Source organism: Seonamhaeicola sp. ABD4_175 (genome assembly GCF_056160885.1).
In genome coordinates, this window is record NZ_JBSWYC010000002.1 from 576,716 (window position 1) to 634,386 (window position 57,671).

Genomic DNA, 57,671 nt, shown 5'->3' on the forward strand with positions numbered 1-57,671 from the left:
TACATTACATTTGTTTCATAATATAAAATTAAACTAGTAAAGGTGCGTGTTTAGCTAAGCTACAAAACGTATCTTTATAACATAAATCAGGTATAATGAGCAAAGGAATTTATGTAGCAACCATAGAGCCTAATAGCGGTAAATCTGTTGTGGTTTTAGGGCTTATGCGTATGCTTTTAGGTAAAACAGCTAAAGTTGGATATTTTAGACCAATTATTGAAGATGTTGCTGCTGGCGAAATGGATAACCACATTAACACAGTTATTTCGCATTTTGAAATTGATATAAACTACAAAAAAACATACGCCTTTACGCGCAGTGAAGTTTTAGATTTGTACAACCAAGGCAAATCGGGTTATGTTATTGATGAAGTAATAAAAAAATACAAACGCCTTGAAGAACACTTTGATTTAGTGTTAGTTGAAGGCACAGATTTTTCTCATGAAAACTCAAGCTTAGAGCTTGATATTAACATGCTAATCTCTAAAAACCTTGGCTTACCTGTTATTATTGTAATTCATGGAGATGGCAAAAAAAACAGAGATATTTTAGACAGCGTTCAGTTAGCACATGACACCTTTAAAGAAGAGGTTGATGTACTTTCAATAATGGTTAATAAAGTAAATAATGAAGCTATTACTACTTTAAAAACCGAAATTAGCGCACGTATTAACAATACAGACTTTGCTATAATTCCTAAAATTGAAAGTTTAGCAAACCCAACAATTAAAGAAATTGTTAAAGCCCTTGATGCTAAAGTACTTTTTGGCAAAGATATGCTTAACAACCAAGTACAAAACTCTGGCGTTGGTGTTATGCAATTAAGAAATTATATTACAAAATTAAAAGAAGGCTCGTTGGTAATAACCTCGGGTGATAGAGCCGATATTATACTTGGTGCGTTACAAGCACATACATCAAAAAATTACCCACAAATTTCAGGCATTGTTTTAACTGGTGGTTTACTACCCGAAGAACCTATTTTAAAACTCATTGAAGGTCTCTCAAGCGTTGTACCAATTATTAGTGTGAACAAAGGCACCTTTAACGCTACTAACGCCATTGGAAAAGTAAAATCTAGAATTTACGCTGAAAATACCGATAAAATAAACACCTCTATAGCTACTTTTGAAAAACATGTAGATACTGATAAATTAGCAGATAAACTTGTAACATTTCAATCTGAAATATTCACTCCAAGAATGTTTCAATATAATTTATTACAAACAGCACTTAAAAACAAAAAACACATTGTTTTACCCGAAGGTTATGATGAACGTGTACTAAGAGCCACCGCTAAATTAGTTGGCTCTCAAGTTGTTGATATTACATTAATTGGCGAAAAAGATAAAATACAAGAACGTATTGTACGTTATGATATTCCTTTAGATATCAATAAAGTAAATGTTGTTTTCCCAACACAATCACCTCATTTTGATGATTATGTAAATACGTTTTATGAATTAAGAAAACATAAAGGCGTAAACCTTGATATGGCAAAAGATGCTATGTCTGATGTGTCATACTACGGCACAATGATGATTCATAAAGGACATGCAGATGGTATGGTATCTGGTGCTGTACACACTACGCAACATACGCTTAGGCCAGCACTTCAATTTATAAAAACTAAACCTGGCGCAAACATTGTTTCATCAGTATTTTTCATGTGTTTAGAAGATAGAGTTTCTATTTTTGGTGACTGTGCTATTAACCCAAACCCAAATGCAGAACAACTAGCTGAAATTGCAATTTCATCGGCAGAAACGGCTAAAAAATTTGGTGTTGAGCCTAAAGTTGCCATGTTATCATACTCATCGGGTTCTTCTGGTAAAGGAGAAGAGGTTGATAAAGTTAGAAAAGCTACCGAAATTGCTAAAAACTTAGCGCCTCATTTAAAAATTGAAGGCCCAATTCAATATGATGCAGCTGTAGATATGCGCATTGGAAAAAGCAAATTACCAGAATCTGAAGTTGCAGGACAAGCCAGTGTTTTAATTTTCCCAGATTTAAATACGGGAAACAACACCTACAAAGCTGTACAACGCGAAACCGGCGCTTTAGCCATTGGCCCTATGTTACAAGGCCTTAACAAACCTGTAAACGATTTAAGTAGAGGCTGCACATCTGATGATATTTACAGCACCGTTATAATTACTGCCATTCAAGCCCAAGACCAATAAAATTATGCAAGTATTAGTATTAAACTCCGGAAGCTCATCATTAAAATACCAATTATTTTCAATGCCTAATGAACGTATTATTTGTTCTGGCCAAATTGAGCGTGTTGGCTTTAAAGATGCTATTTTCAAATTTAAATCTGAAAAAGAAACTTTTGAAAAAACAACACCTATAGCCAACCATAAAGAAGGACTAAACTTAGTAGCGCAACAACTTTTAAATAAAGAAACTGGTGTTATTTCATGTGCTAATGATATTGCTATTGTTGGGCATAGAGTTGTACATGGCGGCAAACATTTTAGCAAAACCACGCTTATTGATGCTGAAGTAAAACGAAAAATTAAAACCTTGTTTTCTTTAGCTCCTTTGCACAACCCGCATAATTTAGAAGGTATTGAAGTTGCCGAAAGCATTTTTCCTAACGCAAAACAAGTGGCTGTTTTTGATACGGCTTTTCATCAAACCATTCCTGAAATTGCTCATAAATATGCTATCCCTCAAAAATATTTAGATGAATATAATATTCGTGTATACGGATTTCACGGTACTAGCCACAAATACGTTTCAGAAAAAGCTATTGCACATTTAGGTAAAGAAAACTCAAAAATCATTACTATTCACTTAGGAAATGGTTGTAGTATGACCGCTGTTGAAAACGGCAAAAGTATAGACCATAGTTTAGGGTTTTCGCCTGTTGGTGGTTTAATTATGGGTACACGCTCTGGCGATGTTGACTATTCGGTAATTTTCCATTTAGCACAACGCCATGGTTTCGATTTAAATAACATAAATACTTTGCTACAAAAACAAAGCGGCATGCTAGGTTTAACAGGTTTTAGTGATTTACGCGACATACAAGAACACGCTGAAAAAGGGAATAGAGATTGCCAATTAGCTTTAGATATGAATGCGTACCGCATTAAAAAATACATTGGAAGCTATGCAGCTATAATGAACGGGCTAGATGCTATTGTTTTTACAGCAGGCATAGGAGAAAACTCTGCAATAATAAGACGTTTAGCTTGTGAAAATTTAGACTATTTAGGCATTAATTTAGATACCGAAAAGAACAACGTACGTTCTGGTGATATTAGGGCCATAAACACTGAAGAATCTAAAGTAAAAATACTTATTGTACCAACTAACGAAGAATTAGAAATTGCAAAACAAGCGGTTAACTTACTTGAAAATTAAGCGGCCTTTGTAAAGCTCTTCAACACTAACTTCTGCTGGTTTATTTAAAGCAATCACATCTCCAGTTCCTGAAATTTTACCAGTTAAACGTTGTTGTGGGTTTACAATAATATCATTTGAACTTCGGTTACTAACAAATACGCTTTGTGCAATTAAATTTTGCCCTTCAAAGCGTGAAGTTCCTGCTGCAAAGGTAATATTAAGGTTGTTTGTTTTTCCTAAAATAAAGCAGTTTGACAGATTATTAAATACAGCTCTAAACGTATCGGTATCAATTTCTAAATAGAAATTGGCACTGGTAAACGTATCTGGGCTTCCAAAATCTTCAGATAAAATAGTTAAATTAGGGTAACTTAACACACCTTTTGATTTTATATCAAATTGTGTTGAACTTCTAATTTCAGTAATATTTGGTGCTGTTACGTACACTTTTGTTATACCATAATCTCGCACATAATTACAGCTGTTATTATCGGTTAATATTAATCTGTTTTCAACTACTTTAGCTTCAACATCATTTATTAAATTTTCGCCTGTTTCAATAATAACTTTTTGCGTGGAGCCTTCTTCAATAATTAATTCTATATCTCTATTTACAAGTATTTTTGTAAATACATCAACTAAAATTTCTTCTTGAATAATATTACCTGTTTTCTGAAAACAATCGCCTGCATTTTCACTATCACAAGCAAAAATTAAAGCAACAATAATTATGTAAACTAGTTTTTTCATTTTAATAGTATCAATCTAAAACCTAGCGCCTACACCAAACTCTACAGCTTCAGCTTTAGCTCCGTGCGATTTTAATGTTAAGGCACCAAAAAACGTACTACCAAAATAGCGTTTTAACCCAATGCGTAAATAGGTGCGTCCTTCAAAATCAAAAGGATAATAAACATAATACCCAAATTGGGTTACTAATGATGTTTTATTTACAAAAAGTTCATGACCAGCAAATACACCAACGCGTTTATAATCATCATCTTTTGAAACATTTTCTTCGGGAAACGACACGCTTTTGTAATAAATCAATTCTTTTAAAAATTTTGAAAAAAACACATCGGTTCCAAATTGTAAGGCGCTTTTTCTATTAATACGCTTATCTGCATACAATGACGCTATATAAAACGGAAATTGCCCACTGCCAACCACATCACTCTCATTTATACCAAATCTAAAAGCGATATTGTACTTAATTGGTTCGGTAAATTTTCTATCTGTGGCATCTAGATTATTTTGATATTCTGGTTCTACCTTATTCAAATTATAGTTAAAACCAACATTAAAAGCAAGGGTATTTGTGCTGGTATTTGGCGCCTTTACATTAGCATTAGAGTAATGTATTAAAGTAACACCTGCCTGCAAACCAAACCTGTTAAAAATACGCTCTTTCTTAAACCCTAACATAGCAAAGGTACTACTCATTATATGGGTACCGTAGGCTACATTTCTAAAATTATTTTCTTTGTGATAAATATTATCAGCGTATGCTAATCCTTGTCCTACTTTAAACATTAATTGTCTATTAAAAAAGTAGAAATTATAGTGTGCATAAAGTGATGCTACTGTACCCAAAACATCAGGGTTTTTCATGTTTTGGTATGCATAAGTTACCCCATAATCTGGGTAATTATAGCGTTGTTCCCAATTTTTAAATCCGTAAGTTTTTTTATTCCAACTTATAATATAACCTTCGGGGTGCCCTTTAATTAAGTGTAAAATATCACCGTTATGTTCAGCTATATTTCCTCTAAAATAATTAACATCTATGTATGATGTATACTGTTTATTCTGAGCAAAACAAAAACTACAAAACGCAGTTAAAATACAAGTTAAATAAAACCTCATAAATTTGGGAAAACTACCGCAAAAGTAGCTATTTAAAATAAAGCTTCGGCTATAGACTGCACATTATCACTTTTACCCATAGAATAATAATGTAAAACAGGAACACCAGCAGCTTTTAACTCTTTAGATTGTTGTATAGCCCACTCAATACCAACTTGTCTCACAGCCTTATTATCCTTACAAGCATCAACAGCATTAATTAAATCTTCAGGTAAATCAATACTAAACACATGTGGCAACAATTGTAAATGTCTATTCACAGCAAGTGGTTTAATACCAGGAATAATAGGAATATCAATGCCGTTTTCTTTAGCTAATTTTACAAAATCGAAGTATTTCTGGTTATCAAAAAACATTTGCGTAACCACATAATCGGCACCAGCATCAACCTTAGCTTTAAGGCGTTTTAAATCGGTTTGTAATGATGGTGCTTCCATGTGTTTCTCTGGATAACCCGCCACACCAATACAAAAATCGGTTTTAAACTCGGTTAAATTTTCTTCGTGTAAAAACTTTCCTTTATTTAAATCAGAAATTTGATGCACCAATTCGCATGCATACGTATGCCCGCCTTTAGTAGGTTCAAAATATTTTTGATGTTTCATGGCATCACCACGAAGCGCCACAACATTATCTATTTCCAAATAATGGCAATCTACCAGCATATACTCGGTTTCCTCTTTGGTAAAACCACCACATAAAATATGTGGTACAGGGTCAATATTATATTTATGCTTAAGCGATACCGAAATACCTAAAGTTCCCGGGCGTTTTCTTACCGTTTTCCTATCTAAAAGTCCGTTTTTTTCAACATAAACATACTCTTCTCTCGAAGTTGTTACATCAATAAACGGCGGATTAAACTCCATTAACGGATCTATATTATTATACAAATCCTGAATATTTTTACCCTTTACCGGCGTTACAATTTCAAACGAAAACAACGTTTTTCCGTTCGCATTTTTAATATGTTCTGTTACCTTCATAACTCGCTTTTGTCATTTCCGCACAGGCGAAAATCTCTTCAATAATTATTATTTATTTTTTGGGCGTTACCCTATCGGGTCGCGCTTTCCGTTATATCTTTTTCTCGTTCCTCAAAAAAGGATGCCACTACAATCGCTAACGCGGGTTAACCAGCCAAATTAGGGTGCAACCACTTTCTTGCGTGTTCTTTTGCAATCCCTTTTCTTTTGGCATAATCAGTTACTTGGTCTTCAGTAATTTTACCTAAACCAAAATACTTCGCTTCCGGGTTTGCAAAATAATATCCCGAAACCGCGGCAGCTGGCCACATGGCTAAACTTTCTGTAAGCGTTACGCCAATAATTTTTTCAACATCAAGCAACTCCCAAATGGTTTCCTTTTCTAAATGATCTGGACATGCAGGATATCCTGGTGCCGGACGAATACCTTTGTAGCTTTCTTTAATTAAATCGTCGTTGGTTAAATCTTCATTTTCGGCATAACCCCAATGTTTTGTTCTTACTTGTTTATGCAAATATTCGGCAAAAGCTTCAGCAAAACGGTCGGCAATAGCTTGAGCCATAATAGCGCTATAATCATCATCTTTTGCTTTATAACTTTCGGCCAATTCTTGAGCACCAAAAATAGCGACACAAAATGCACCAACATAATCGGTTTTCCCTGTACTTTCTGGGGCAATAAAATCGGCTAAAGCATGATTTGGAATACCCTCACGCTTTTTTAATTGTTGCCTTAATGTTCTAAAAACAGCTATTTCTTCACCTTTCTTTTTAACCGAAATATCATCATCGTTTATCGTGTTGGCTTCAAATAAACCAAAAACAGCTTTAGGCTTTAATAGTTGTTTAGCTATAATTTCATCAATCATTTCTTGTGCTTCATTAAAAAGCACTGTAGCTTGCTCGCCAACAACGTCGTCTTTTAAAATACTTGGATATTTACCGTGTAAATCCCAGCTTCTAAAAAACGGACTCCAATCTATGTAAGGCAACAATTCCTTTAAGCTTAATTGCTTAAGCATTTGCACACCCATTTCTTTTGGTTTTACAATTTCGGAAGTTTCCCAATCAATGCTGTATTTACGGGCTCTAGCTTCGTTTATAGTGATATACGATTTCTCTTTACCTCGTTTTAAAAACTTGGTTCTAAATTCGTCGTAATCTTTTTTAAGTTTAGACACATATTCGTGTGCTGTTTGCTTATTTAACAAGTCTCCTACAACGGTAACCGCTCTAGAGGCATCGTTTACATGAACTACTGCATTTTTATACTGCGTATCAATTTTCACCGCCGTATGCGCTTTAGATGTTGTTGCACCACCAATTAACAACGGAATATCGAAATTTTCGCGTTGCATTTCTTTAGCTAAATACACCATTTCGTCTAGCGATGGTGTAATTAAACCCGAAAGTCCAATAGCATCAACACGCTCTTTAATGGCGGTTTCAATAATTTTTTCTGGCGGCACCATAACGCCTAAATCTACAATTTCGTAGTTGTTACACGCCAATACCACGCTTACAATATTTTTACCAATATCGTGTACATCGCCTTTTACTGTTGCCATTAAAATTTTACCAACAGGCTCTGAGTCTTCAGTTTTTTCGGCTTCTATAAACGGATTTAGGTAAGCCACTGCTTTTTTCATTACACGTGCCGATTTTACTACTTGTGGCAAGAACATTTTTCCTTCGCCAAACAAATCGCCAACTACATTCATACCAATCATTAAATGGCCTTCAATAACATCAATTGGCTTTTCGGCTTCTTGTCGTGCCTGCTCAATATCTTCAATAATAAAAGCATCTAAACCTTTTACTAAAGCATGCGTAATTCTGTCTTGTAACGGGTTTTCTCTCCAGGACAAATCCACTGTTTTTTCGGCTTTTGAGCCTTTTACAGTTTCGGCAAATTCCAATAAACGCTCGGTAGCATCGTCCCTTCTATCTAAAATAACATCTTCAACATGCTCTAATAAATCTTTAGGAATATCGTCGTAAACCTCCAACATGGTTGGATTTACAATCCCCATATTCATACCTGCTTGAATAGCGTAATATAGAAATACCGAGTGCATTGCTTCGCGAACCGCATTGTTTCCTCTAAACGAAAACGACACATTACTTACACCACCACTTACACTTACATTTTCAAGGTTTTGACGTACCCAACGCGTTGCTTCAATAAAATCGATAGCGTTTTTTCGATGCTCTTCCATTCCGGTTGCGACTGGAAAAATATTTAAATCGAAAATAATATCTTCTGATGGAAAACCTACTTTGTTAACCAAAACATCGTAAGATCGTTTGGCTATTTCAATGCGTCTTTCATAATTATCGGCTTGCCCAACTTCATCAAAAGCCATTACAATTACTGCAGCACCGTAACGTTTTATTTGTTTGGCTTCCCAAATAAATTTTTCTTCGCCTTCTTTTAACGAAATGGAATTTACCACACATTTACCTTGCACCACTTGAAGACCAGCTTCGATAATGTCCCACTTAGAGCTATCAATCATTATTGGCACACGACAAATATCTGGTTCTGCGGCAATAAGATTTAAAAAACGCACCATAGACTCTTTACCGTCTATAAGTCCGTCGTCCATATTAATATCGATAATTTGCGCACCACCATCTACTTGATGACGCGCAATATCTAAAGCTTCATCAAATTTTTCTTCTTTAATTAAGCGTAAAAATTTACGCGAACCCGCTACGTTTGTTCGTTCACCTACATTTATAAAGTTGCTGTTTTCGTTTAAAACCAAAGGCTCTAAACCAGATAACTTCATGTATTTTGTTTGTTTCACTTTCATTAATCTATTCGGTTTAATGAGACTCTTCGACTGCGCTGAGAGAGACAGCTTCACGCGGTTTATATTTAGCAGCAATATTCGCAATAACGCGAATATGTTCTGGACTTGTACCACAACAGCCACCAATAATATTTATTAAATTCTTTTTTAAATAGGCTTCAATTTGCTCGCCCATTTCTTCTGGAGATTCATCGTACTCACCAAAAGCATTAGGTAAACCGGCATTTGGATGTGCCGAAATTGCAAATTCGGTTTTATTAGCAATAGCCTCTAAATGTGGCTGCAATAAATTAGCCCCAAGAGCGCAATTAAATCCAACAGATAATAGCGGTATGTGCGACACCGAAATTAAAAAAGCTTCGGCAGTTTGCCCCGATAAAGTTCGTCCAGACGCATCGGTAATGGTACCGCTAAGCATAACAGGAATATCTAAATTTCTTTCGTCTTTTACTTCTTCAATAGCAAAAAGAGCCGCTTTAGCATTTAATGTGTCAAAAACGGTTTCAACTAATAAAATATCGGCACCACCATCCATTAAAGCTTCTACTTGTTGTTTGTAGGCTATACGTAATTCATCGAAAGTCACAGCCCTATAACCTGGGTCGTTTACATCGGGCGACATACTTGCCGTACGGTTTGTTGGCCCGATTGAACCCGCCACAAAACGCGGTTTATGTGGTTCTTTTTTAGTAAATTCTACAGCAACTTCTTTAGCTATTTTTGCCGATTCGTAGTTAAGTTCGTAAACCAGATCTTCCATTTGGTAATCGGCCATAGCAATGGTTGTTCCCGAAAAGGTATTGGTTTCAATAATATCGGCTCCAGCCTCAAAATATTTTGCGTGAATGGTTTTTATGGCTTCTGGTTGTGTAATAGATAGCAAATCGTTGTTTCCTTGCAACGGTGTTGGGTAATCTTTAAAACGCTCGCCACGAAAATCTTCTTCGGTAAATTTATAGGCTTGTAACATGGTTCCCATGGCACCATCTAACACCAAAATGCGTTCTTTTAAAGCCTTTCTTATATCTGACATTTTATATATATTTTTTATACAGAACATGTTATGAACTGTACAAATGTTTATTGTGAAACTGAAACATGTTCAGCTTAACAAAATTTTATTATATGTTTAGTTTGTTATCTAGAAAAGCTTTTTTTTAAAACCTTCGTTATCTTCCTAATTTTTATTAGTAGAATTTAGCACCTTCTTTACAAGTTAAAGGGTTGCCAAGGTTTCATTGGGTCTATTCCCTCTACCTTTCTTGATAACATTGTTAAGTTTAAGAACTCACACCTAATTTGGAGGACAAAAGTACTAACTATATTTTTGTTTTCCTATTTAATTAAATTGCTATTATTCAAACAAATTTGATGATAGATACCTATCTCCTCTATCGCAAATAATTGCTACAATAACACCTTTTTCAATAGATTCAGCTACTTTTAATGCACAATATACAGAGCCACCACTGCTCATACCTGCAAATATACCTGCTTCTTTAGCTATACGTTGGGTTGTTGCCTTGGCATTTGCTTGGGTTACCTCAATAACTTGATCTACTTTACTTCTATTAAAAAATTTAGGCACATATTCTTCTGGCCATTTACGTATACCTGGTATTCTTGAATGATCATCGGGTTGTGCTCCAACAATGGTTATATTTTTATTATGCTCTTTTAAATATGTTGAAACACCCATAATGGTTCCTGTGGTTCCCATGGCAGACACAAAATGCGTGACTTCTCCGTTGGTATCTCTCCAAATTTCAGGTCCTGTGGTTTTGTAATGCCCTTTCCAATTGTCGTGATTTTCAAACTGATTTAAAAGCGTATAACCTTTTTCATCTCTTAGTTTGAAAGCTAAATCTCGTGAACCTTCAATACCAACATCTGATGAAGTTAAAATAACCTCGGCGCCATAAGCTTTCATTGTTTTAACGCGTTCTTCGGTAGAATTCTCGGGCATGATAAGTACCATATTTAAACCTAAAACTTGCGCAAATAATGCTAGAGCTATACCTGTATTTCCGCTTGTGGCTTCCACTAAGGTATCGCCTTTTTTAATATCACCACGCTTTAACGCTTCATTAATCATATTAAAAGCCGGACGATCTTTAACACTACCTCCAGGATTGTTTCCTTCTAACTTAAGTAATAATTTCACACCTTTTTTAGATACTAAATGACTAGCATCAACAAGTGGTGTATTACCTATATAATCTATAATTGTTTTATTTGATGCCATTTTTTTTAGGTCTTATTTTTATTTCGGTTTGATAGGTTACTAATGAGTTTTCTGGAACAGATTGAGTAATCCAAACATTGGCACCAATAATACTATTGGCTCCTATAACAATATCGCCACCCAAAACGGTTGCATTTGCGTATATGCAAACATTGTCTTCAATAGTAGGGTGACGTTTTGTTTTAGCTAAACTTTTAGCTACAGAAATACCTCCTAATGTTACACCTTGATAGATTTTTACATTTTTACCAATTATTGAAGTTTCTCCTATTACAATACCTGTTCCATGATCTATGTAAAAAGAGTCATTAATGGTTGCCCCAGGGTGAATATCTATACCTGTAATACCATGAATGTATTCACTCATCATACGCGGTAAAATTGGCACTTTCAATTTGTAAAGTGCATGACTTAAACGGTAAATTGAAATGGCATGAAAGCCTGGATATGCTAAATAAATCTCTTCTAAACTGTGTGAAGCGGGGTCGTTATTTTCAAAAGCAACAGCATCTAAATCTAACCGCCTTCTAATATCGGGCAAGTTGGTTTTAAAGGTTTTCCAGATTTGTTCGGCGTTTTCAACGTTCAATTTTTTTAGAACTTTTAAAAACGTTTTTTCTAAATATTTACCGTGTTCTTCTTCTTGTTCACAATCAAACAGTGAATAAAACAGTTTTTTAGTAAATGTTTTAACGGTGTCTTTTAAACAAACGTTGTAACTTTTCATTAGCTTATTATTTATAAGGAAACGTATGTTTCAAAAATATTAAATCCTACAAGGTAAATGAAGCCTTGCAGGATTTAATTTTATAGTATGTTTTTGAACGTTTAATCTATAGCTTGCACAACTGCTTTTGGGGCTTCTTTACGTGTACCATCAAAACCATCAACACCTGAAACTGTTGTATATTTTAATACGAATTTTTTACCAGGATTGATAATTTTATAGGCTGCTTGACACATAATTGTTGCCTCATGAAAACCACAAAGTATTAACTTTAATTTTCCTGGGTAATAATTACCATCGCCTATAGCGAAAATACCAGGAATGTTGGTTTGATAATCTAAAGCATTGTTTACTTTTATAGCATTTTTTTCAATTTCTAAGCCCCAGTTTGCTATTGGACCTAATTTTGGCGACAACCCAAATAGAGGGATAAAATGGTCTGTTTCTAAAGTAAACGGCGCTTCATCTTTCTTAGTAATTTCAATAGCTTCAACTTTACCATTACCTAAAATATTTGTTACTTCGGCAGGTGTGATTAGGTTTATTTTTCCTTCTCTTTTTAATTCTCCAACTTTCTCAACAGAATCTAAATGACCTCTAAACTCGTTACGGCGGTGTACTAATGTTACACTTTTTGCTACATCGGCTAAAAAGATAGACCAATCTAAAGCAGAGTCACCTCCACCAGCAATTACCACATTTTTATCGCGGTACATTTCTGGTTCTTTTATCATGTATTCTACACCTTTATCTTCAAAATCGGCAAGGTTTTCAAGCTGTGGTTTACGTGGCTCAAAACTACCTAAACCACTAGCAATAGCCACTACTGGTGCTTGGTGTTGCGTACCTTTATTTGTTGTAACAATAAACGAACCGTCTTCTTGTTTTTCAATAGTATCAGCGCGTTCACCTAATGTAAAACCAGGTTCAAATTGCTTACCTTGTTCAAGTAGGTTTTTTGTTAAATCGCCTGCTAAAATTTCAGGAAACCCTGGAATATCATAAATAGGCTTTTTTGGATATAACTCAGAGCATTGTCCGCCTGGTTGTGGCAATGCATCAATTAAATGGCATTTTAATTTTAATAATCCAGCTTCGAATACTGTGAATAACCCTGTTGGGCCTGCTCCAATTATTATTATATCTGTTTTAATCATTTCTATGAATCTTTGTTTTCAATTATTCCTTTGGTGAATTCATTTAGTTTTTCAACTTTTTCTTCAAAATCACCTTTTATTGTTTTTCTATATTCATTTAAATTTTTAACGAGGTCATCAATATTTTCTGGAATGACTTCCTCAAAAAACTGTCGTAAACGTTTTGCCATTGTTGGCGATTTTCCGTTAGTACTTATAGCCACTTTCACATTACCCTTGGTAACAATACCGCCCATGTAAAAATCGCAATACGGCGGATTATCTGCTACATTTACTAGTTTAGCTTCTGCCCTACAATCTTTATAAACCTGTACATTTACTTCGGGCACATCAGTAGTTGCTACTACCATGTGTTGCCCTTGCAAATAGTCTTTTTTATAAACATCATTAATTAGTGTAACATCACCTTTTTTTGCTAAAGATACTGTAGCATCTCTAAACATTGGTGACACCATTGTTACACAAGCATCTGGACTAGATTTTAATAAGAACGTTAATTTTTCTTCGGCAACGTTTCCACCACCAATTATGAGTACTTTAAGCTGCTTTACCTTTAAAAAAATAGGATATAAATTATTGCGTTCCATAATTTAATTTCCTGTTACTTCTTGGTAAACTTTACTTAAAATAGCTCTTTCTTTTACAACATCACCAATAACAATAATTGCTGGGTTTGCTAATTGTTTTTCTTCAACAATTTTTTCTATAGTTTGAATAGTGCCAATCCCTACATTTTCATTATTGCGAGTGCCATTTTGAATAATAGCAATGGGTGTATCTTGTTTATTTTCTTTTGAAAATATATTTACAATTTCACCAAGTTTGCCCATGCCCATCAAAATAACAATGGTAGCTGTAGATTTTGCTGCCAGAGCAACATCATTTGACAATTTATGTTGTTTGGTTGTGCCTGTAATCACCCAAAAACTTTCGGCTGCACCACGTTTTGTTAAAGGAATACCTTGGTATGCTGGCACTGCAATTGATGACGAAATACCTGGAACCACAAAGATTTCTAATCCAAACTGACGCACATAATCAATTTCTTCGGCACCGCGACCAAAAATAAAAGGATCGCCACCTTTTAAACGCACAACATGGCCTTTTTCTTTAGCTTTTGCTACTATGAGTTCATTTATTTGCTCTTGCTGAAATGCATAACAACCCCTACGTTTACCTACAAAAATAAGTTCTGCATTAGCTGAAGCATATTTTAGCAAACTTTCATTTATAAGCGCATCATACAGGATAACGTTTGCAGATTCAATAGCCTTAATAGCTTTAAGCGTTATTAAATCTTCGTCTCCTGGTCCTGCACCTACAACGGTTAATGTTGGGATTTTTAAACTCATTTTTATTTATTTACTAAGCAGTTTTAGTTTGTTCAGCTTCTCTAAAAGCTCTTACTGCAGCTAAGAATTTTTCGGCACTTGCAATGTAATTTACCGCAAAATCTTTAGACGGTGCATTTTTATTAATTTGATAAATTATATCTGAAAAAGAAGCACCTAAATTAATTTTTCCGCTTTCAACAAAAACCTCATCAAATTGCGAAATAATACCTGCATGTGTGTTTGTTTTTTTGTTTTCGGCTAATAGTAATGCTTTAGCTGAATTTACAAACGACTGATATGCTAAATAGATTGCCCCCGAATATACTTCATTTTCAAAAGATTCTTTAGCATTTTCTATTTTCTCTTCGCTTTCAAAAAACAAAGTAGCAATTAAATCTATAACAACACCAGCACATTCACCTACACCAATAGCTTTAACATATTTTTCTTCTTCACCCCAATCTATAAAATCAAGCTCTGTTAAATTGGTAGCATCTTGTAAATCTTGTAAAAAGTCGTAAAAATATTTCTGACCTTTCTCTAAATAATACTCAACAAACTGCTTACCGTTTGCGTTAGCTTCATAATCATTTAAAATTCTACGTAATGCTTCAGGCCCTCTTCTACTTGGTACTTTTACTACTTTATCGGCAAAAGTTGCATTTCCATCACCTTGGTTTCCGCCACCTAAAAGCACTTGTAAAGCAGGCGCTACTAATTTATCTGGCGTGCGTACTGTCATGCCTTGAAAACCAATATTTGCCATATTGTGCTGTCCACAGGCATTCATACAGCCACTAATTTTTATAACTAAATCTTCGTTTTTTAAATATTGAGGATATTCGGTTTTAATAACACGCTCTAATTCTTCGGCAATTCCTGTACTACTTGCAATACCTAAATTACATGTATCTGTACCTGGGCATGCTGTAATATCTACTGCTTTGTTGTAACCAGCTTCAACAAAACCTAATTTTTCTAATTCTTGATAGAAAAATGGCACTAACTCTTCTTTAACAAAAGGAATTACAATGTTTTGGCGTAATGTTAAACGTACTTCGCCAGCTGCATAATTATCAACTAAATTTGCTAATAAACGTGCTTTATCTGTGTAGAAATCACCTAATAACACTTTAATTCCAATAGCAACATATCCTGCTTGCTTTTGTGGAATTAAGTTTGTTAATTTCCATAAATTGAAAGCTTCTTCGTTTTTAATTTCAACCAGAGGCGCTTCAACTTGAACTGGTTTTGAAGCTACATAAGCATCGGCATCAATTGCTACAGATTTAAACTCGATCGCTTTTTGTTCGTTATCGATTAACTCTCTAAATGCTTCTAGACCGATATCTTTAACTAAGAATTTCATTCTTGCTTTGGCACGACTTTTACGCTCACCGTAACGATCAAAAACTCTTAATATACCTTCCATTATTGGAATGATTTTATCGGTTTCAACAAAATCATATAACACATCGGCATGACGTGGTTGAGACCCAAGTCCGCCAGCTACCATTACTTTAAACCCACGAACACCATCTTTTTCTTTAGCAATGTATCCAATATCATGTAAGTATGATAAGCCCGTATCTTCATCTGAAGATGAGAAAGATACTTTAAATTTACGCCCCATTTCTTGGCAAATTGGGTTTCGTAAAAAGAATTTATACAAAGCATCTGCATATGGTGATACATCAAAAGGCTCATTAACATCAATACCTGCAGTTTCTGAAGCGGTTACGTTTCTTACCACGTTACCACAAGCTTCACGCACTGTAACTTCATCTTTTTCTAGTTCTGCCCAAAGTTCAGGTGTTCTATTTAAATCTACATAGTGAATTTGAATATCTTGACGTGTTGTTATGTGCAAACGCCCGTGAGAATATTCATCAGAAACCGCAGAAATTCTTCGTAATTGATTGCTTTTTAACTTTCCGTAAGGCACTTTAATACGAATCATTTGAACGCCTTCTTGTCTTTGCCCGTAAACACCACGAGCTAAACGAAGACTTCTAAATTTTTCTTCATCAATTTTTCCGTTGTGAAATAATTCAATTTTTTTAGCTAATTCAATTATATCTTTTTGAACAACCGGATTTTCTATTTCTGTTTCAAAACTTTGCATTTGTATAAGTTTTCAAGTTTAAAGTTTAAAGTTTAAAGTTGAGCGCAGTAAAATTGTTGCACTTCATCTAAATAACTTTATTCTTTTAACTCATTATTCTTGTTTTTAATATCTTTTTTAAAAATTAAAAAAAGCTGACTAACTATTAACTTGCTACTTTTAACTTTTAACTATAATTATTGTATGAAACCAGCACCAACAGTACTGTTAGACTGCGGATCGATTATAATGAAAGACCCGTTTGTTCTGTGATCTTTAAATTTATCGTAAAAAATAGGTTTGTTTAATTTGAAGCTAACCTCGGCAATATCATTCATACCTATTCCAGCCACACCTTCTTCAACACCCGAATAGTCTGGATTTATTTTATGATGAATAGCATTTACTTTAGCCAACACTTTATTTACACCGTGCTGCACTGTGTATTTTGCGCCAGGGGTTAATTGCTTAGAATCCATCCAACATACGTTTGCCGTAAACTGTTTTTCAATAGTTGGTAAATCATCAGCTTTAACAATCATATCACCTCTACTTACATTTACATCATCCTCTAAAGTAATGGTAACCGATGAACGTCTTGAAGCTGTTTCAAACTTTTCATCATAAAAATAAATGTCTTTTATTTTAGACTTTGTTTGCGATGGCAATACCACAACCTCATCACCTACGCTTAAGTTACCACCATACACTTTACCTGCGTAGCCTCTGTAATCATGGTAATCTTCGGTTTTTGGACGAATTACGTATTGTACAGGAAAACGTGGTGTACCTGTGTTAAAAATATCGGCTTTATCTAATTTTTCTAAGTGTTCTAATAACGCTTCACCTTTGTACCAAGGCATGTTTTCAGATTTATTCACAACATTATCACCTTTTAAAGCGCTTACAGGAATAAATGAAATGTTTTGCCCTTGATAATCTCGTTTACTCATTAAGTCTTCAAAATCTGCTTTAATTTTATTGTAAACTTCTTCAGAATAATCAACTAAATCCATTTTATTAATAGCAACTACAACATCTTTAATACGTAGTAAATTATTAATAAAAAAATGACGATTTGTTTGCTCTATTACACCTTTTCTAGCATCAATTAAAATAATTGAAGCCTGTGATGTTGATGCACCAGTTACCATATTACGTGTATACTCAACATGACCAGGTGTATCTGCTATTATGTAACTTTTCTTTTTTGTTGAGAAGTAAATATGAGCCACATCAATGGTAATACCCTGTTCTCTTTCTGCTACTAAACCATCGGTAGCTAAAGAAAAATCTAAATAGTCATAACCACGTTGTTTACTTGTTTTTTCTATAGCTTCTAACTTATCTGTAGTTAGTGATTTTGTATCGTAAAGTATACGACCAATTAATGTACTTTTTCCGTCGTCTACACTTCCTGCTGTTGCAATTTTTAATACGTCCATATTATAGCTGTTAGCCTCTAGCTTTTAGCTCTTGGCTTATTAATTATTTATATATTGTTTTAATTTTCTGCTAATAGCTAATAGCTAATAGCGAACGGCTAAATTTTCTAAAGAAAATTTTAAAAATACCCTTGTTGTTTACGTTTTTCCATAGCGGCTTCAGAGCGTTTATCATCAATTCTGGCCCCACGTTCTGAAATTGAAGAATCTCTAATTTCTTCAACTACTTTTGAAATTGAAACGGCATCAGATAATACTGCTGCTGTACAACTCATGTCTCCAACAGTTCTAAAACGCACCATTTCTTCAATTACCTCTTCGTCTTCATCTCTATAAACAACGCCGTCTTCAGCAGACCAAATCATACCGTCTCTTAAGAATACTTTACGTTTGTGTGCGAAATAAATTGATGGTATTTCAATATTTTCTTTTTCAATGTAAGACCAAACATCTAATTCTGTCCAGTTTGAAATTGGGAACACACGCACGTTTTGTCCTAATTCAATTTCACCGTTTAACATATCAAATAATTCTGGTCTTTGGTTTTTCTCATCCCATTGTCCAAAATCATCACGTACTGAAAAAATACGTTCTTTTGCTCTTGCTTTTTCTTCATCTCTGCGCGCACCACCAATACATGCATCAAATTTAAATTCTTCAATAGCATCTAAAAGCGTGGTAGTTTGCAACATATTTCTACTTGCGTAACGGCCAGATTCTTCTTTTACTTTTCCTTGATCAATAGAATCTTGTACATTTCTAACAATAAGTTCTAAACCTAATTCTTCAACTAATCTATCTCTAAACTCTATAGTTTCAGGGAAGTTATGCCCTGTATCTATATGCATTAAAGGAAAAGGAATTTTTGCCGGGTAAAATGCCTTTTGAGCTAACCTAACAAGTGTAATAGAATCTTTTCCTCCTGAAAATAATAAAACTGGTCTTTCAAACTGAGCTGCTACTTCTCTAATAATGTAAATAGCTTCGTTTTCTAAAGCGTTAATATATGATGTATCTTTCTTCATAATCTTATGTTGTTAAGCGTGCAATCCGCATTCTCTGTTAGCTAATGCTTTTGTTGGATCGAAATATTTAAATTCGTTTGGTAAATTATTTTCTTCTAAATAGGCATCTAATTTTTCATCAGACCAATAGTAAAACGGACTTACTTTAAGAACACCATCTGCACTTAAACTAAAAACATCAATACTGTTTCTAAAAGCTGTTTGCCCTTGGCGCAAGTTTGTAAACCATACTTTTGGCTTATGTTCTTCCATAGCTCTTCTAAACGGTTCTAACTTTACCTGCTCAGTAAACTCTGCATGTTTTGGATCATCTACACTTGGTATGCCCATAACCACATCTCTATGTGAAGCTGTTTGCTTTGGCACATATAAAAATATATTTAAACTTAAGTTTTTAATAACCTGTTCTGCATGTTTGTATGTTTGTGGTGTATTGTAACCAGTATCGCACCAAACCACAGGAACTTTTTTAACCTCTTTGCTTACCGCGTGTAAAATTGCAGCTTCGTAAGGCCTAAAATTTGTTGTTACTACAGCATTACTATTAAGCTCAAAAGCTTTTTTTATAATTTCTGAAGGCGTAGCGTTTTTAAATTCCTTGTTTAAACCTTGTATTTGTTCTTCTGTAAACATGTTTTTATATATTATTTTCCCCATTTAATAGCGTTCCACGCACGTTCATGAAAAAAGTATAAAATTAATTTTGTAATAAAATCTACCGATGCAATAGATGCTGCAACCGCTATTTTTCCTGTTAAAAAATAAGAAACAACCAGTGTATCTAAAGTTCCAACTACTCTCCAACTTAATGCTTTAGCCACACTTCTAATTGGTTTTTCACCAGCAGCATCTTCTTTATAAGTAGATTTCTCTTTACTTTTTAATAACATTTGCGCTATCATTTGTCATTTATTATATTAATCCTATCAATTTAATAGGGATTACAAATGTAAAACTTTTTTTGAGATAAAAAACCTAATTAACAACTTTTTAGAATAATGGAACTATTTTAACCTAAACAGGCTAAAATGCACAATGATTTTTTTAAATTTTAAGAATTTGGCAATACTAAACGCCAGACAAATCGGCTAAAGTTTTGTTTTTAAACACATTAAGCGTGCTGTCTCTAACTTCAATCATTAATTTGTGTACGCTACATTGGTGTTCGTCTGGGCAGTCATCGCACTTTTCATAAAAGTTTAAACTTACACAAGGCACCATGGCTATTGGGCCTTCAAGCACGCGCATAACATCGGTCATTAAAATATCGGCAGGTTCTTTTCGTAAATAGTAACCACCGTGTTTTCCTTTTTTAGAGCCTAAAAGTCCAGCTTTACGCAAGGTTAGAAGAATGCTTTCTAAAAATTTTTGTGGTATGTTTTCGCTTTCAGCAATTTCACCAACTCTAACAGGATTTTCTCCATCACTTCTAGCAATAAAAGTTAATGCCTTTAGTCCGTATTTAGTTTTTTTAGATAGCATGTTGCTAATATAGATAAAATAAAAAAACTAAATACAAATTAGATTAAACATAAAAAAAGCCTCAACAAACGAGGCTTTTCATTATCATTTTTAAACTAAGATATTGTTATTGTACGCGGCGGTTTTTGTTTGGCTTCTTCTTTTTTAGGCAAGTCTACACTCAAAATACCATCATTATAAGTTGCTTTTATTTTGGACTCTTCAATGTATTCTGGTAATGAAAATGTTCTTTTAAAAGAAGCATAACCAAATTCTTGACGGATATAACTCTCTTCAACCTCTGCCTTATTCCTTTCAGAAGCAATAGACAATACTTGATTATCTAAGTCTATAGAGAAATCTTCTTTTTTCATTCCTGGCACTGCCATATCAACATAAAAAGCATCAGCCGTTTCTTTAATATTAACTTTAGGCAGGGTTATACCCGTGTTAAAGTTTGACATCATAATTGAAGGTAAATCAGATGAAAACATTCTATCAATCCAATTTGACCAAGCCGGAAAATCAGCAAACCCATCTGCTTTCGCTAAACTTCCATTTTTTTGAGTTGTTACTAAGTTGCTCATAATTAAAAAATTTAGTTAAACAAATAAAATTAAACATATATTATTTTCAGATTATGCCACGCCTGCTACGTTTGTGCTTGAAACAAAAGGCATGTCATTATTTTTGGCTATTGTTATAGTTAATTGATTATTATGGAATTTTGTATTCAAAAGCTTACAAAACTCTGAATTGGGCAAAACCAAAAAGCTTTCTATAAAAACTGGCTTCTTTTTAATAACACCAAAATTACTTTCAATTTTTGCAATCATTACTTTTAATGTTAAAATTCCATTAGAAATATCAACTTTGTAATTACCAGAATTTAACAAAGGGGCCTTTAATTGAATTTTGAGCAAATTATCATTTTCAAAATCCATTTTTAATTGCGTAAGCTTAAAGTTATTTATTCGCTGCGATTTTAAGCTTTTCACATACTTATTAAAATCATTTATTTCCATAATAAAAAATTATAATAATTAAACAAAAAACTAATAACTCATTGTGGGTGAAATTAACAGTATGAACTAATTTCAACAAAAAAAATACCAAAACTAATTACACCTGTTTTTTTTAACAAAATGTAAAATGAAAAATGAAAAATTGTCAGTTTTTTTTAAACAAAAAAAACAGTAATTATTTAAAATTACTGTTCAATATTACATTTAAATAGCTGAAAAAATTTCAGGCTGACATTTTTTCAATTATTTCAAAGCCTGCTCAAAATCTGCTATAATATCATCAATATGCTCTAAACCTAATGAGCAACGCACCATACCATCAGTAATACCAACAGCTGCTTTAACCTCGGGTTCTACCTTAGCATGTGTAGTGCTTGCCGGATGTGTTACAATGGTACGCGTATCTCCTAAATTTGCAGAGAGTGAACACATTTTAATGTTGTCAAAAAAGTTGCGCCCACCTTCAATACCGCCTTCAACTTCAAAAGCTACAATATTACCACCTAAACGCATTTGTTTTTTGGCAATATCATATTTTGGATGCGATTTTAAAAACGGATACTTTACCCACTTTATTTTAGGGTGTGCCTCTAAAAACGTTGCCAATTTTAAGGCATTTTCACAATGTTTCTCTACACGAACCGCCAAGGTTTCTAAAGATTTTGATAACACCCAAGCATTAAACGGACTCATAGAAGGCCCTGTTAAACGCGAAAACAGGTATATTTCTCTAATAAGTTCTTTTTTTCCAACGGTTACACCTCCTAAAACTCTACCCTGACCATCCATTAATTTAGTGGCCGAATGCACTACCAAATCTGCACCATGTTTTATAGGGTTTTGCAAATAAGGCGTTGCAAAGCAATTATCAATAATTAATAACAAATTGTGCTTTTTACAAAGCCCACTTAAAAACTCTAAATCTAACACATCAACCCCAGGATTTGTTGGTGTTTCGGCATAAATAAACTTTGTATTTGGTTTAATTAAACCCTCAATAGTTTCGGGTTCATTAATATTAAAATACGAAAAATCTATATGCCATTTTGGTAAGTATTTAGTAAACAACCCGTGTGTAGCACCAAAAACCGAACTGCAAGACACCACATGATCTCCTGCGCTTAACAATGCCGCAAACGTTGAAAACACAGCAGCCATACCACTTGCAAAAGCAAAACCAGCCTCAGCACCTTCCATTTTGCATACTTTTTCAATAAACTCATTAGTATTTGGGTTACTGTAACGGCTATACAAATCACGTTGTTTTTCTTCGGCAAATGATGCACGCATTTCTTCAGCATCATCAAACACAAAACCAGAGGTTAAGTATAATGGCACTGAATGTTCTGAAAACCGTGTGGTTTCAGTCTGTGTTCGTATTGCTTCTGTTTCAAAATGTTTTTTTTCTTTGCTCATTTTATCAATCTGCTTTATAAAGTCATTACAACCTTAAAACTTTAATTATTATTTTTTGGCATTCCCTTTCAGGTCGGGCTTTACGCTATATCTTTTTTGAGAAAAACAAAAAAGGATGCCGCTTCAATCCCTAATGCATCAAGTGCTAAGTATAATTTCAAACCCAAACATCAGGTTTACTTACAAGCTTTTTGCTGTTGTTTTTACTAATTTATATACTTACTCAATCTTAAAATATCACCAAAAACACCACGTGCAGTAACCTCTGCACCTGCACCTGCGCCTTGTATTACAATGGGCTGTTCACCATAGCTCTCAGTAAAAATTTCAAAAATAGCATCGCTACCTTTTACGTGGCCCAACGTACTATCTTCAGGTATAGATACTAATTTTACTTCTAAATTTCCTTTATCCTGTGATAAATCACCCGATAAATCGCCCACATAACGCAACACATGCCCAGGTTGTTGGTTATCTTTTATTTGTTGGTATTGCGCATCTAAAACATTTAACTGACTTAAAAATTCTGCAACCGATATGTTTTGATAAGCCTCAGGTATTAAATTCTGCACAGCAACATCTTCAAACTCATTTTGCAAATCTAACTCTCTGGCTAAAATCAATAATTTTCTAGCCACATCATTTCCAGAGAAATCTTCACGCGGATCGGGTTCTGTAAAACCTTTATCAATTGTTTCCTGTATAATTTCACTAAACGGCTTTTTTTCAACCGAAAAATTATTAAACAAATAACTTAAAGTTCCTGAAAACACACCTCGTATTCTGGTTATATTTTCACCAGACTCATGTAATAATTTAATAGTATCAATTAACGGCAAACCTGCACCAACAGTTGTTTCATAAAGGTATTGCTTTTTGTTTTCTTTTAAATGCACACGCAAATCTTTATAAAACGCATGCGAAATGGTATTGGCAATTTTGTTAGACGACACCAAATCAAAACCCGCCTCAACTAAAGGTTTATAATTATCATGAAATGTGCCGCTAGCAGTATTATCTACAGCTATTAAATTTTCTAAATGATTATTTTTAGCAAACGCTATAACATCATTAACACTACTTGCTGCATCACTCTCAACTATAGCTTGTTCCCAATTGGCATTTACGCCTTGTTTATTTAGCAATAGCTTTTTTGAATTGGCAATAGCAAAAACATTTAAATTAATGCCTTTACGTTTTTCAATATCATTTTTAGACTTTAATATTTGATTAATTAATGCACCACCAACGCCACCATGACCAAAAATAGCAATGTTTATTTTTTTAGAAACTCCAAAGACTTCACCATGTATAACATTTAACGCTTTGTGTAATTGCGCTTTTTTAACAACCAAACTTACGTTTTTACCTGTTACTGTATTATTAAATAACAATGGTGTAATTTGGTTTTTTATTAATGCATTAAATGGTTTATGAAACGATGCTAACTCAATACCTACAATAGATATAACAGCCACATCATTATTTACAGCAATATTGTTTACGTCTTGCGACTGAAAATCGGTTGCAAACTCACGCTCTAGAGCGGCTACCGCTTGTGCTGCCTGATTAGCATCTATAATTAAGCCAATACCTCTTTCTGAAGAGCCTTGAGACACAATACTTACACTAATACCCGAACTACCTAATGCTCCAAAAATTCTGGCATCAACACCAATTTTACCCAATAAACCACGACCTTCTAAATTTAAAAGCGCCACATTATCTAACACAGATAATGATGTGACTTCTTTTGCGCTAGGTTTAGCAGTAATTAAGGTGCCTTCATCATTAGCATTAAACGTATTTAATATTCTTAAATTAATATTTTTTTCAACTAACGGAATAATGGTTTTGGCGTGCAACACCGAAGCGCCAAAGTTTGCCAATTCATTTGCTTCGCTAAAAGAAAGTTCTCTAATTTGTTTAGCGTCGGGCACCAAATTGGGGTCGGCTGTATAAATACCGTTTACATGTGTGTAATTTTGAAGTTCTTCGGCATCTAAAAAATTTGCTAATAAAGCTGCTGTATAATTACTGCCGTTTCTACCTAAAGTAGTAGTTTCATTATTTAAATTTGAAGCAATAAAACCCGTAACAATATTAACAACACCTGTATTTTGTTTAAAATAATTTCTAGTATTTTCTTTTGAAAGTTTTGACAGTGGTTGTGCATTACCAAAAACAGCATCGGTTTTTATTAAGTTTCGCGCATCGGTAGCTTTAGCCTTTATACCACGGGCATTTAATAAATTAGCTATAAGTTTAATCGATAATAATTCACCTTGTGCCAAAATATTATCTTTTGTCTTTTTACTGTAATCTCCTAGTAAACTAACGCCTTCAAACAATTTATCTAACAGTAAAAACTCTTCTGAAAAATCTACGCTTTTAGCAGGCAATTGTTGGTATTCTTTAAAAACTTCTAAAGCTTCTTTATATGGTTTACCCTTAATGGCTTTGTTTAAAATAGCCTCTAAATCATCAGTAGCTGAACCTCTTGCCGATACCACCACACTTATTTGTTCACCGGCATTAACTTTAGCTTCAATAATAGACAATACGGTTTCAAGCCCTTTACCGTTGGCTAAAGATTTGCCGCCAAATTTCAACACTTTTATGCGTTTACTTTTAGAGTTTGGCACAAAAATGCTTTCAATAATATGCTCTAACTGCTCATATTCCATTAAAAAAGCATCGTGTCCGTGTACAGAATGAATTTCGTTGTAGGTAACATTGGGGTGTGTTAAAGCTAACTGTTTGTGTGTTTCACGATTTTCTTCAGCAGTAAAAAACAAATCTGAATCTACACCAACAATATGTATGTTTGCCTTAATGTTATCTAACACATTAAAATCTTCTTCTCTACCTTTGGTAACATCAATAGTTTTTAACAATTGATTCATTAATTTATAAGCCGATAATTGAAAACGCTCTTGCAATTTTTTACCATGGTGCAACAACCAACTCTCTACATTAAAAATCTCTAAATCTTCATTTTTGGTACGTTTAAAACGCTCTTTAAAAGATTCTGGCGTGCGGTAACACAACATAGCATGCATACGTGCATCATGCACTGGGTTTTTAGAATTTAGTAAAAACTGTTCTTGTATTTGGCAATTGGCAATTAACCAATCGGTAGATTTCCAATCGGTTGCCACAACTACTAAATTTGCTGTAAAATCAGGTTTCAAAACAGCCATTTCCCAAGCAATTCCGCCACCTAAAGAACCTCCAATGGTTGCAAAAACTTTGCCTGTGTTTAACACCTGTAAACCTTGTAAAAAAAGTTTAGCAACATCACGTGCCACAAAATCTTTATAGTTTTCTATTATAAAACCATCAAACCCGTTACCCGGAATATTAAAAGCTAAAATTGAATATGTATTGGTATCAATTACCTTATTTTCACCAATTAAATCTTTCCACCAACCATCTTCACCCGCCACGTTACTATTGCCCGTTAACGCGTGGTTTACCAACACTATTGGCGCTGTACCTAATGCTTTACCAAACACTTGGTAACTAAGTTTAATTTTGGGGTTAGTAGCACCACTTTCGGTAGTGTAATTAGTAATTGTTATATGCTGTAATTCGTTTTTCAAAGTATTATAAATTTTGGGCGTTACCTTATCAGGTCGGGCTATACACTATATCTTTTTTGTTTTTATAGCTCATCAGGTCATTTCTTATACGGCGAAGTAATCTTTAAATTGCAACAGATTACTTCGTCGTACCTCCTTGTAACCATAGTATATTTGCAAACACAAAAAAGGATGCCGTTTCTATCCCTAACGCTTGTGTTTGCAAAGTATTTAAATTTTAGCAAATGCCTGTTTTAAATCTGCTTTTAAATCTTCAATATCTTCAATACCCACAGATAATCTAATTAAATCTGGAGACACGCCTGCACTTGCTTGTTGTGCTTCATCTAACTGTTGGTGCGTGGTGCTTGATGGATGAATAATTAATGATTTTGTATCACCAATATTGGCTAATAATGAAAAAATTTGAGTTTCGTCTGCAATAGTTTTAGCTGCATCAAAACCACCTTTATGTCCAAAAGTTACAATACCGCTTTGTCCTTTTGGCAAGTACTTTTTAGCCAAAGCGTTGTATTTACTACTTTCTAAACCAGGATAATTTACCCATGCAACCTCGTCTTGCGCTTCTAACCATTTAGCCAATTCTAAAGCATTTTCACTATGTTGCTTAATTCTTACTGGCAGAGTTTCTAAACCTTGTAAAATATTAAACGCATTGGTAGGACTAATAGCTCCACCAAAATCACGTAACCCTTCTAAAATAAGTTTAAAAGTATATGAAGCCGCACCAAGTGTTTCATGATATTTTAAACCGTGGTAACCTGCCGAAGGCTCTGTAAATTCAGGAAATTTACCGTTTGCCCAATCAAAAGTTCCAGCATCAATAATAGCACCACCAAGTGATGTTCCTTGTCCGCCAATATACTTTGTTAATGAGTGAATTACTATGTTAGCCCCATGTTTAATTGGATTTAATAGTGCTGGTGTTGCTACTGTATTATCTACAATAAAAGGCACCCCAGCAGCTTTTGAGTGTACTGAAATAGCTTCTAAATCTAAAACATCTAGTTTTGGATTACCCAAAGACTCTACAAAAAAGGCTCTGGTATTATCTTGCACTGCTTCTTTAAAATTATCTGGGTTAGAGGCATCAACAAATGTGGTTGTAATACCTAAACGTGGTAACGTTACATTTAATAAATTATAGGTACCACCATATAAACTACTTGATGCTACAATATGATCGCCTGCTTTTAAAAGCGTTAATAAACCTGTTGAAATAGCTGCTGTACCCGATGCAAATACTACTGCTCCAATACCACCTTCTACAGCTGCTAAACGTTCTTGTAAAATTTGATTTGTTGGGTTGTTTAAACGGGTGTAAATAAAGCCTAATTCTTGTAATGAAAACAGGTTTGCTGCGTGGTCTGAATTATTAAAAACATATGATGTAGTTTGATAAATAGGCACTGCCCTTGTACCACCGTTTGCTTTTACATCATGACCTGCGTGTAATGCGTTTGTTGCTAATTTTTGATTGCTCATTTTTCTAGTTTTTTCTTTGAGTTAATAACTTAATTCAAAAGTCAAAATAATGCTTACATAGCATGTTTGATATAGAAAAATGTTAAAAAGAAATTTAAAATTACAGGAAGTAATTTTGTTACGTTATCTATCCAAACACCAATAAATGAATTGGTTGTTTAAGTAGAATTTAGCACCTTCTTTAATAAGTTTAAAGGGTTGCTAAGGTTTCAAAGGGTCTAATCCCTCCACCTTTCTTGATAACATTTCAATATGTTTGTTGAACTTTTGTGATGCAAATATTCAAATAGTAAAGTGTATTTTCCAAATTTTTAACAAGAAATTTTAAAAATCAGTTTAAATTCATTTCAAACTTATCTCTAATTATTTGCCCTATAGGTTTATTTTCAATTTTAGATTCTAACCATGAAATAATGTCTAAATAAAGGAAAGCTCTACTTTGGTAAGGGTCTTCTTCAAACTCTTTTAGTTTTTTATGCAGCTTTATAAATTCATTTTTAACCTCATGGGGGTAAATATCACCTAATCTTCGTAAAAACTTAATAAACTCTTTTTGTACTTCGTATAAATCTTCCATTTTAATTAAAAATTTATAAGTACTTTTTATTAAGGCATCTAAATTATAATCTAAACCGGCTTCGTAATGTGCTACCAAATTTAAAATACGAGAAAAACACAACAAATCTTCACGCATTTGTAGTGATTTATTGTCTATTATTTTTTCTAAATATAAAATACAACCTTTGTTGTTTCCGGCACCAAAATACATGCTAGCTATTTTATAATAAAATACCATAATATGGTGTTCATCAATTCTATCTTGGTACTTTTTTAATTGCTCTAAAACCTCATCAATTAACGGTAAGCCTTCGTTAAAGCTCCCCTGTATAAAATGTAAATTAAAACGGTTTGCGTATAAATACAGGAAAGTTAAGCCTTCAATATTATCATCTGAAGGAAACCATTTTTCTTGGGTAATACTTTCTAATTTATTTAAGTATTCTTTAAATTTTTCGTGCTGGCGCAAGTAAAAAAGTGCTTCTAACAAATAATGATTACCGCGTAAAAAGAATACGGGGTTTAGCGTAATCATATCTTTATTATCGTAAAATAAACTAACCCATTTTGATGCATATTTGTAACACGCTAAAAAATCTTGTGTTAAAAAACTATACCATAAATGCGCTTTGTAAAGCCATAACTTTTCTCTAAAACCAAGCTCATTAATATCATATTCAGGCATTCTAGCATTAAAATACTCTGTAATACGTTTAGTTTCGGCATCATTTTTTACATAACCTGTTTTTAAAAATAGCCCGTACAATTGTAGTGATAAGTTTGACAGTTTACTTGCCACAACGTTTTGCTGGCTTAAAGCTTTGGCTTGTATGGTTAGTTCATCGGCTCTGTTACTTAAACTGCGTGTTATATATTGTGATTCTATTATTTTTTCAAGTTCAACAATTTCATAAGCTATATTTTTTTCTTCGTTAGCTATAGCCATGTTTTTGGCTTTTTCTAATATTTTCAAACTCTGTTTGTAAAGTCCTTTGTGATATAAAATAGTAGCAAAATCAAGTTGTTCGCGTATTTGTATGCGCGCATCTTGGTGCGATGGGTTTAACCTTAAACTTATAAGTATTTGTTTGTAAAGGTGCGCTTTTAGGTTTGATAGTTGCTGTTTTTTTACAATACCTTTTTTTAGTATAGCTGCTTCGTCATATTTTGCTAGCTTATCTAAAATATTAAATAACAGCAAGAATTTAGAGTCTTCATTCACCCCTAATCTGCCAACATAAAGTTTAAATTGTCTTTTTTCTGACTTAGACAATGATTTTACCAAAACAAACAAATTATCTTTTTGCTCTCTTGTCATAGGCTTAAAAACATAGTTAAAATATTGTAAAACAGATATTTAACACTAAAGCATATTGGTTAAACATCGTAAAAAAAGCAATTAAAGATCTGTGTTTTACGAAACCAAAATATACATTCGTAAATGAATAAGAAAATATATTTTAATAAATGTCTGATAATAAGGTACAAATTTTTGACACAACGCTAAGAGATGGCGAGCAAGTTCCTGGTTGTAAACTAAATACTGAACAAAAATTAGTTATTGCTGAACAGCTTGATCTTTTAGGTGTAGATATTATTGAAGCTGGTTTCCCTGTTTCTAGTCCTGGCGACTTCAAATCTGTTGAAGCCATTTCAAAAATAGTTAAAAACGCAACTGTTTGCGGACTTACACGCTCAGTTGAAAACGATATAAAAGTTGCTGCAGAGGCATTAAAACATGCTAAAAAACCAAGAATACATACTGGTATTGGTACTTCTGAATCTCATATAAAATTCAAATTTAAATCTACTCAAGAAGCTATTATTGAACGTGCAGTAAAGGCTGTAAGTTACGCAAAATCGTTTGTTGAAGATGTTGAGTTTTATGCTGAAGATGCTGGTAGAACTGATAATGAATATTTAGCTCGTGTTTGTGAAGCCGTTATTAAAGCTGGCGCTACGGTTTTAAACATTCCTGACACTACAGGCTACTGTTTACCACATGAATACGGTGCGAAAATTAAATATTTAAAAGAAAATGTAAAAGGTATTGATAAAGCTATTTTATCTTGTCACTGCCACAACGATTTAGGTTTGGCTACCGCCAACTCAATTGAAGGTGTAATTAACGGCGCCAGACAAATTGAGTGTACAATTAACGGTATTGGTGAACGCGCCGGAAACACCGCTTTAGAGGAAGTTGTTATGATTTTAAGACAACACCCTTACTTAAATTTAGACACCAATATAAAGTCTGAAATGCTTTATGGACTAAGTCAATTAGTTTCAGATAGTATGGGTATTTACACACAGCCAAATAAAGCTATTGTTGGTGCCAATGCTTTTGCTCACAGTTCTGGTATACACCAAGACGGTGTGATTAAAAATCGTGAAACTTATGAAATTATAGACCCTAAAGCTGTTGGTGTAACAGAATCTGCTATTGTACTTACAGCAAGAAGCGGTAGAGCTGCATTAGCTTACAGAGCTAAAAATGTAGGTTATGAGCTTACAAAGCTTCAATTAGACGAAGTTTACACTAAATTTTTAGAGTTTGCTGACAAGAAAAAAGAAATAGATGATAATGATATACATCAAATAGTAGAGTCTAGCTCTGTTTATAAAGATATCATTTCAGCATAAAAACAAAAGGTATGAAACTAAATATAGCTGTTTTACCAGGCGATGGTATAGGACCCGAAGTTACAGCACAAGCCGTTAAGGTTTTAAAAGCTATTGCTATGGAGTTTAACCACGTTTTTACTTTTAAAACAGCTTTAGTTGGGGCCAGTGCCATTGAAAAAACCGGTTTACCACTACCCGAAGAAACTATTAGCATTTGTGATAAAGCAGATGCTATTTTATTTGGCGCTATTGGCAACCCTAAGTATGATGATCCTACTATTGATGTACGCCCAGAACAAGGGCTTTTAGGCTTACGCAAAACCTTTGATTTACATACCAATATTAGACCCGTAATTGCTTATGAAGATTTACTAAACAAATCATCATTAAAAGTAAAACAAATACGAGGTACAAATATTTTAATTTATAGAGAGCTTACTAGCGGCATATATTTTGGCAAAAAAAAATATAATGATACCGAAGCTTCTGATGTATGTAAATATACCCGCAAAGAAATTGAACGTATAGCCCACCAAGCATTTAAAGCTGCACAAGGACGCCAAAAAAAATTAACATTAGTTGATAAAGCTAACGTACTTGCAAGCTCAAGACTTTGGCGTAAAGTAGTTAAAGATATTGCCACTGAATACCCTGATGTAACTTTAGAGTGCCGCTATATTGATAATGTAGCCATGGCGCTCATTATTAACCCCAGACAGTTTGATGTTATTTTAACAGAAAACATGTTTGGTGATATTTTATCTGAAGAAGCAAGTGTAATTGTTGGCTCAATTGGTTTATTAGCTTCGGCATCAATAGGCGATAAGCATGTAATGTTTGAACCCATACACGGTGCTTACTCAAAAGCTACTAATAAAGGTATTGCTAACCCAATTGCATCCATTTTATCGGCAGCAATGTTGTTAGATCATTTCGGATTATATGACGAAGCCACTTTGGTTAGAGAAGGAGTTGATAAAGCTTTAAAACTTCACATTACAACACCTGATTTAAACACCAAATACGATAATATTAGCACCACTAAAGTAGGAGATTTTATTGAAGATTTTATTCATAACCCAGACGAGACCAATCTAAACTTTACTAACATACATTTAGGACAGTCAACTATCATTTAATTATTTGAGTTAGTCGCCAAAACACAATTAAAACTTACAGACGTCCGAAACAAAAAGAGCACTTTACGTGCTCTTTTTTAATGACTTTATTTTATAATATTCAATCTCTATTAATAAATATTTAGGTAAGTTTTGTAAACCACACACTACAAACAAATAGTATTATATTTAACCTATGCAAATACACCTATCTATTTTAAAAATTTTTAAAACACCCATGTTGTTGTGTGTGTTATGTTTATTTCTGTATTTTAATTTTGCTTATAATCTAGAACGAACAGAATACATAAAACTTACAGGATTATACACATGCCTTTTTGCTATTTTTTATTGGCTTGTTAATACATATAAAACCAATACTAAACTATTAACAACGTTTGCTTTTGTATTTAGAGCGGTGTTTATAGTTGCAATACCAAACTTATCACAAGATTTTTACCGTTTTATTTGGGATGGTAATATGATTTTAGAAGGATACAACCCTTACTTGCACACAGTATCAAGTTTTATAGACACCAATAATTATCCTTTTAAAAATGCTTTAGAACTTTTTTACGGCATGGGTAAATTAAATGCTAGTCATTTTACAAATTACCCACCAGTAAATCAATTATGTTTTGTTATAGCAAATCTATTTCCTGGCAGTAGCATTTTAAGTTCTGTAATTGGATTAAGACTCATTATTATTGCTGCAGATATTGGCTCTTTTTACTTCGGAAAAAAATTATTAAAACTTCTAAATATTCCCATTCATAATATATTTTGGTTTATATTAAATCCTTTTATTATTATTGAATTAACTGGAAATTTACACTTTGAAGGTGTTATGGTTTTCTTTTTAATTTGGAGTTTATACTTATTACACAAAGGAAAATGGCTAGGTAGCGCTGTTGTTTTAGCGCTATCTATTTCAACTAAATTAATACCATTACTATTTTTACCTTTGTTTTTTCAATGGTTTGTTTCGGCTAGGTTTCATAAAAATAAAACACAAAACCTAACATTTTCATTTTGGAAATCTTTAAAAAAACTCAGTCTATTTTATGTCGTTGTTGGCATTACAACTATTTTATTATTTGCACCATTTTTTTCAATGCAATTTGTTTCAAACTACACACAAACAGTTGGCTTATGGTTTAAAAATTTTGAATTTAACGCTAGTATTTACTACATAGCCCGTGCTATTGGTTATACCTTTAGAGGATATAATGAAATAGCTATTATTGGCAAAGCCATACCTGTTTTGGTAATTTTATTTGTGCTAATAAATACTTTTTTAAAAAAACGTATTGGTATGCAACAACTTATTATTGCTATGCTTATGGTTTTAAGTTTTTATTACTTTATATCAACAACAGTGCACCCGTGGTATGTAGTTACAATATTAGGTTTATCAGTTTTTACAAACTATAAATTTCCTTTAGTTTGGAGCTATATGATTATTTTAAGCTATTTAGCTTACATGCAAATAGGCAACGCCAACAAACAAGAAAACCTTATTATTATTGGCATTGAATACCTTATTGTTTATAGTGTATTTTTTTGGGAAATGTTTAATAAACCTAAGCAACTAACGTAAGCGAGTCTATCCTGTAAATTACAGAACTATCTAAATCATCAAATATTTCAGAATAAGTTAATTTAAAAGTTTGGTCTATCAGCGCTTTATCTTCTTTTAAATTGTATTTGTATAAAGCTTTGGGATGTACTTCTTCAAAAGCTAATTCATCTCCATTATCAAACCAAAACGTAAAATATCCGTTTTGATAAGATTTAAAAACTGCGGTTTTCATGCGTTGTAAAAAAGAATCGTAATATGTTAATCGTCATCGTTATTAAAGTCGTCTTCAGGAGCAAGGGCTGGTGTGTCTTCACTTGAATCATCATCGTTATCATCATCACCAAAATCTTGCATTGCTTGCACTAAACGCTTACCAACTTTCACTAAATAAATGGTGTCTTCTGTTTTAACTTCAACAGCTTCTATAACTTCATTTTTTGCATTTCTGAAAGATATGATGTCATCATCATCATATCCATCTGGAAATTTTTCAACAAGAAGATTTAATATATCTTGATTCAGTTTTTGGTAATCTACAATTTTACGTATCATTTTATTTTTGGGGTTACTTGGTAAAATGGTTACTTAAATAATAGTGTTAAATTAAAAATTATTTTTTAAACCTTTAAAAAAATAATTTGATTTTTTTGTTTTAATGCCACTACAAATGAAAGATAAAAAATGAAACAACGGCATTATGTAATTGTTAACTTTAAAAAAACCACACTGTAAATTAGTGTGGTTTGAGTTTTATAACATTTTTAACATGGTAAGTTCTTCTTTAGAGAGGTGTTTCCAATGCCCCCGCGGAATGTCTTTTTTTGTTAAATGCGCAATAGCAACACAATCTATACTTAAAATATCATAATTAAAGTGCTCAAAAATTGTACGTATTATTGTGTTTCCTGTATTTTTTATTTTTAAACCAACTTCTTTTTTTGAAGTGCCATCAACATAACTTATTTCTTCAACAGTTATTAGTTTATCTTGAATTTTAAAGCCGTTTTGAATTTTCTTTAAATCTTCTAATTTCAGATTTTTATCTAGTTCTATATGAAATAATCGCGCCACTCCCTTTTTGGAGTTTTTAAACTTATCTTCTATGTCTTTGTCGTTTGTAAAAAGCAGTAATCCTTTTGAGTTTCGGCCTAAACGCCCAATAGGTTTTATACGTGATGATGTGGCGTTAGCAACCAAATCCATAACCGTTCTGCCTTTGCCTTCGCTTGTAGTTGTTGCAAAACCTTTTGGTTTATTTAAAAGTACATAGGCTTTTTGCTCTGGGCTAATTCTAGAGCCATCATACCTTACCTCATCAGTAGGTTTTACTTTATAACCCATTTCGGTTACAACTTTGCCGTTAACCGTAACTAAACCTGTAGCTATATGAACATCGGCTTCTCTACGCGAGCAAATACCGGCATTAGCTATGTATTTATTCAACCTTATATCTGCACTGCTATTGGTATTATTAGTTTGGGGTTTGGGTTTTGACGCTCTATTTTGTGCATTTTTATTAAATGCTTTTCCGCCTTGTGGTTTTCCTCCGCGTTGCCTGTTCATTCGTTAAATTTTTTGACAAAGATATGCTTTAAATTGTGATTTTTAATTTTTTGTTTACTGATTTATATCTAATTACAAAGAAAAAAATAAGTTGTTTTTATGTAAAAACCTTGGCTAAATTCTATTCAAAATAACACTTACATCAATTAGTAAAATGCTAAAAACACCAAGTAATAATATAAATTTTAAAATATTGTGAAGTATTAAATAATGTGTTTTAGTTTGTGATTTCCAAAGAACTATTAAAAACAAAAACAATAAAAAGGCACTTAAATAAAAAAATAAATACATATGCCCAACATGATACTTAAAAAGCAGCAAGTATGTTGGTAATAGCGTTAAAACCGATAATATTGTTAACATGGCCTTTGATGCCTTTTCACCGTAAGCTATTGGTATTGTTTTGTAGTTTTGGGCCAAATCTCCGGTAATGTTTTCTAAATCTTTTGTGAGTTCACGCATTGAAATTATTAAAAACAAATAGGTAGCATGTACAAAAATAACCGTGTCAAAATTTTTGTAATACATAAAAATGGCAAAAAAAGGCAAAATGGTTAATACCGCCGATGTTACATTACCAACCATTGGCAGTCTTTTTAGTTTATGAGAATAAAACCAAATACCAAAAATATATACCGAAAAAAACAAAACGGCATTAAACGCAACATAACTTGCAAATATTACTGCCAAAAAATTGAGTACGAAATAAAAAGATAACTTAGTGTTTTGGCTTATTAACCTATCTAGTTTAGACTTTATTGGCCTGTTAATTAAGTCTTTTTCAGAATCGTAAAAATTATTAATTATGTAACCACCTGCAATTGCTGCAGCTGATGCTAACACAAGCATAAGTAAATTAACATCAAAAACAACTGTTTTTAAAGGTGCATTTGGTGCTAAAATGTAAATTGAAGTTAAGTATTGAGCTACTACAACTACTAAAATGTTGTAACCTCTAACCACAGAAAACATGCTAAAAAATTTTAACAAAATATATTTCTGTTTTCTTGAAAGCATAAAGAAACGTAATGAAATCCTGAAATAATTTTCAGGATAACAAAGGTATTAAAAGTTATAAACTACTTCTAATTTATAGTCTGAAAGTGCTTGTTTTGCTTTGTGAATATCTTCAGTAAATCCTAAAATATAACCGCCACCGCCAGAGCCGCAAAGTTTTAAATAGTAATCATTGGTTTCTAAACCTTTTTTCCAAAGCTCATGAAATTGAGCAGGAATCATAGGTTTAAAATGACTTAAAACTACTTTTGATAGTTGTTTTGTGTTGTTGAATAACGATTTTATATCACCTTTTAAAAAGTCGTCTACACAAGCATCAGTATGTTTTATAAACTGATTTTTAATCATTTTACGAAAACCTTCTTGCTTCATGTTTTCCATAAAAATGCTAATCATTGGTGCAGTTTCACCAATAATACCACTATCTAATAAAAACACAGCACCTTTTCCATCTACTTTTTGCGAAGGAATCCCTGTGGCTTCAATATTATCTTTAGAATTTATTAGAATAGGAATACTCAAATAACTATTTAAAGGGTCTAAACCTGATGATTTTCCGTGGAAAAAAGATTCCATTGCCGAAAAAATGGTTTTCAACTTTAAAAGCTTTTCTCTAGTTAAGTTTTCTAGAACGGTAATTTTTTCATTGGCATATTTATCATAAATAGCAGCTACTAAAGCACCACTACTACCAACGCCATAACCTTGCGGAATTGAAGAATCAAAATACATACCCGCATTTACATGACTTTTTAAAGTATCAATATCAAAAGACACCAAATTAGCGTCAATTGTAGCCAAATAGTCTGTAAACTTTTTTAAACTTTGATTTGATTTTATAGCAGTTTCCGATGGGTTTTCATCAGTTTTTAAAGCACCATTATAAAAGCTATATGGTATTGATAACCCTTTGGAATCTTTAATAATTCCGTACTCACCAAAGAGTAAAATTTTAGAATAAAATAATGGTCCTTTCATAATTTCTAGTAAGATTAAGGGGCGTTACCTTAATTTTTGTTTAATAAAATTACAATGTTTTTAAACAAAAAACAAGTTTTTAATCTATTTTATTGGCGCCAAGTCCAATTTGGTCGCAAATATAATGTCCGTTTTGGCAATATGCAACTAATTCATTCTTAATGAATTCTAATACGTTTTGTTTTTCGTTAACCGGATATAAAAGATGAACATTGGCACCGGCATCTAGCGTAAAACACAACTTAGAACCAGTTTTTTCTCTATATGCCCAAATTTTATTAATAATTTCTAACGTATTTGGTTTCATTAAAATAAAATAAGGCAAGCTAGTCATCATCATGGCATGCAGTGTTAAAGCTTCACTTTCAACAATTTTTATAAAAGCATCTAAATTGCCTGTTTTAAAAACTGTAATTAATGCCGAAAGATTTTTATGCGCTTGGTTGAAACGTTGTTCTGCAAACGGGTGGTTATGCATTAAACCATGGCCAACTGTACTGCTTACTTGTTTTTCACCTTTATCAACCAATAGAATAGTATCTTGGTAATCTTTAAAATTGGCATGTACTTCAAACGGATATTTTACACCAAACACATCAGAACTTCCAGTAATTTCACTGTGTTCTCCCCAAGTCACCAAGTTCCCTTCAATACTTCGGCACGCACTACCAGAGCCTAAACGCGCTAAAAAAGAGGCTTTTTGGTTAAAGTAGTTTTTAAATTCTTCATTTTCGCTTTCAACCACATCCACTAACGCCTTTTCAACACTCATTAAACATAATGCTAAAGCACTCATACCAGAAGCCGATGATGCTATACCCGAACTGTGCGGAAATGTATTTTGAGTTTCTATTTCAAAATGAAATTTTTTTAAAAACGGCATGTAAACTTCAATACGCTTAAAAAAAGTTTCAATTTTTGGTTTAAAACTGTCTTTTTGTTCTCCATTTAAAAATACTTTAAACGAAAAATTATCTGTAGTTTCTTTTTTAGAGTAACGCAAAGTAGTTTTTGTTTTACAGCCACTTAACGTAAAACTTATAGATGGGTTTGCAGGAATTTGGTTTTCCTTTTTACCCCAATATTTAACCAAGGCAATATTACTAGGAGACTCCCAAGTTACACTGCCGTTTTCAACTGTTTTTGGGTAAGGTTTTGGTATAAATTGTTGTGCTGTCATATTTTTTATTGAGCAGACAAAGATAACAACTTTAACATTGTTTTGTAATTTCTTGCCGTTGCTGTTACTTTTAATTTTTGTTCAAAAAAATTATTATTGCATTTTGCTTTTCCGTAACCGGTAGCACTGTAAAAATACACACAATTTTGTGTTATTTTGAATGTTTCATTTGGGTAATTATATTGAGCAGCGCTATTTATTAATGCCTCATTAGGTTTTGTAAAAAGGAGCATAAAATAACTGTTTTCTTTTTCGCTTTGCGGAAACGGACACTTGTTAAATATTGTATTCAAAGTACTTGGTTGCAAAACTAAAACCGGTACATGAAACCCAAAATACGTGTGAATAGCTTTTTGAATGTTAACTTCTAAATTTTTACAATCTTCTTGTAACGTTTGAAAAACCACATTACCTGTTTGAATATATGTTTGAACATTTTGAAACCCTAAATTCTTCAACACAGCCCTTAATTCTGCCATAGGAATCTTGTTTTTTCCGCTAACATTTATACCTCTTAAAAGTGCAATGTATGTTTTCATTTAACTTACTATGTTTTTTGCTACAATATAAGCACTTGTCCAAGCATTTTGAAAGTTGAAACCACCCGTAACCGCATCAATATTTAAAACTTCACCTGCAAAATATAGGTTTTTATGCTGCTTACTTTCAAAAGTTTTAAAGTTTACTTCTTTTAAATCTACACCGCCTGCGGTAACAAACTCTTCTTTAAAAGTACTTTTGCCATCAACATTAAAAACAGCTTTAGTAAGTTGTTCTGCTAAAGCTTCTAATTTATTTTTATTTAAATCGGCCCAAGTAACACCATCATTAATATTTGCTGCCAAAACCAATTGTTGCCATAAACGCTTTGGTACATCAAACTGAGCAAATTTTACCACCGTTTTTTTAGCTAATGCTTGTTTTAAATCTTTTAAATTATCTAAACATGTATAAAAATCTTGCTGAATAAAATTTATTTCAATTTGAAATTTATAAAGCATTTTAGCAAGTTCAACAGCACCAAAAGCCGAAAGTTTTAAAATAGCCGGCGCACTAAAACCAACATGTGTTACCAACAATGGCCCGTGAGATTCTAAATTAGAATTAACCACTTTTACTGTAACGTTTTGCGCCACCACACCTGGTATATTTTTAATACGCGCATCTTTGACATTAAATGTAAACAATGACGGCACAGGGTTTACAACAGTGTGATTTAAGGTTTGTAAAATTTGCCACATTTTTAAACTACTACCGGTTGCAACAACAAGTTTTTGTGCTGCAAACACACCTTTACTGGTTTCAATTTGCCAAACAGCCGCTTCTTTTTTAATAGATTTTACACCACAACTGTAATTAATATTAACGCCTAATTTTTTAGCTTCATTTAAAAAACAATCTATTATAGTTTGTGAAGAATTAGACTCTGGAAACATGCGGCCATCTTCTTCAATTTTAAGGGTAACACCTCGGTTTTCAAACCATTCAATAGTATCGCCCGTCATAAACTGATGAAATGGCCCAAGTAATTCTTCTTTACCACGCGGGTAGTTATTTACTAATTCTTTGGGTACAAATTCGGCATGGGTAACATTACAGCGCCCGCCACCAGAAATTTTCACTTTTTGTAAGCCTTCTTTGGCTTTTTCTAAAATAGTAACTTTGGCTTGCGGGTGTTGTTCTGCAATGTTAATAGCGGCAAAAAAACCTGCTGCACCACCACCAATTACAATAATATCATTCATAATTTATAGTTTATTTTGCCTCTTAAATTTTAGCACTAATTTAAGTGTTATATTTTTTTTAAGCATTGTAAAATACTTATATTTTCTGCGGAAGAAAACACCATATTATGAACATATTTCACAAAACCATTATATTTTCAGCATTACTTTTAAGCGCCTGCAAAACAGGAAATTTAAACCTTGTAGCAAGCATAGATTCTGAACTAAAAGAGGCTTCGGCTATTGAAGTTGTTGAAGGTTCAGATTTACTTTGGACCATTGAAGATGCCGGAAATAAAAACAATATTTACGGTTTAGATTTAAAAGGAAACATTATTAAAGATATTGATGTTGATAATGCTAAAAATGATGATTGGGAAGATTTAACATCGGATGCTTTAGGCAATATTTACATTGGCGATTTTGGTAATAACAATAAAAAACGAAAAACTTTTACCATTTACAAAATAAGCAATATTGCTAACAAAGCAGATGAAACCAAAGCCGATATTATTGAATTTAAAATGCCCAAGGGTGTAAAATCTGAAGATTTTGAAGCCTTCTTTTTACTAAACAACGCCTTTTATATTTTTAGTAAAGACAAAAAGAAAAATGTGTTACTAAAAGTACCTAATAGTGTTGGTAAACACACGGCCAAACTTATTACAGCGTTTAAACTTGATGGTAAAGACACTAAAGTAACATCGGCAGCTATAAGCCCAGATAAAAAAACTGTTGTGTTATTAAACCATGATAAACTTTGGAAATTAACAAACTTTAAAAGTGATAACTTTTTTAATGGCGATATTTCTGCTCACAACTTTAAACATAATTCGCAAAAAGAAGGTATTTGTTTTACTGATAATGACACAGTGGTTATTACAGACGAGCAAAACAAAAGCACCGGTGGCAATATTTACACGTTTAGTTTAAACTAGAAATTTAAACCAAAGCCAAACGAAAACCGTATACCTTCGGTACTGTTAAAAAAGTTAAATGTGCCCGATAAACTTTCGGCTGCGGTTACCCAAAAACCGCCACCATAATCATTATGCCATTTATCTGAAAAATCACCTTTCAACCATACTCTACCTACATCAAACCCACCAAAAACACCAATTTGCATTGGTAAAAAACTTGTTTTAAATGAGTTGAAACTGTAGCGTAAATCTGCACTACCAACAAAGGCGTTTTTTCCTGTAAAGCGTTCAGTTCTAAAACCCCTTAATCCATTATTACCTCCAATATTAGCTGCTTGGTAAAAAATTAAATCATCTCCAACACGTATTTGTGTGCGGGCATCGGTTTTTAAAACTAATTTTTTATTGGTTGTTAGGGCATTGTAAAAACCTAAGTTTGTATTTAAATAGCCATAAGTATTTTTGGTTTCTTTAAATTCTGTTTTTCCACCAACTTGCAACATGAAAGACATGCCTTTTTTAGGGTTTATTTTATCATCAAAACTTTCGTAGTTAAACTGCGCTTCTAAACCTCCAAAAAATCTGGTTTTATAAAAATCTTCATTTGTAGCGGGCATAAAATCTGTAATAAAACGGTTTGGAGAATTTTCAATTTCAATACCTTCTAAAATAGCTCTAAAACCGTAATCGCTTCCAAAGTTTCCTTTTTTCAAAATACCAACCTTAACACCATAAATGCCTGTTTTTACACGGTTATAATCAAGATCTAAATCGTCATCATTATTTACAGTTTCATTACCGTAGCCAAAAAAGTTATTTGTAAAGTTTTCACTGGTAAATTTAGCACCAACGTGTAAATTCCAATCGTTCATAATATTAGCAATTTCCCCATCATAGTTTAAAGAAAAACCGCTGGTTGCAAAGTAGTAACCACCTCTAAATTTATGTTGTTGTGAAAATGGGTTACGCTGAAAACCTTTTTTAGTTTTTACATATTGAAGCCCAAGTAAAAAACCATCATCTGGGTTAAAACCAATAGCTGGTGTTATAACACTTGAATTGACAATATTTTTATTGAAATTGAATAAATTAAGATTATAAACATCGGTTAATCTTACGGTTGCACCTTTATTTTCTTTAATGGTATTTGGTTTGCTTTCGTGGTCATACACCTTTATTCGTCTTCCATTTTTAATAATGTAAGTATCATTTTCTTGTCCGCCAATTAAACGTATAAATATGGGATTATTTGCTTTTCCTGAAGTTTCAAAAACATCTTTATCATCTAAACCGTAAATCCATATTTCTTTTGTAATATCTTTATTAAACGTTCTATCAACAATAACTTCACCTTTTTTACCATCAATAATTCTAGAAATAACTACACGTGTTTCTTTATTAGCTTTTCTAGTAACTTCAATATAATCATCTTTATCTGTACCCGTTAAAATAACCAACTCATTTAAATAATTATAATAGCGGCTTGCAATGTTTTTTAAATTGTTACGCCTACCTTTTAGTTTTGTTTTTATATCTGCTAGCGTTTTATCTTGTGCTTCTTTTGGCACTTTGGCAAATGCAACATTTATTACAGAATCTGTTATATGTTTTTGAAGAAACTCGGCCTGTTTTAACCAAACCTCTTTATTGGCTTGCTGAATGAGAACACGGTCTAGTTTTATGCCAGCGCTATTCATCCATTTTATATCTTTGAGTTCTTCATCATAGACCTGAAGTTGTTTTGTTGAGCCTGAAATAAATTTCATAACATCTAACAATGCGCCATCAAAATTTGAAAACACTTGATCTCTATCTCTGGGTATTGGGTGGTAAAATTTATCGCCGTTTGGCTGATTAAATTGCGCCCAACGCCATTGGTCTTGGTGCCTATCCCAATCGCCAATTAGCATATCAAATAATCGTGCTCTTACAAATTCGTTTTCGGCAATTTTATATTTTTCGTCTTTTCTAACTTTTTCAATAATATCGTGCGTACTTTCAATATCATCGGCATAACCAAAGTTGCGTTCGTCTTCGTAATTATCTTCTGGTCTTTCTTCAATCATATACAACTCACCACCATATTCTTCGTTGTATTTACCTAAATGTTTATGCTTTGGCACAAAATACAACTTAGGGTTTGTATGAAATATTTTAGCTGCATTTGACAAATCTGGCACCACTGTAAAAGCATACGGATGCGCTGCTGTGTAAAAATCGAAAATAAGCTCTTCAATGGCTGTTTTTTCAAATTCTTCCTGTATATAATTATCTTTAAAGAGTACAGTTTGTAAATATTGTGTTGCACTTTTTCTAAGCGCACGCATATTTAATTCTCTACCATCTTTAGTTTTTAAGCGTAACGACCGTGTTTGGTGCCCACCACCTTTTCTAACAACCTCTAAGCCACCATAAAGGGTATCTAAGGTTACAACTTTTGCTTTTATTTTGGTACTATAAACATCTCGATAATGTGCACCCCAAACAGACTCAAAAAATCCTGAAACATCGGTTTCTTCTTTTTTATAAATTGAAACCTCTACCTCTTGCGGAAATGTAACTGGTAGTGTTGAAACATCAAACTCTTGGTTTGCCGGAAATATTTCTTTTTCAAAAAGCAATGAAGGCTCTCCGTTTTCGGCGCCGTAATATTTCACCCAACTACTACCATTTTTAAAAATATTAAGCTCTACAAAACCTTGTTTGCCATATGAAAACAACCCATCTTTACCTAAAGCTACTGGCGATTCTTTTGCCCCTGAACCTGATACTATTTGTTTTATACTGCCTTTTTCAATGTATTGCAGTGTATGTTCGTGCCCCGATACAAATACAACATTTTCAGCACCTAAGGTTAAGGTTTCTAAACGGCTCATTAGTTCGTGGTAGCGCTCATTATATCTATCTTGAATTGATACACCTCCTTGAGTACGCAACTGTGTTATAAATGACCCTAAAACTGGTAATGGTATTTTTTGTTGAAATGGAAATATGTGCTTTAACAGCGGATATTTTCCACCATGCGTTCCATTAGTGTACATAGGATGATGCATGGCAAAAACCGTTGTTTTATTTTGGGCTTTTTTTAGCTCGCCTTCTATTTCTTCAAAAAAACGATCTCTGGTTTTAATTTCACATTTATCATTTATGGTTGGGTGCGAATTCCAATTCTCTAAATACCATTGTGTATCAATTATTATTAATTGAATGGTTTCACTAACATCAATACTTTCTAGTGGGCAACCATTTTCTGGCTGAAATGTATTTTTACCTAAAGCATCTTCAATATATTTTTCTTGACGTTTTAGGCCTTTTAATCCGTTTGCATACCAATCATGATTTCCAGGTATAAAAATAGTTTCACCTTTAAAATTATTTACAGATTTTGCTTGGGCGTTTAGTGCGTTTTCGGCAGTTGCTCTATATTTATCATCTTTTTTAGGTAAACCAGCCGGATAAATATTATCGCCTAAAAACAAGGTATAATCGCCTTTAGTTTTCTTACCTTCAATATGTTTATTAAAAGCTGTTAAGGCTTTAGACATTCCGCTTTGAGGAGATATACCTGCATCTCCAATTAAATAAAACGTTTTATCTATGCTTTGTGATGGTGTTTTAGGTTGGTTTTTATTTGGTGTTGCGTATTGCGGACTGTAAGTTGAACATGCGCTTAAAAATAAGAGTATAACTACAGTTAAAATGTATTGTGACCTGACTACCATTAATGAGGGATTTTATGAAGCAAAAATAGGCAATTTAATCTAAAATGTGCTCTGTTTTAAACACAACTCCGTTACTTAAGGTTTTATGCACTGGGCATTTTGATGCTATTTCTATTAGCCGTTCTTTTTGTTGTTGGGTTAAATTACCCATTAACTTTATGCGCTTTGCAATAAAATCTAAATACTTTGGTGCATCTGTTTCAATATTTAAATCGTTGCTATGTTTTTTAGAATGGTTAGTATACACAAACACCTCTTGTAAACCCCACTGTTTTCTTTCGGCATATATTTTAAGTGTCATGGCTGTACAAGCAATTAAACTAGCGCTTAGTAATTCGTAAGGCGATGGGCCAAAATTATTACCGTCAACATCTTCAGGCTCATCGGCAATTAAACTATGTTTTTTTGTTTGAATATTAGTAGTAAAATTATTTTCTAAAATATTTAAATGCCCAACAACTTGCTCACCGTTTACATCAAGCATTTCATTATCTTCAGATGGAAAATAACGTTTTACCCAACTGCCAATAACATCACCAACATAAATACTATCATTATTATTACTCAATAAATGGTCTGCCCCATCTAAACTTATAAAACTTTTAGGGTGGTGTGCATATTCATAAAGCGCTTGTGCATTTTTTACACCCACAATACCATCAAAAGGGGCATGCATTATTAAAAGGGGTTTTCTTAAGTTTTCAACTATTTCTGGCAAGTTAGTTTTATCAAAATCTTCAATAAATTCGTTATTTATTTTGAAAGGTCTGCCGCCAATATTCACCATAACTTCGCCTTTTTGTTTTACATCATCAATACCATGAGAAAACAAGTGTTTTACATGCGACACAGATGAAGGCGCGCCAATAGTTGCAACTGCTTTTACATTTTCTAGTTTTGAAGCTGCAACCAAAACAGCTGCTCCGCCTAAAGAATGCCCAACAAAAAGCGACGGTGCTTTGTAATGTAATTTTAGGTAATTATTAACTGAAATTAAATCTTTAACATTTCCTGAAAAATGACTATCGGCAAACGCGCCTTCACTTCGGCCAAGACCTGTAAAATCAAACCTTAAAACAGCAAAACCATGTGTTGTTAAGGCTCTACTAATATTTTTTACAGCATTTAAAGAACTTGAACAAGTAAAACAGTGTGCAAATACAGCATAATTATTTGGTTTTTGGTTAGCGGGCAGCTCTAAATACGCCCGTAGTTTTTTACCGTCACTATTATTTATTTCAAGCTTTGTGCTTTTCATTTTGAAAGTTTTTATTTGAGCTTATCAGCGTAAAACTGTCTTAATTTTGTAAGTTTCGGAGTTATTACAAAACTACAATACTCTTGATTTGGATTATTTTTGTAATAGTTTTGATGATAATTTTCAGCTTCATAAAACGTATCTAAAGCAGTAATTTCTGTTACAATAGGTTCTTGGTAATACGGCGCTACTTGCTTTATTACGTTTTGCGCAATTTCTTTTTGCTCATCATTATGATAAAAAATAACAGAGCGGTATTGCGTACCAACATCGGCGCCTTGTTTATTTAAAGTTGTAGGGTTATGGGTTGTCATGAATATTAATAAAATATCTTCAAAAGATATAACATCAGCGTTAAAAGTTATTTGCACAACTTCGGCATGCCCTGTTAAACCTGAACATATTTCTCTGTAAGTTGGATGCCCTGGCACATTACCGCCAGAATAACCAGACACTACTTTTATTACGCCTTTAACCTCTTGAAAAACGGCTTCTGTACACCAAAAGCAGCCACCACCAACAGTAGCAATTTGTATGTTTTCATTCATTTTAAATAGCTTTTTCTAATTGCATAGATTCTGAATTTATGCAGTAACGCAAACCACTTGGCTCTGGTCCATCAGGAAAAACATGTCCTAAATGTGCATTACAAGCATTACACATAACCTCAACACGTACCATACCGTATGATGTGTCTTTTTCATATTTAATAGCGTTTTCGGCTATTGGCTGCGTAAAACTTGGCCATCCTGTACCCGAACTAAATTTTATAGTAGAATCAAACAAAGGTTCGTTACAACAAACGCAGTTATATTTTCCAGCATCATGAGCGGTACAAAGTGCTCCACTGTGCGGGTGTTCAGTGCCTTTTAAGCGGGTAATTCGGTATTGCTCTGGTGTTAATTGCTGTTGCCATTCTGCATCAGTTTTCTCAACATGTTTGTTTGGTTTGGGGTTTCCGTTTACGCTAAAACTTATAATATCTTTCCAGGTAAGCATTTAAAATAATTTTTCTTTAACAATTTGGTTTAACAATAGTCGTTATTTACATGTAATTCTTACAAACAAAATCTTTATTCATAAAGTTGAAAAATTACACATAAATTTTAGTACTTTGTGGTTAAAATTCAACTTATTTTTATGTCGAAATTAATTGAAAACACTGAAAAATTTGTATTTGATTTGTTAAAAAACGAATTAGATCAAAGTTTTTTATATCATAATTATACGCATACAGAACGTGTTTTAAGAAGCACTAGAGAAATTATTGAAAACACCGATGTAAGCAAAAAAGATGCTGAAATACTTGAGCTTGCCGCCTTATTACATGACACAGGCTACACAAAAACAAGAGATGACCACGAAGAAGAAAGCGTTAAAATAGCTACTGATTTTTTAAAAGAACAAGGTGCTGATGAAAAAGTAGTAACAGCAGTTAATGCTTGTATAATGGCTACCAAGTTTAAAGATTCTCCAAAAACGGAATTAGACAAAATTATACGTGATGCTGATGCTTCTCACTTTGGAAAAAAGTATTTTGATGAGGCTAGTGAGTTTTTACGCAAAGAATTAGAATTACAAGGTATTGCCGATTATTCTCCTATTGAATGGGAAAATGAAAACATAAAAGTACTTACAGAAAAACATGAATTTTATACCGATTACGCTTTAAAAAACTGGCAACCTAGAAAAGAAAAAAACTTAGCTAACCTTATAAAATCTAAGAAAAAGCGTAAAACGAAATTAAAAACTGAAGAAATAAAAGCCAAATACAAGGCACAGTACAAAAACGAAAGTCCGGAACGCGGTATTCAAACATTTTATCGTGTTGCGTTACGAAACCATATAAAACTTAGTGATATTGCAGATACTAAAGCCAACATTTTACTATCTGTTAATGCCATTATTATTTCATTAGTATTGGCTAATTTAATTTCAAAATTAGATACCAACCCATATTTGGTTTGGCCTACAGCTATTTTTACGTTATCATGTGTTATTTCTATGGTTTTATCAATTATTGCTACACGCCCCAACATTACTAGTGGCGAGTTTACTAAAGAAGATGTAGCCAACAAAAATGTAAACCTTACGTTTTTTGGAAACTTTCATAAAATGAGTTTAGAAGAATATGATTGGGCCGTAAGAGAACTAATAAAAGACAAAGATTATGTTTACAGCTCATTAACAAAAGACCTATACTTTTTGGGTAAAGTTTTAGAGCGTAAATACCGTATTTTACGTATAACTTACACTATTTTTATGATAGGTATGATTGTATCTGTACTATCATTTGGTTTAGCTTTGAAAAAAAATAATAAAAATCTAGAGGATGTTTTGCCAGAAGGCGCTACAGAGACTTTAATAAACTCTAATTATAAAGAAAAATTGAATGAAATTAAGACTTACAGACTAGTTTAAGCCTTAATTTCATTCATTAAATCATCATATGAATAAAACGTGTTTTCGTTTTCACGTTTTTGGTAATTCATGCTAACTCTAATAGCTTTTAAACCTGTTACACCTTGTAAATCTTCTAACTCTACTATTTCAACATCATTTGAAAATAAGTTTTTAGATTGCATAAAGCTAATGTATTTTAAATACTCTATTTCATCTTCTTTTTGTGAGTAGATAATAGTCATTTTACCTTTAGCTGTAACGCGCTCTTCTGTACCTTTGATAAAAGCTTTATCAACACGCTTTTTTACTACTTCATAACGTGCGTTGTAAGTACCATCTACATCAAATTGTTTTTCATCCATTCTAAACCTAATAGATAATGGCTGATTAAATACCAAAATCATTGAAGCAACATCTAAACCAATTGGATATTCGTTTTGGTTTTGGTAAAAACTATTTTCCATTTCATACATTACTTGTAATTGCCAAAGCCTTAAGTTATACAAATAGATAGTATTAAAACTATCTTCTTTTGTAATAGACTCACCAATATACATGTTGTGCTCTACACCATCAGTTTTAAAACGCTCAAAAAAATGCGGATACATTTTTTGCGCTTCTACTTGTTTTTCATCAAGTAATGCAGACATGTTTTTGTTTATTAAAGCAATGGTATCGTCGTAATTTTTTCTGTAGTAATAAATAACACCAAGGTTGGTATCAACTTTACTAAAATAATCTTCAATTTCTTCTTTAGCAAAATGCTTTTTTTCTAAAAAGAAAATAAATAAAGGCTCTATTTCTTCTTTGAAGAAACGTGTTAATTGTTGCTCTGTATCAACTTTAAAATCGGTTTTAATAGCCGCATCAAAACTTGCTATTTCAAACTTAAGCTGCTCATATACCGGTAATTTTTCATTAGCCGGAATCACATCTAATATCTTATCTACAAGCGTTAATTGTAGTGCTAAATCTTTTTGTGTAGCATGGTTTCTGGCATCTGATGATCCTTTAACATCTATTTGTCCGTAAAGCGGATAGACGCCATCAAAAGCAATTTTTTTAAACCTTGCTTGCTGACCTAACATGTCTTTTTTAATAAACTCTTTGGCTTCTTTTGCAAAACGCCAATGTACACTTGGGTGAATAGATGTACATTCTTTTTGTATTACAGCCTCTATTAAATTTTCTTCTTCAGCTTTTGATCGCTCTACTGCAGATACAATGTACGGCATAATATCAACCAATTTATTGGCATTAATACTGTTTAACACCTTTGCCTTGTTTGATACAATTTCAATAACACCCATAAGACCGCTTTCATTAGCTATAGGCGCAAAAATGGCGCTTTTTATACCTTGGTCATATAGTTTTTTTATGTGAGGCAATTTACCTTCTTCTTTTGTATAAAGCTTCTCAATATTTGATATAGAAACGTTTTTATGTTCGTTTATTATACGGTTATAAGACCAATTACACAGTGCCGTTTTGCAATTTTCTTTTTCAATATTACCCAATAAATAACTACTAGCTTTAACACCGTAAACATGCTCAAAACTATTTTCTTCTTCGTTATAAATTGAAAAGCCTACTTTTATGTCATTTATACCTAATAATGAACGGAAAATTTCATAAAAGCTTTCCATAAAACTCTCATCTTTATTACCGTCATCTCTAATAAGTGTAGATTTTATATTTGATATAGATTGATCATCTGTAACATCAAATATGTTTGAAATTACAAAACCTTCAAATAGATAGCTATTTGGCGGAAATTTTTCTTTCCAAAGTTCTAAATTATCAAAGTTATCAAGTAATTCTTCGTAGTCTTCTTTAGTAATTTTAGGCCCTGTTCCAGTGGGTTTAATTTCACAAAAATCGGCATTATACATTATTTTATAATAACGGGTTATACCGTTTGCATCTGGAATTTCATAGTATAATGGACGTTTAAAGTTTATATCATAACCATAACAAAAGTTTAAAATTATGGTACATGCTATAATATACCTGTAATCTTCAGGCATATTTTTTATTTGAAGCTCAAAACTATTACCTGCAGTTTTTATGATATTTTTAAACCTTTCAGATTTATTAAAAATTAAATCATGAAATGGTACTGACGCTGTTTTAATTTCGTTTTTAGTTAGAATAGGACTAAAGGAATCTTGTAAAATTATGCCAATTTCCTTTTTTCTTTCTTCTAAAATTTTTGTTTCAGTAAACCCTTCACGTAATACAGGATAAGCTTTTGCTGTGTTTAAAACGCGTTTAGCTTTGGCCACAATAAACTCATCATCGTGCTTTAGCAAGTCTTCATAATACTGAAGTAACTTGTTAAAACTCACCTTTAGAATTAAGGGAGATTCTATATTGTCATTTATATCTATCATGTTAAGCGTCTTGTGCTGCAAATTTACAAATATTTAACTTAGTCGTTAAACACAAGACATCATAACATTAAAAAAGTTACATTTTTTAGGCAATATTTTATTTCGGAGTACGTTTAATTCTATTTTTTCACTTTTAAAATAAAGGATTCTAAGGGATTAAGTTTTACATGTAATTCACCTTGAAAATTTTCAACTTTTAAAGTTGTTTCAAATATATTGTATAATACATCTTGTATTTTATAACTTCCATTTTTAAGTTGCAGTGTTTTTACAATGTTCTGCGGAATTTTTAAGTTAAATTCTGAATTATTTTCAGCATCAAAATTTGTTACTATCAATAATATTTCATCATTACTCCATCGTAAATACGATAGTACTTTATCTGAATAATTTTCGGTATGTTTTCTGTTATAAACATGTAGATCTTGATAATTACCTGCTAAAGCAACATTTGAAATGGTGATGTTTAATAAACGTTTATAAAAATCTCTGAGGCTTTTTTCTTCATTAGTAAGTTGACCTCCATCAAATTGTTTATTATTTACCCAACGTTGGTGGGCTGGCACGCCTATATAATCGAAAATTGAAGTTCGTGATGGCTGCCCAAAACCTGCGTGTTCACTACCATCTTCACCAACTTCTTGCCCAAAATACACCATAGTTGGCGCTGTACTTATGGTTGCAGAAACCACCATAGCTGGTTTACCTTTTTCTGCATTTCCTGCAAATTCAGGGCTTGCAATACGTTGCTCATCATGGTTTTCTAGAAAATGAAGCATGTGGTGTTCAATATCCTTTAAACTATCTTGTATTGGCGGTATATTGTCTGTTTTCCCATGGCCTTGCATAATATGTTTAATGGTATCGTATAATTGCACCTTATCATACAAATAGTCCATTTTTCCTTTTTTAATGTAATCTCTGTACAATTTAGGGTTGTATACTTCTGCCAATAAAAAAGCATCAGGATTTTCGGTTTTTATATGTGAATTCATATAACTCCAAAACTCAACAGGTACCATTTCTGCCATATCAAATCTAAAGCCATCAACCCCTAAGTGTATCCAATATAGGGCAATATCTTTAAATTTTATCCATGAATTTGGCACCGTTTTATCTTGCCAAAATTCGAAATGCGCTTTATAATCTTTATTTTCAAATCCACTGGGAAGTGTATCAAAATCTTTACTTCCATCGGGTTTTATACCGTAATTCACTTTTACAGTTTCGTACCAATCGTTCATGTTAGGTTGTGATAAACGAGACCCATTACCAGTCCATTTTGTAGGTTGCTCGTTAAACAAACCATCTTCTAACGGATGAGAATAATCACCTAAAGGCGAATAACCATTTTCCCAAGTTGGTACTTTAAATGATTCATCTGGATTATAGTAAAAGTTATTATTTACGTGATATGTTACCGTTTTATCATCATTGGCTCCAAAGTCTTCTACACCTTTTGGGTTTGTTAGGCTTTTATAATTTCTAGCAACATGGTTTGGCACAATATCAATTATTGCTTTTAACCCAGATTTGTGTGTGCGTTGTAGCAAAGCTTTAAATTCTTCTAATCTATTTTCAACATTCACCGCCAAATCAGGGTTTACGTTGTAATAATCTTTCACCGCGTAAGGTGAACCTGCTCTACCTTTAACCACATCAGGATCATCGTTTTCTATACCAAATGCTGTATAATCTGTAATAACATTATGATGCGGCACTCCGGTATACCAAATATGAGTAACACCTAAGTTTTTTATTTCTGTTAAGGCCTTTTCTGTAAAGTCGTTAAACTTGCCAACACCGTTTCCCTCAATGGTTCCCCAAGGTTTATTGGTGGTGTTTGTGTTACCAAAAAGCCTAGTAAAGACCTGATAAACAACATATTTTTCTTTCAATACTATGTTTTTTTTTGATAATTCTGCTTTATCATTTTTGCAACAAAACACACACAAAAACAACAATAAACATACTAAAAATACTACTTTTCTCATAAGTATTTATTATTGAAATTTATTTTTTCAGCAGAAATGTAAGCGGCTCGTTTAAGCGTTTATTCCAAGAATTTTCACTATGGTCTGTGCCTTCAAATTTTAAATTTTTATAGTTTGAAGATGTATAGCCGTTATTAAAAAAAATACTATCTACGGTTGAAGCGTATTGAGGATAGTGTGCATCTAAAGTTTCTGAACCATAATCAAAATACACTTTATGATTTTTAGCATTGGGCACATGCTTTTTTAAATACGAAAAAATAGCTTTTGGTAACGGATTTTCTTCTATTGGGGCAGCACCTGGCCAATGTGTAGACATACATGCAGCACCACCAAAAACTTCAGGATATTCGCAAATAGCATACATACTCATTAATCCACCCATGCTTGATCCTGCTACAAAAGTATGTTCCATAGTTTTTAATGTTGCGTATTGGCTATCAATAAAAGGTTTTAATTCATTAACTAAAAACTTCAGATAATTATCTCCCGATAAATCACTTGTTTGTTTAATTTCATTTCTTTGATTAGAAATCAATGTTTTTTCTTCATCATTTAAATTAGAAAAAGCTTTTTCAGGAAATAAATCTTGCCAACGTATTTCAGGAATATTGTAAATGGCAACAACAATAAAATCTTGAGTTACGCCCTCATTTTGAAGTTTACTTGCCCACTCATCCACCATCCATTCTTGCTTATTCCAGGTAGTTGAGGCATCAAATAACATTTGCCCATCGTGCATGTAAAGCACCTCATATTTTTTATTTGAAGAATAACTGTTAGGCAACCAAACATCAACCGTTCTTGGTTTGATTAAATTGGTTTTAAAATTGGTGTAACGCTCTAAATATCCACCAGTAATATTTTTAGTTATTTTAACTGGTTTCATATGCTTTTTTTCTGTTGTTTGCTTCGGTTCGTTTTTACAGGTAGTAAAAAGTAAAAGGAAGCTAAAAAATGCTATTAATTTTTTCATAAGTTATAATTTTGAACTGAAAATAAAGCTTCCTTTTTCGTTTAATTCTAAAACATCATTCCACACAAAAGTTTGGTTTGATATAATATTTTTAAGTGTTTTACCTTGCAGACCTATTTCTTTAAACCTTTGTAAATCAAGAGTTGTTTCACCTTCATTTTTATTTATTACATGCATTACAACGTCGTTTTCAAAAATTCTAAAAAGTACGTAAACTCCATTTTGAGGTGCAAAATGAATGGTTTTACCCTTATGAATAGCTTTACTATTTTTTCTGAAATTTAAAAGTGTTTTAAGGTAGTTTTGCATGTCTTTTTGCGCATTGGTTAAACCTTCGCCCGTAAATGCATTAACAGTATCGGTATCCCATCCACCAGGGAAATCTCCTCGAAGCAAACCGTGGTCTCCTGGTTTATCAAAATCATTCATTAAAATTTCGGTACCATAGTATATTTGTGGGGTACGAGGTAATGTTAAAATGGTACTTAAGGCCATTTTTGTATTGGTTATATCACCATTTAACTGGGTAAAAATACGGCTCATATCATGGTTGTCATTAAAAATCATGATATCATTGGGTCTTGTATAAGCAAAATCATTTGCTAAACCTTCGTAAATTTTAACCAAACCACGATCCCAAGACTCTTCTTCTTTTAAAGCCTCAGTAATTTTGGCTTGCATTGCAAAATCCATGGTTGATTTTAGGTTAGAATCATAACCATCGTTATTTTCATGTCCGTCTTGCCAATATGCAATTAGCAATGGGTTGTAGCTCCACTCTTCGCCTACAATATTAAAATTAGGATACTCTGCCATTATAGCGCCTGCCCAATCACTCATAAATTCTTTATCAGGATATGGGTATGTGTCTTGACGAATACCACCAAGTTCTAAAGTTTCTACCCACCAAATGCTATTTTGAATTAAATAAGTTGCTAAAAATGGATTTTTCTGATTTAAATCAGGCATTGTTGGCACAAACCAGCCTTCATTCATAGCTGCTTTATCGCTTTTAGAGGCATATATATCTTGATTAGCTGTTCTGCGGTGATTTGAATTGAATAGACTTTCTTTGTTATTAAGAAATGTTTCTTGCTGATTCACCCAATTATTAAAAGGCAAATCTTTCATCCACCAGTGTTCAGATCCGCAATGATTTGCCACTTGATCCATGATTAATTTCATGCCACGTTCTTGCGCCTTTTTTGATAAATTGATGTATTCATCTAAAGTACCAAAACGCGGATCGACCTGATAAAAATTAGTCATTGCATACCCATGATATGATGAGCTTTGCATATCATTAGTTAACAACGGGCAAGGCCAAATGGCTGTAAAACCCATTTTCTCAATATAATCTAAATGTTTAGTTATGCCAGCAATATCTCCACCATGCCTACCATAGTCATTGGTTCTATCAACAGTTTTTTCTAATAATTGTGAATTTACATCATTGGCGGTGTTACCGTTGGCAAACCTATCGGGTGTAATTAAATACACCGCATCGCTACTGCTAAAACCTACAAAATCTTCGGCTGCTTTGGTGCGCTCTTTTAACTCATAAGTGTAAACCAAATCGGTTTTATTGTCTTCGGTAAAAACTAAATTGAATTTACCAGCAGGTGTATTTTCTTCGATAATTAAGTCTATAAATAGATAATTTGGACTACCTGCTTTGTGTGTTTTTTTTATGGAAACACCCGGATATGAAATATGAGGCGTTGTTTTTGAAATATTTGGGTGTTTTACTAACAGCTGCAATGCATTGTTTTTGAAACCAACCCACCAATTTAAAGGTTCTACACGTTCAATATCGTGTTTTTCAATATCTATTACAGGTGCTTTTTTAACAGCTATACTACTTTCATTTTTACATGAAACAGCAAACACTGTTAAAAATAATATGACCCATTGTATTTTATTTCTACTGAATATATAATTCATAATTTTATTTATTTTATTTCGAAAATACTAATAGCGTAACCGCCTCCAGGAACCGATAACATTGATAATTTAGTTTTACTAGTCACCTTTTTTGTTGAAATTTTATAGGCTTGCGGATTGGTTTTATAATGGGCATCTTTAGCATCGGCATAAATAGTAGCCATGTACTTTTTGCCTTTTTCTAAAAAATCTAACTTAATGGAAGATGTTCTAGCTTTTTCACCATTTACATTACCCACAAACCAGTTATTACTTCCTTTTTCTTTTCGTGATACGGTAATGTATTGCCCAGGTTCTGCCTCTAAATACTTACTTTCATCCCAATCTACAGCAACGTCTTTTATAAACTGAAAAGCATCCATAAAACGTTGGTAGTTTTCGGGTAAATCGGCTGCCATTTGTAATGGGCTATACATGGTAACATACAAGGCTAATTGATTAGCAATGGTGCTATTTACATGCGAATTATTGTTGGGATTTAATTTGCTAATATCCATTTCAAAAATGCCCGGTGTATAATCCATTGGTCCGCCAATTAAACGTGTAAAAGGCAATACCGTAACATGGTTTGGTTTAGAACCACCAAAGGCTTGGAACTCGGTTCCTCTTGCCGATTCGTTACCAATTAAATTGGGGTATGTTCTGCAAATTCCTGTTGGCCTAACAGCTTCATGAGCATTTATCATTATTTGATAATCGGCTGCTTTTTCAAGTGCGTATTGATAATGGTTAACAACCCACTGGCTGTAATGATGCTCTCCACGAGGTAAAATATTACCAACGTAGCCGCTTTTTACAGCATTGTATCCGTTATCTTTCATAAATTGATATGCTTTGTCCATGTGGCGCTCATAATTTCTTGTAGAACCAGAAGTTTCATGATGCATAATCATTTTAACATTTTTAGATTTCGCATACGCGTGAATTTCTTCAACATCAAAATCTGGGTAGGGTGTTACAAAATCAAACACGTAATCTTTAGATTTACCAAACCAATCTTCCCAACCTTCATTCCAGCCTTCAACCAACAAACCATCAAAACCATGTTCTGAAGCAAAATCTATATAACGTTTCACATTCTCGTTATTGGCTGCATGTTTTCTATTGGGTTTAACCTTACTGTAATCTGTAATTCCTAATTGTACCGCAGGCAAATCATCTGTATAAGCCCAACTGCTTTTTCCGGTAATCATTTCCCACCAAACACCCATATATTTTACAGGTTTTATCCATGATGTATCTTCTATAGCACAAGGTTCATTTAAATTTAAGGTTAATTTTGATGCTAAAATATTGCGAGCATCATCACTAACCATAACGGTACGCCATGGCGAAGTACATGGCGCTTGCAAATAACCTTTATTGCCTTGCGCATCTGGTGTTAAATGTGATTCAAAAACTAAATTTTCATCATCTAACTCTAAATGCATGCACGAATAATTGATTAACGCTGCTTCATGTAAGTTGATATATAAACCATCACTTGACTTCATCATTAAGGATGTTTGAACACCTGTTTTAGAGAATTGTTCTTGTGATGCGTTATGTGTTACAGCGGTATCAAAAAGTTTGCGAATTTCAGATAATTTACTTTCGGTATAATCATACTCCTGAGAATCATAATCTCCGGGTAGCCAAAATGCGGTATGATTACCTGCC

General features: G+C 33.0%; 46 protein-coding genes and 2 riboswitches (1 of these 48 cut by a window edge). Of the genes, 7 read left to right on the forward strand and 39 right to left on the reverse strand.

The annotated features are described in order from the left end of the window. The first annotated feature begins 95 nt into the window (after positions 1-95). A complete protein-coding gene (pta, locus tag ACXAG4_RS08905; RefSeq protein ID WP_475295725.1) occupies positions 96-2,183 on the forward strand; it encodes a phosphate acetyltransferase in 2,088 nt (695 codons plus the stop codon). A gap of 4 nt (positions 2,184-2,187) precedes the next feature. After that, entirely contained in the window at positions 2,188-3,375 is a 1,188-nt protein-coding gene (locus tag ACXAG4_RS08910; protein WP_475295726.1) for an acetate/propionate family kinase, read from the forward strand. On the opposite strand, the gene ACXAG4_RS08915 is transcribed toward ACXAG4_RS08910, so the two are convergent. The 22 genes from ACXAG4_RS08915 to ACXAG4_RS09020 form a co-directional block, all read right to left on the reverse strand. Beyond that, on the reverse strand, positions 3,361-4,107 hold the full coding sequence (locus ACXAG4_RS08915) for a head GIN domain-containing protein (RefSeq protein WP_475295727.1): 747 nt from the start codon (positions 4,105-4,107) through the stop codon (positions 3,361-3,363). The genes ACXAG4_RS08910 and ACXAG4_RS08915 overlap by 15 nt on opposite strands. A 15-nt stretch (positions 4,108-4,122) precedes the next feature. Beyond that, complete coding sequence (locus ACXAG4_RS08920) at positions 4,123-5,223, reverse strand: acyloxyacyl hydrolase (RefSeq protein ID WP_475295728.1); 1,101 nt, start codon at positions 5,221-5,223, stop codon at positions 4,123-4,125. 32 nt (positions 5,224-5,255) lie between these two features. Next, positions 5,256-6,209, reverse strand: coding sequence for a methylenetetrahydrofolate reductase (locus tag ACXAG4_RS08925; RefSeq protein WP_475295729.1), 954 nt, complete (start codon positions 6,207-6,209; stop codon positions 5,256-5,258). 146 nt (positions 6,210-6,355) lie between these two features. Continuing rightward, positions 6,356-9,046: a methionine synthase gene (gene metH, locus ACXAG4_RS08930; protein WP_475295933.1), complete on the reverse strand. Its 2,691-nt coding sequence runs from the start codon at positions 9,044-9,046 to the stop codon at positions 6,356-6,358. Then, entirely contained in the window at positions 9,042-10,061 is a 1,020-nt protein-coding gene (locus ACXAG4_RS08935) for a homocysteine S-methyltransferase family protein (RefSeq protein ID WP_475295730.1), read from the reverse strand. The genes metH and ACXAG4_RS08935 overlap by 5 nt, the downstream gene beginning before the upstream one ends. 133 nt (positions 10,062-10,194) lie before the next feature. Further along, positions 10,195-10,300: riboswitch (SAM riboswitch) on the reverse strand. A gap of 82 nt (positions 10,301-10,382) precedes the next feature. After that, the gene (cysM, locus tag ACXAG4_RS08940; RefSeq protein WP_475295731.1) at positions 10,383-11,273 is read right to left on the reverse strand and encodes a cysteine synthase CysM; all 891 of its coding nucleotides are present in this window, start codon (positions 11,271-11,273) and stop codon (positions 10,383-10,385) included. Beyond that, on the reverse strand, positions 11,260-12,000 hold the full coding sequence (gene epsC / locus ACXAG4_RS08945) for a serine O-acetyltransferase EpsC (protein ID WP_475295732.1): 741 nt from the start codon (positions 11,998-12,000) through the stop codon (positions 11,260-11,262). Before epsC ends, cysM begins: the two co-directional genes overlap by 14 nt. Before the next feature lie 101 nt (positions 12,001-12,101). Continuing rightward, positions 12,102-13,157 (reverse strand): NAD(P)/FAD-dependent oxidoreductase, encoded by a 1,056-nt coding sequence (locus ACXAG4_RS08950; RefSeq protein ID WP_475295733.1) that lies wholly within the window; start codon positions 13,155-13,157, stop codon positions 12,102-12,104. A 2-nt stretch (positions 13,158-13,159) separates the two neighbouring features. After that, complete coding sequence (locus ACXAG4_RS08955; RefSeq protein WP_475295734.1) at positions 13,160-13,744, reverse strand: precorrin-2 dehydrogenase/sirohydrochlorin ferrochelatase family protein; 585 nt, start codon at positions 13,742-13,744, stop codon at positions 13,160-13,162. Between the two features lie 3 nt (positions 13,745-13,747). Next, a complete protein-coding gene (cobA, locus tag ACXAG4_RS08960) occupies positions 13,748-14,509 on the reverse strand; it encodes a uroporphyrinogen-III C-methyltransferase (RefSeq protein ID WP_475295735.1) in 762 nt (253 codons plus the stop codon). A 13-nt stretch (positions 14,510-14,522) separates the two neighbouring features. Next, positions 14,523-16,616, reverse strand: coding sequence for a HEPN domain-containing protein (locus ACXAG4_RS08965; protein WP_475295736.1), 2,094 nt, complete (start codon positions 16,614-16,616; stop codon positions 14,523-14,525). Between the two features lie 176 nt (positions 16,617-16,792). Further along, positions 16,793-18,040 carry a sulfate adenylyltransferase subunit 1 gene (locus ACXAG4_RS08970; protein WP_475295737.1) on the reverse strand — a complete coding sequence of 416 codons (1,248 nt, stop codon included), beginning with the start codon at positions 18,038-18,040 and terminating at the stop codon, positions 16,793-16,795. 119 nt (positions 18,041-18,159) lie between these two features. Further along, positions 18,160-19,065 carry a sulfate adenylyltransferase subunit CysD gene (gene cysD, locus ACXAG4_RS08975; RefSeq protein ID WP_475295738.1) on the reverse strand — a complete coding sequence of 302 codons (906 nt, stop codon included), beginning with the start codon at positions 19,063-19,065 and terminating at the stop codon, positions 18,160-18,162. 12 nt (positions 19,066-19,077) lie between these two features. Continuing rightward, entirely contained in the window at positions 19,078-19,698 is a 621-nt protein-coding gene (locus ACXAG4_RS08980; protein WP_475295739.1) for a phosphoadenosine phosphosulfate reductase domain-containing protein, read from the reverse strand. 11 nt (positions 19,699-19,709) lie between these two features. Further along, on the reverse strand, positions 19,710-19,967 hold the full coding sequence (locus tag ACXAG4_RS08985; protein ID WP_475295740.1) for a DUF2061 domain-containing protein: 258 nt from the start codon (positions 19,965-19,967) through the stop codon (positions 19,710-19,712). A 166-nt stretch (positions 19,968-20,133) separates the two neighbouring features. After that, complete coding sequence (locus ACXAG4_RS08990; RefSeq protein ID WP_475295741.1) at positions 20,134-20,547, reverse strand: RrF2 family transcriptional regulator; 414 nt, start codon at positions 20,545-20,547, stop codon at positions 20,134-20,136. Positions 20,548-20,642: 95 nt separating this feature from the next. Continuing rightward, positions 20,643-21,113 carry an Hsp20/alpha crystallin family protein gene (locus tag ACXAG4_RS08995; protein ID WP_475295742.1) on the reverse strand — a complete coding sequence of 157 codons (471 nt, stop codon included), beginning with the start codon at positions 21,111-21,113 and terminating at the stop codon, positions 20,643-20,645. A gap of 51 nt (positions 21,114-21,164) precedes the next feature. Beyond that, the gene (locus ACXAG4_RS09000; protein WP_475295743.1) at positions 21,165-21,470 is read right to left on the reverse strand and encodes a hypothetical protein; all 306 of its coding nucleotides are present in this window, start codon (positions 21,468-21,470) and stop codon (positions 21,165-21,167) included. Between the two features lie 324 nt (positions 21,471-21,794). Continuing rightward, positions 21,795-22,967 (reverse strand): trans-sulfuration enzyme family protein, encoded by a 1,173-nt coding sequence (locus ACXAG4_RS09005; RefSeq protein ID WP_475295744.1) that lies wholly within the window; start codon positions 22,965-22,967, stop codon positions 21,795-21,797. Between the two features lie 206 nt (positions 22,968-23,173). Beyond that, positions 23,174-26,572: a bifunctional aspartate kinase/homoserine dehydrogenase I gene (gene thrA, locus ACXAG4_RS09010; protein WP_475295745.1), complete on the reverse strand. Its 3,399-nt coding sequence runs from the start codon at positions 26,570-26,572 to the stop codon at positions 23,174-23,176. Positions 26,573-26,782: 210 nt separating this feature from the next. Beyond that, positions 26,783-28,057, reverse strand: a complete 1,275-nt coding sequence (locus ACXAG4_RS09015; protein ID WP_475295746.1) for an O-acetylhomoserine aminocarboxypropyltransferase/cysteine synthase family protein — start codon at positions 28,055-28,057, stop codon at positions 26,783-26,785. Positions 28,058-28,177: 120 nt separating this feature from the next. Then, a riboswitch (SAM riboswitch) is annotated at positions 28,178-28,303 on the reverse strand. An 85-nt stretch (positions 28,304-28,388) separates the two neighbouring features. Beyond that, a complete protein-coding gene (locus tag ACXAG4_RS09020) occupies positions 28,389-29,933 on the reverse strand; it encodes a hypothetical protein (protein ID WP_475295747.1) in 1,545 nt (514 codons plus the stop codon). Positions 29,934-30,082: 149 nt separating this feature from the next. Here ACXAG4_RS09020 and ACXAG4_RS09025 point away from each other — a divergent pair, with 149 nt between their 5' ends. The 3 genes from ACXAG4_RS09025 to ACXAG4_RS09035 all read left to right on the forward strand — a co-directional run bounded on the left by ACXAG4_RS09025 (position 30,083) and on the right by ACXAG4_RS09035 (position 33,958). Next, the gene (locus tag ACXAG4_RS09025) at positions 30,083-31,258 is read left to right on the forward strand and encodes a 2-isopropylmalate synthase (RefSeq protein ID WP_475295748.1); all 1,176 of its coding nucleotides are present in this window, start codon (positions 30,083-30,085) and stop codon (positions 31,256-31,258) included. A gap of 11 nt (positions 31,259-31,269) precedes the next feature. Next, the gene (gene leuB, locus ACXAG4_RS09030) at positions 31,270-32,379 is read left to right on the forward strand and encodes a 3-isopropylmalate dehydrogenase (protein ID WP_475295749.1); all 1,110 of its coding nucleotides are present in this window, start codon (positions 31,270-31,272) and stop codon (positions 32,377-32,379) included. A 175-nt stretch (positions 32,380-32,554) separates the two neighbouring features. Beyond that, positions 32,555-33,958 (forward strand): MptA/MptB family glycosyltransferase, encoded by a 1,404-nt coding sequence (locus ACXAG4_RS09035; RefSeq protein ID WP_475295750.1) that lies wholly within the window; start codon positions 32,555-32,557, stop codon positions 33,956-33,958. On the opposite strand, the gene ACXAG4_RS09040 is transcribed toward ACXAG4_RS09035, so the two are convergent. From ACXAG4_RS09040 to ACXAG4_RS09075, 8 genes are all read right to left on the reverse strand, one after another. Beyond that, entirely contained in the window at positions 33,942-34,172 is a 231-nt protein-coding gene (locus ACXAG4_RS09040; protein ID WP_475295751.1) for a hypothetical protein, read from the reverse strand. The two genes, ACXAG4_RS09035 and ACXAG4_RS09040, sit on opposite strands and share 17 nt — an antisense overlap. A 26-nt stretch (positions 34,173-34,198) precedes the next feature. Then, on the reverse strand, positions 34,199-34,492 hold the full coding sequence (locus tag ACXAG4_RS09045) for a hypothetical protein (protein WP_475295752.1): 294 nt from the start codon (positions 34,490-34,492) through the stop codon (positions 34,199-34,201). A 198-nt stretch (positions 34,493-34,690) separates the two neighbouring features. Next, on the reverse strand, positions 34,691-35,503 hold the full coding sequence (locus tag ACXAG4_RS09050) for a pseudouridine synthase (RefSeq protein ID WP_475295753.1): 813 nt from the start codon (positions 35,501-35,503) through the stop codon (positions 34,691-34,693). A gap of 114 nt (positions 35,504-35,617) precedes the next feature. Further along, positions 35,618-36,520 (reverse strand): geranylgeranylglycerol-phosphate geranylgeranyltransferase, encoded by a 903-nt coding sequence (locus tag ACXAG4_RS09055; RefSeq protein ID WP_475295754.1) that lies wholly within the window; start codon positions 36,518-36,520, stop codon positions 35,618-35,620. A gap of 48 nt (positions 36,521-36,568) precedes the next feature. After that, complete coding sequence (locus ACXAG4_RS09060; protein ID WP_475295755.1) at positions 36,569-37,498, reverse strand: mevalonate kinase family protein; 930 nt, start codon at positions 37,496-37,498, stop codon at positions 36,569-36,571. A 79-nt stretch (positions 37,499-37,577) separates the two neighbouring features. After that, positions 37,578-38,678 (reverse strand): diphosphomevalonate decarboxylase, encoded by a 1,101-nt coding sequence (locus ACXAG4_RS09065; RefSeq protein WP_475295756.1) that lies wholly within the window; start codon positions 38,676-38,678, stop codon positions 37,578-37,580. 5 nt (positions 38,679-38,683) lie between these two features. Beyond that, a complete protein-coding gene (locus tag ACXAG4_RS09070) occupies positions 38,684-39,217 on the reverse strand; it encodes a DUF1697 domain-containing protein (RefSeq protein WP_475295757.1) in 534 nt (177 codons plus the stop codon). After that, positions 39,218-40,423: a BaiN/RdsA family NAD(P)/FAD-dependent oxidoreductase gene (locus tag ACXAG4_RS09075; RefSeq protein WP_475295758.1), complete on the reverse strand. Its 1,206-nt coding sequence runs from the start codon at positions 40,421-40,423 to the stop codon at positions 39,218-39,220. 107 nt (positions 40,424-40,530) lie between these two features. Here ACXAG4_RS09075 and ACXAG4_RS09080 point away from each other — a divergent pair, with 107 nt between their 5' ends. Then, positions 40,531-41,340 carry a hypothetical protein gene (locus ACXAG4_RS09080; protein ID WP_475295759.1) on the forward strand — a complete coding sequence of 270 codons (810 nt, stop codon included), beginning with the start codon at positions 40,531-40,533 and terminating at the stop codon, positions 41,338-41,340. Here ACXAG4_RS09080 and ACXAG4_RS09085 read toward each other — a convergent pair. Genes ACXAG4_RS09085 through msrB form a run of 4 tightly spaced genes read right to left on the reverse strand, consistent with a single transcriptional unit; the run spans position 41,337 to position 47,301 of the window. Next, positions 41,337-45,044 carry a metallophosphoesterase gene (locus ACXAG4_RS09085; protein WP_475295760.1) on the reverse strand — a complete coding sequence of 1,236 codons (3,708 nt, stop codon included), beginning with the start codon at positions 45,042-45,044 and terminating at the stop codon, positions 41,337-41,339. The genes ACXAG4_RS09080 and ACXAG4_RS09085 overlap by 4 nt on opposite strands. A 34-nt stretch (positions 45,045-45,078) precedes the next feature. Next, positions 45,079-46,302 (reverse strand): bifunctional alpha/beta hydrolase/OsmC family protein, encoded by a 1,224-nt coding sequence (locus ACXAG4_RS09090; protein ID WP_475295761.1) that lies wholly within the window; start codon positions 46,300-46,302, stop codon positions 45,079-45,081. A gap of 11 nt (positions 46,303-46,313) precedes the next feature. Beyond that, complete coding sequence (gene msrA, locus ACXAG4_RS09095) at positions 46,314-46,850, reverse strand: peptide-methionine (S)-S-oxide reductase MsrA (protein WP_475295762.1); 537 nt, start codon at positions 46,848-46,850, stop codon at positions 46,314-46,316. Position 46,851: 1 nt separating this feature from the next. After that, positions 46,852-47,301: a peptide-methionine (R)-S-oxide reductase MsrB gene (gene msrB, locus ACXAG4_RS09100; protein ID WP_475295763.1), complete on the reverse strand. Its 450-nt coding sequence runs from the start codon at positions 47,299-47,301 to the stop codon at positions 46,852-46,854. 141 nt (positions 47,302-47,442) lie between these two features. Here msrB and ACXAG4_RS09105 point away from each other — a divergent pair, with 141 nt between their 5' ends. Next, a complete protein-coding gene (locus tag ACXAG4_RS09105) occupies positions 47,443-48,723 on the forward strand; it encodes a Pycsar system effector family protein (RefSeq protein WP_475295764.1) in 1,281 nt (426 codons plus the stop codon). Here ACXAG4_RS09105 and ACXAG4_RS09110 read toward each other — a convergent pair. From ACXAG4_RS09110 to ACXAG4_RS09130, 5 genes are all read right to left on the reverse strand, one after another. Continuing rightward, positions 48,720-51,098 carry a GAF domain-containing protein gene (locus tag ACXAG4_RS09110; RefSeq protein WP_475295765.1) on the reverse strand — a complete coding sequence of 793 codons (2,379 nt, stop codon included), beginning with the start codon at positions 51,096-51,098 and terminating at the stop codon, positions 48,720-48,722. The genes ACXAG4_RS09105 and ACXAG4_RS09110 overlap by 4 nt on opposite strands. A 119-nt stretch (positions 51,099-51,217) precedes the next feature. Next, positions 51,218-53,092 carry an alpha-amylase family glycosyl hydrolase gene (locus ACXAG4_RS09115; RefSeq protein WP_475295766.1) on the reverse strand — a complete coding sequence of 625 codons (1,875 nt, stop codon included), beginning with the start codon at positions 53,090-53,092 and terminating at the stop codon, positions 51,218-51,220. Positions 53,093-53,111: 19 nt separating this feature from the next. Further along, positions 53,112-54,068: an alpha/beta hydrolase gene (locus ACXAG4_RS09120; RefSeq protein WP_475295767.1), complete on the reverse strand. Its 957-nt coding sequence runs from the start codon at positions 54,066-54,068 to the stop codon at positions 53,112-53,114. A 3-nt stretch (positions 54,069-54,071) separates the two neighbouring features. Further along, positions 54,072-56,012 carry a glycoside hydrolase family 13 protein gene (locus ACXAG4_RS09125; protein WP_475295768.1) on the reverse strand — a complete coding sequence of 647 codons (1,941 nt, stop codon included), beginning with the start codon at positions 56,010-56,012 and terminating at the stop codon, positions 54,072-54,074. 8 nt (positions 56,013-56,020) lie between these two features. Next, on the reverse strand, positions 56,021-57,671 hold the 3' portion of the coding sequence (locus ACXAG4_RS09130) for a glycoside hydrolase family 97 protein (RefSeq protein WP_475295769.1). It continues 464 nt past the right edge of the window; only the last 1,651 of its 2,115 coding nucleotides appear in the window; its start codon lies beyond the right edge, outside the window; it ends in the stop codon at positions 56,021-56,023.

What these genes read in the sequence shown, in the direction of transcription:
- epsC (WP_475295732.1), bottom strand. Translation starts at nt 12,000, where the DNA reads ATGAAAAGTTACAACGTTTGTTTAAAAGACACCGTTAAAACATTTACT.
- msrA (WP_475295762.1), bottom strand. Translation starts at nt 46,850, where the DNA reads ATGAATGAAAACATACAAATTGCTACTGTTGGTGGTGGCTGCTTTTGG.
- ACXAG4_RS09015 (WP_475295746.1), bottom strand. Translation starts at nt 28,057, where the DNA reads ATGAGCAATCAAAAATTAGCAACAAACGCATTACACGCAGGTCATGAT.
- ACXAG4_RS09125 (WP_475295768.1), bottom strand. Translation starts at nt 56,012, where the DNA reads ATGAATTATATATTCAGTAGAAATAAAATACAATGGGTCATATTATTT.
- ACXAG4_RS08970 (WP_475295737.1), bottom strand. Translation starts at nt 18,040, where the DNA reads ATGGACGTATTAAAAATTGCAACAGCAGGAAGTGTAGACGACGGAAAA.
- ACXAG4_RS09020 (WP_475295747.1), bottom strand. Translation starts at nt 29,933, where the DNA reads ATGACAAGAGAGCAAAAAGATAATTTGTTTGTTTTGGTAAAATCATTG.
- ACXAG4_RS09070 (WP_475295757.1), bottom strand. Translation starts at nt 39,217, where the DNA reads ATGAAAACATACATTGCACTTTTAAGAGGTATAAATGTTAGCGGAAAA.
- ACXAG4_RS08985 (WP_475295740.1), bottom strand. Translation starts at nt 19,967, where the DNA reads ATGATAGCGCAAATGTTATTAAAAAGTAAAGAGAAATCTACTTATAAA.
- ACXAG4_RS09110 (WP_475295765.1), bottom strand. Translation starts at nt 51,098, where the DNA reads ATGATAGATATAAATGACAATATAGAATCTCCCTTAATTCTAAAGGTG.
- leuB (WP_475295749.1), top strand. Translation starts at nt 31,270, where the DNA reads ATGAAACTAAATATAGCTGTTTTACCAGGCGATGGTATAGGACCCGAA.
- ACXAG4_RS09040 (WP_475295751.1), bottom strand. Translation starts at nt 34,172, where the DNA reads ATGAAAACCGCAGTTTTTAAATCTTATCAAAACGGATATTTTACGTTT.
- cysD (WP_475295738.1), bottom strand. Translation starts at nt 19,065, where the DNA reads ATGAAGAAAGATACATCATATATTAACGCTTTAGAAAACGAAGCTATT.
- ACXAG4_RS09060 (WP_475295755.1), bottom strand. Translation starts at nt 37,498, where the DNA reads ATGAAAGGACCATTATTTTATTCTAAAATTTTACTCTTTGGTGAGTAC.
- ACXAG4_RS09090 (WP_475295761.1), bottom strand. Translation starts at nt 46,302, where the DNA reads ATGAAAAGCACAAAGCTTGAAATAAATAATAGTGACGGTAAAAAACTA.
- ACXAG4_RS09080 (WP_475295759.1), top strand. Translation starts at nt 40,531, where the DNA reads ATGAACATATTTCACAAAACCATTATATTTTCAGCATTACTTTTAAGC.
- ACXAG4_RS09065 (WP_475295756.1), bottom strand. Translation starts at nt 38,678, where the DNA reads ATGACAGCACAACAATTTATACCAAAACCTTACCCAAAAACAGTTGAA.
- ACXAG4_RS08935 (WP_475295730.1), bottom strand. Translation starts at nt 10,061, where the DNA reads ATGTCAGATATAAGAAAGGCTTTAAAAGAACGCATTTTGGTGTTAGAT.
- ACXAG4_RS09025 (WP_475295748.1), top strand. Translation starts at nt 30,083, where the DNA reads ATGTCTGATAATAAGGTACAAATTTTTGACACAACGCTAAGAGATGGC.
- ACXAG4_RS09005 (WP_475295744.1), bottom strand. Translation starts at nt 22,967, where the DNA reads ATGAGCAAAGAAAAAAAACATTTTGAAACAGAAGCAATACGAACACAG.
- ACXAG4_RS08980 (WP_475295739.1), bottom strand. Translation starts at nt 19,698, where the DNA reads ATGTTTACAGAAGAACAAATACAAGGTTTAAACAAGGAATTTAAAAAC.
- cysM (WP_475295731.1), bottom strand. Translation starts at nt 11,273, where the DNA reads ATGGCATCAAATAAAACAATTATAGATTATATAGGTAATACACCACTT.
- ACXAG4_RS08910 (WP_475295726.1), top strand. Translation starts at nt 2,188, where the DNA reads ATGCAAGTATTAGTATTAAACTCCGGAAGCTCATCATTAAAATACCAA.
- ACXAG4_RS09045 (WP_475295752.1), bottom strand. Translation starts at nt 34,492, where the DNA reads ATGATACGTAAAATTGTAGATTACCAAAAACTGAATCAAGATATATTA.
- ACXAG4_RS09055 (WP_475295754.1), bottom strand. Translation starts at nt 36,520, where the DNA reads ATGCTTTCAAGAAAACAGAAATATATTTTGTTAAAATTTTTTAGCATG.
- pta (WP_475295725.1), top strand. Translation starts at nt 96, where the DNA reads ATGAGCAAAGGAATTTATGTAGCAACCATAGAGCCTAATAGCGGTAAA.
- ACXAG4_RS08965 (WP_475295736.1), bottom strand. Translation starts at nt 16,616, where the DNA reads ATGCAAAGTTTTGAAACAGAAATAGAAAATCCGGTTGTTCAAAAAGAT.
- ACXAG4_RS09105 (WP_475295764.1), top strand. Translation starts at nt 47,443, where the DNA reads ATGTCGAAATTAATTGAAAACACTGAAAAATTTGTATTTGATTTGTTA.
- ACXAG4_RS08950 (WP_475295733.1), bottom strand. Translation starts at nt 13,157, where the DNA reads ATGATTAAAACAGATATAATAATAATTGGAGCAGGCCCAACAGGGTTA.
- ACXAG4_RS09115 (WP_475295766.1), bottom strand. Translation starts at nt 53,092, where the DNA reads ATGAGAAAAGTAGTATTTTTAGTATGTTTATTGTTGTTTTTGTGTGTG.
- ACXAG4_RS09075 (WP_475295758.1), bottom strand. Translation starts at nt 40,423, where the DNA reads ATGAATGATATTATTGTAATTGGTGGTGGTGCAGCAGGTTTTTTTGCC.
- ACXAG4_RS08925 (WP_475295729.1), bottom strand. Translation starts at nt 6,209, where the DNA reads ATGAAGGTAACAGAACATATTAAAAATGCGAACGGAAAAACGTTGTTT.
- ACXAG4_RS09120 (WP_475295767.1), bottom strand. Translation starts at nt 54,068, where the DNA reads ATGAAAAAATTAATAGCATTTTTTAGCTTCCTTTTACTTTTTACTACC.
- msrB (WP_475295763.1), bottom strand. Translation starts at nt 47,301, where the DNA reads ATGCTTACCTGGAAAGATATTATAAGTTTTAGCGTAAACGGAAACCCC.
- ACXAG4_RS08990 (WP_475295741.1), bottom strand. Translation starts at nt 20,547, where the DNA reads ATGCTATCTAAAAAAACTAAATACGGACTAAAGGCATTAACTTTTATT.
- ACXAG4_RS08915 (WP_475295727.1), bottom strand. Translation starts at nt 4,107, where the DNA reads ATGAAAAAACTAGTTTACATAATTATTGTTGCTTTAATTTTTGCTTGT.
- ACXAG4_RS09085 (WP_475295760.1), bottom strand. Translation starts at nt 45,044, where the DNA reads ATGGTAGTCAGGTCACAATACATTTTAACTGTAGTTATACTCTTATTT.
- ACXAG4_RS09000 (WP_475295743.1), bottom strand. Translation starts at nt 21,470, where the DNA reads ATGGATTTTGAAAATGATAATTTGCTCAAAATTCAATTAAAGGCCCCT.
- ACXAG4_RS08920 (WP_475295728.1), bottom strand. Translation starts at nt 5,223, where the DNA reads ATGAGGTTTTATTTAACTTGTATTTTAACTGCGTTTTGTAGTTTTTGT.
- ACXAG4_RS08995 (WP_475295742.1), bottom strand. Translation starts at nt 21,113, where the DNA reads ATGAGCAACTTAGTAACAACTCAAAAAAATGGAAGTTTAGCGAAAGCA.
- ACXAG4_RS09035 (WP_475295750.1), top strand. Translation starts at nt 32,555, where the DNA reads ATGCAAATACACCTATCTATTTTAAAAATTTTTAAAACACCCATGTTG.
- ACXAG4_RS09050 (WP_475295753.1), bottom strand. Translation starts at nt 35,503, where the DNA reads ATGAACAGGCAACGCGGAGGAAAACCACAAGGCGGAAAAGCATTTAAT.
- cobA (WP_475295735.1), bottom strand. Translation starts at nt 14,509, where the DNA reads ATGAGTTTAAAAATCCCAACATTAACCGTTGTAGGTGCAGGACCAGGA.
- ACXAG4_RS08955 (WP_475295734.1), bottom strand. Translation starts at nt 13,744, where the DNA reads ATGGAACGCAATAATTTATATCCTATTTTTTTAAAGGTAAAGCAGCTT.